Raw genomic sequence first — 55967 nt, 5'->3', positions numbered from 1 at the left:
GTGCGACTACTGCGACCACAAGGCGCTGTGCCCGGCGTTCGACGGCACACCCCCGCCCTACCCGGGCTGGCCGGAACCGGACGCGGGCCAGGAGACGGCACTGGACAGGGCGGACTGATGGCGGCGTTCTACGAGCGGCTCGACGAGCACCGGTTCACCTCGACCGACCACACCGCCGGGCCGTGGAGCGGCGAGCACCAGCACTTGGGCCCGCCGTCCGCGCTGCTGGTGCGTGCGCTGGAGCGGACCGCGCCCCGGCCGGGGGCGGTGCTGTCCCGCGTGACGTTCGAGGTGCTCGGCCCGGTCCCGGTGGCCGAGCTGGAGGTGACCGCGGAGCTGGAGCGCCCCGGCCGTTCGGTGGAGCTGCTGTCCGCGGCGCTGTCGCACGACGGGCGTCCGGTGCTGCGTGCGCGGGCGTGGCGGATCGTCGCCGGGGACACCTCGGCGGTGGCCTCCGGCGAGGGTGAGCCGCTGGTCCAGCCGCAGGGGTGCGTGCCGATGGTGATCCCGGAGGACTGGCGGTGCGGCTACCTGGCCGCGATGGAGTGGCGCTCGGTGTCCGGCGGCGTGTTCACCCCCGGCGACGCGGTGGTGTGGGCGCGGCCCCGGGTCGCGGTCGTAGCCGGCGAGGAGCCCACCGCGCTGCAACGCCTGTTCACCGTCGCCGACTCGGCCAGCGGTGTGTCCAGCAGGCTGGACATCTCGAAGTGGTACGCGATCAACACCGACCTGACGGTGCACCTGCACCGCGAGCCGGTCGGCGAGTGGTTCGCGCTGGACGCGGAGACGGTGGTGGGCCCGACGGGCGTCGGCGTGGCGGACAGCGTCCTGCACGACGAGCGGGGCCCGGTGGGGCGGACGGCCCAGTCGCTCTACGTCCGGGAGCGGTGAGCTACTGGAGCAGGACCGCGACGACCGACAGCGTCACCATCGACAGCGCCGTGGACAGCAGCACGGCGTCACGGGGCAGTCGTGCGTCCGGCCGGTACTCGCGCGCCAGCACGTAGACGTTCTGCGCGGTCGGCAGCGCCGCGCAGACCACGGCCGCGAGCCGCAGCGGCCCGTCGACACCCAGCGCCAGGCACGCGAGGAACGTCACCAGCGGGTGCAGCAGGAGCTTCAACGCCACGGCTGCGCTCACCTGCGCGCGGCCGTCCCGGTCGGGCACGCGCATCGCGTTGAGCGACATCCCGAGCACCACCAGCGCGGTCGGCACACCGGCCGCACCGAGCGCCTTCAACGGCTCCAGCACCAGCGCGGGCAGCCGCCACCCCATCGCGGCGACCACCACGCCGAGCAGCGCCCCCAGGATGACCGGGTTGCGCACCGGCAGGCTCGCCAGCGTCCGCACCGTCCCGCCGCGCCTCCCGGAGCCGACCTCGACCGCCGCGAGCACGATCGGCATCACGATCACCGGCTGGAACAGCAGCACGGCCACCATGAACGACGAGTCGCCCAGCACGCCGACCGCGATCGGGATGCCGAGGTTGCCGGAGTTCACGTACGCACCCGCCATCGCGCCCAGCGCCTGGTCGGGCAGCGGGAGGTCGAACACCTTCCGGAACAGCACCAGACCGATCGTGCCCACCACGAACGTGCTGACCACGAACGCCGGCACGCCCCGGTTGGCGAGCTTGCCGGGATCGCTGTCGACCAGCGTCGTGAACAGCACGGCGGGCATCGCCAGGTAGAACGCGAACCGCCCGAGCACCGCCTCCGCCCGCTCCCCCAGCACGTCGGTGCGGGCGGCGAGGAAGCCGATGGCCGTGAGCACCCAGATGGGGACGAACCCGCCGAGCACCCCGGCCACGGGTCAGAGGTGCTTGTAGACGTCTTCGAGGGTGAGGCCGCGACCGAGCATCAGCACCTGCACGCGGTACAGCAGTTGGGAGACCTCTTCGGCCAGCCGCTCGTCGGACTCGTGCTCCGCGGCGATCCAGACCTCGCCCGCCTCCTCCAGCACCTTCTTGCCCTGCGCGTGGACGCCGTCCGCCAGCGCCGCGACCGTGGCGGACCCCTCGGGGCGGGTGCGGGCGCGTTCGCTCAGCTCGGCGAACAGCTCGTCGAAGGTCTTCACGGGGTCTGATCCTCGCATCCCCCGGACCGCCCCCGACCAACCGCCCCCGACAACCCACCCCCGGCGGACCGCCCCGAAACCACCCCCCGAAAGTGCGTATCCCGAAATCTTGCGGGCCCCGCACTTTTCCCCTACGTTGATCACATGGACGAACCACTGGGCTTGCGTGAGCGCAAGAAGCTGGAGACCCGCCAGGCGCTGAGCTGGGCCGCGCTCCGGCTGGCGGTCGAGCGCGGCCTGGAGAACGTCCTGGTCGAGGACATCGCCGCCGCGGCGGGGGTGTCGCCACGCACGTTCAACAACTACTTCTCCAGCAAGGCCGAGGCGATCACCTCCCGCCACCTCGACCGGGGCCGGCAGCTCGCGGACCGGGTCCGCCGCCGGCCCGGGTCCGAGTCGGTGTGGGAGTCGGTCCTGGAGGCCGCGCTGGCCCAGTACACCCCCGACGACAAGGTGCCGGATCCGGAGTGGACGGCCGGGGTCCGGCTGATGACCAGCGAGCCGGCGCTGATCGGCGAGTTCCTGCGCGCCAGCTCGCTGATCGAACGCGAGCTGGCCCAGGCCATCGCCGAACGCACCCGGACCGACGTCGCGGTCGACCTCTACCCCCGCCTGGTCGCGGCCTCCGTGGGCGCGGCCATCGAGGTGGCGACCGACCGCTGGCTGACCGCCGACCCACCGGTCCTCCTGGGCCCGCTGGTCCGCGACGCCCTGACCCAGGTGGCCGCCGGCCTGCCCGAACCCCGACCCAGCTGACCCACCGACCACCCCCGAACCCGGCCCCACCCGACGTGGGGTCTGTTCAGCCACGCCCAAAGGAGCCGAAATGTCACTCGCCGCCACCCCGCAGAGCACCACTCCGCAGAGCACCACCCCGCCGGCCACCACCCCGAACCCCCGCCCCGACACCGACGTCCTCATCGTCGGCGCGGGCCCGAACGGCCTGATGCTCGCCAACGAGCTGCTGCTGGCGGGCATCCGCCCCACCGTGCTCGACGCCCTGCCCGAACCCGCCACCACCCCCAAGGCCAACGGCCTGGTGGGCCGCGTCGTGCAGGCCCTCCACTACCGGGGCCTCCACGAGCGCGTGACCGGGAGCCCGTCCCCGCCCAGGCCCGCCCCGTTCTTCCAGTTCGGCGCGCTCCCGCTGGACCTGTCCACAGTGGACGACAACGCCCTGTTCGCGCTGCCCGTGCCGCAACGCGGACTGGAGGAACTGCTGGAGCGCCACGCGGGCGTGCAGGTCACGCGCGGCCACCAGGTGAGAGACCTGACCCAGCACGACGGCCACGTGACGGTAGACGTCACCGGACCGGACGGTCCGTACGCACTCACCGCGCGGTACGTCGTGGGTGCCGACGGAGGGCACAGCACGGTCCGCAAACGGGCCGGTATCGGGTTCCCCGGCGTCACCGACGAGGGTTTCACCCACCGCTCGGGCCAGGTGGTGATCCACGAACCGGTGGCCGACCACCGGACCGGCCAGTTGGAGATTCCCGGGCTGGGCGTGCTCTGGCCGGGCACGTTCCACCGGACCGAGCACGGCGTCTTCGCGTTCGGCATGTTCCAGCCCGGCGTCTACCGCATCGCCATGATCGAGTGGGGCAACTCGGGCCTGACCGACACCGACGAGATGCCGCTGGCCGAACTCCGCGACGCCGCGAAGCGCGTGCTGGGCATCGACCTGCCGATGAGCGAGCCCGACAACGGCCAACCGCCGGCGCTCAACCGCAGGGCGGAGGGCACCAACTCCCGCCTGGCCGACCGCTACCGCAAGGGCCGGGTCTTCCTGGTGGGCGACGCGGCCCACGTCCAGTCCGGTGTGGGCGGCCCCGGCCTGAACCTCGGCCTCCAGGACGCCCTGAACCTCGGCTGGAAGCTGGCCGCGCACCTCAACGGCTGGGCACCCGAGGGCCTGCTCGACACCTACGAGTCGGAACGCCGTCCGGTGGGCCGGCGCGTGATCACCCACAGCCGCGCCCAGACGGCACTCCTGTCCGAAGGCCCGAACATCACCGCGCTGCGGGAGGTCCTGACCGAGCTGCTCCAAGACCAGACGGCCGTTCGCCGCATCTCCCACCTGATGTCCGGCGCGGACACCGTCTACGACATGGCCGGCCCGAAGACCACCACGGGCACCGACTCCACACCCCGCCCGCTCACCGACCCCCACCCGCTCACCGGCCGGTGGATGCCCGACATCCCCTTGCCCGGCAACAGGACCTTCGCCCACCTGTCCCGCTCGGGCCGCCCTCTGCTGCTCGTCTTCACCGACAACCCGACCCTGCGCGCCACTGCGGTCCCCTGGGCCGACCGCGTGGACGTCCACACCACGACCACTCCGGTCCCACCGGCCGATGCGGTCCTGGTCAGGCCGGACGGTTACGTCGCCTGGGCGGGCACCAGCCCGGAGGAGCTGACCCGCGCCCTACACAGGTGGTTCGGCGCCCCGGCCGACAGCACACCCCCGCCGATTCCCGCGAAGCCCGGAGGCGAAACCCTGGTTCAGAGCCCGAACTGAGGGGTGGCGAACGGCCAGTCCCGGGCGATCCACTCGGGCACGAAGGCGTCCAGCGCACGTTCCAGCGCGGTACCGGCGTACTCGTCCACCACCCACCACGAGATGAGGGCGTCCTCCGCCGGGTCGATGTAGACGCACCCGAGCAGGGCGGTCTCGGCGTTGTCGAACAAGGCGTAGTTGAACGACTGGTGCGCTTCGGCCTCCCGCGCGTGGCGGGCGAGGTCGGCGCGGTCCGCTTCGTAGGTCATCGTCGTGGGCGGCCAGTTCCACTTCTCGCCGAAGATCGACCAGAGCCGTTCCCGCGAACCCATGACGGCGGGGTAGTCCAGGTCCACATCGGACTCCTGGATCGGCCTCAGGTGGTGGTCCGCACCCAGCTCGACACGGGTGGGGTGGACGAAGTCGGACGGCAGCCAGGACATGGCCGGATTGTGCGGCACCCGAAGCCGGGCCGCCAAATCGATTCGGTCACCGATGGACCGGGGTCCGGAGGTGCAGCCCAGCCAGCCGACCCAGACAGCAGACCCGGCCAGCCGACCCCTGACAGCCGGCCCGGAAATCCAGTGGCACGACGAGAGGAGTACGCAGACACTGCGGTGATGACGTTGCCCGACGGCTTGGTGCTGCGCACCGCCGAGCCACGCGACCTCGACCAGATCGGCAGCCTGCTGGCCGAACGGGGCGAGCCCGAGGACGCCGTCGACCACGACCTGGTGGTGTCGGACCCGGATGCCGGGTGGGAGACGTGCGCGGTCATCGTGGACGGCGACCGGGTGGTGTCCACGACGACGTTGCTGAACGAGACACTCGTGTTGGACGGCGTGGAGATCCCCGCCGGGCAGGTGGAACTGGTGGCGACCCACCGGGACTACGAGGGTCGCGGCCTGGTCCGGGAGTTGATGCGGTGGGCGCACGAGCGGTCGGCGGCGCGCGGGCAGCTGGTCAACGTCATGATCGGCATCCCGTACTTCTACCGGCGGTTCGGCTACACCTACGCGATCCCGATCGCGCCGACCCGCGACGTCGTCGGCACGCCGCCGCCGAGCACCGACGTGGTGCGTGAGGCGACGCTCGACGACATCCCGGCGATGGCGGCGTTGCAGGACGCCGAACAGCGGCGGGCCGACCTGCGGATGCCGCACGCGACCGAGCTGTGGCGTTGGCTGGTGGCGCGCGGCGGCAGCCGGCAGTGGCTGGTGGAACGGGACGGCGTGCCGGTGGGCACCGGTCGCTCGACGCCGCCGGACGAAGGCGTGCACCTAGGCGAGGTGGCCGCGGTCGACGCCGCCGCCGTGCACGCGCTGGTCGCGCACACCGGGGCGACGGCGGCCAACGAGCGTCCGGGGACGGTCGCGGGCGCGGCGCTCGAACCGCTCCTGGGGCCGGTGCCGGAGGACGCGAACTCGTACTACGTGCGGATCGCCGACCCGGTGGCGTTGCTGGACCACCTGCGTCCGGTGTTCGGCAGGCGGCTGGCCGCCTCGCCGTTCGGCGACGACGAGGGCGAGGCGGTGCTGTCGTTCTACCGCTCGCACGTCCGCCTGCCGTTCAAGGCGGGCGAGGTCGGCCAGGTCGTCCCCGGCGGAGTGATGCAGGCACCGGCCGCCGCCGGCGGGGCCGGGGTGGCGCCGGACCTGCTGGCGTCGCTGCTGTTCGGCCCGCACGGTCTGCGCGGGCTGACCGCGCGGTTCCCGGACGTCTACCCGGGCCCGAACGCCGACCTGATGACCGTGCTGTTCCCGCCGGTCCGGAGCGACATCCTGACGTTCTACATCCCGTAACCGGCCGACTCGACACCCGACCCGAGCGGCAGACCCATCACCGTGGTCGTCGTGTCCCGATCGGCGGCGGGCACACTGGCCACGTGTCCGACTACACCCCAGTGCTGTCCACGCTGCGCCGGATCCGGGGAATCAGCCCGTTCTTCGCCTTGGACGTGGGTCGCCCCGCTCCCGACGCGGACGGCGGCGGTTGGCGATCGGGCGACGACCTGGTGGGCGGGGAGGCGCTGCCGGACGCGTTGCGGACCATCGGCGAGCGGTATCGGACCGGGGAGGCCCGGGTTTCGGCGTCCCTGTTCTTCCTCGGGTACACCGCGCGGCTGCTGTGCCCCACGGTCGCCGCGCACGCCGTGGGCGGGGTCGCGCCGGACATCCGGCCGGGGAACGTGTGGTGGCACTTCGGGCCGGACGGGATGCGGGTGCGGATCGGCGAACCTGTCCCGGGTGTGTCGATCGCCGAGTCGTTGGAGCCGGTGGTGGCCGCGATCCGGGGCGTCGTGCCGGTGGCTCGGGGGTTGTTGTGGGGGAACGCGGCGTCGGCGGTCGCCGGGGCGTTGCGGACGGTGAGCCGCAGCGGCACCGCGTCCGCCGAGCAGTGCGTGGCGCTGGGCGAACGGCTGTTGGGCGAGTCGCCGCTGCTCGGGTCGGGCGACTTCATCCCGTTTCCCGGCGAGGTCGCGTTCCGGCGGCGCAGTTGCTGCCTCTACTACCGCCTCGACGGTGGCGGGACCTGTGGGGACTGCCCGCTCCCGGCGCGGTGAACCGCCGTTGCGACGGTCGCCGCAGGCGCCTGCCGCCCGGCGGGAACCAATCGTCGGTTCAGGGCGGTGCGGGACGGGCGTGCCGACATGTGGGACGCGTGGCGAACAGTCGGTGACGGCTCGGCCGGGGTGCCCTCAGGGGGCGGCGATTACCTGCGACGTCCCGGTCCGGCGGGCGGAGAACCAGGACAAAAGCGGCGCTTGATCGTGTTTGGTGCACGTGAGGTAGACGACAACTCGTCTGGTCGGTTGTGCCCGGACGCAGTGGACATCTACGGTTCCACAGCCGCAGTGGACGGGAAGCCGGTGGGAATCCGGCGCGGTCCTCGCCACTGTGACCGGGGAGCCAACCCGCCGAGAACGTCACTGGTCGCGCGGTGCGACTGGGAAGACGCGGGGACGGTGTCGATCCGGGAGTCAGGAGACCGGCTGCGGCGCGAGTAGTTGTTGACCTTCCACGAGGTATGGAGGAGGCCGTCTTGACGAGCCCCGCGCACACCCTGTCCATCCCCATTCCCAAGTGGGCCTACGCCGTCGCACTCGTCGCACTGCTGATCACCTGGCTGGTCCTCCAGGAGAACGGCATCGCGCTCGGCCACGCCGCCGAGTCGCTGCACGAGTTCTTCCACGACGGGCGTCACGCGCTCGGCGTCCCGTGCCACTAGGGCCGGCCGTGGACACCTACAAGAACCTACTGCTGCGGGGCGTCGGCGCGGGTGGCGTCGGCGGTCTGCTCGCGGGCCTGGTCGGTCTCGTCGTGGTCGAGGTGCCGATCCGGGCCGCGTTGGCCGTCGAGGAGGCCCGTGCCGCCGCGCCGGTGGAGCCCGGTGCGCACGACCACGGCGAGATGTTCGGCCGGGGCACCCAGATGCTCGGCGGCGTGCTCGCGGCGATCATCGTCGGGCTGGCGGTGGGCGCGCTGTTCGCCACCGCGTACGCCGGGTCGCGGCGCTGGTTCGCGGGCCGGCCGCCGTTCGGCCGGAGCGTGACGCTCGCGGCGGCGGTGTTCGGGGCGGCGGCGCTGCTGCCGGCCGTCAAGTACCCGGCCAACCCGCCGGCGGTGGGCGACCCGGAGACGGTGGACTACCGGACGGTGCTCTACCTCGGCGTCATCGCGGCCGGTCTGCTGGTGGTGTTCGGGGCGAGCTTCCTGGCGTCCCGGCTGGAGCACCTGAGCGGGCCGGTGCGGGCCACCGTGGTCGCGCTGGCCGTGGTGGTCGCGTTCGCGGTGATCCTGCTGGTGTTCCCGGGTCCGCCGGACGCGGTGCCGGCGGACATGCCGAGCAACGTGCTGTGGGAGTTCCGCCTCGCGTCGCTCGCCGAGACTGCCACCTTGTGGCTGGGTCTCGGCGTGGTGTTCGGTCTGCTGGTCGACCCGGCAGTGCGCGGCACCACCAGCAGGACGAAGGCCGCCGTCGCCTGACCGGAGCCGGCTCAAGGCACTGCCGACAACGGCACGTCCCCAGTTGACCGCACTGCGGGGGACGTGCCGTTGTCGCGTCCGGGCCGCGACGCCCGGCAGCTGTCCGGGGTCCAGGAGGTCTAGGCGGTGTTAGGCAGTGTCCTGTGAGCCGTTGATCAGGGTGTCTGGTGGTTCTGGTTCATGGTGGGTCGTGGTGGGCTGACCGATCGGGCGTGGGCTGTGATCGAGTCGTTGTTACCGGTACCGGGGCGTGGCCGCAGGCAGCGGATCTTCGACCGTGTGGTCGTCAAGGACGACTCGGTCGGCGAACCGGAGTGGATCATCGGCGTCGACTCCGGCATCGTCCGGGCCCACCGGCACGCCGCCGGGGCCCGGAAAAAGGGGATGCGCCGCCGGCGTCATCGTCACGCCGGGTCACGCCGGGGACGACCCTCGGCTGCCGCCGCCGCTCGACGGCAGCCGCGTCGCCCGATCCGGACCGGGACGTCCCCGCGTCCGGCCCGAGGGTGCCGTCGCGGACAAGGCCCACTCGCACAAGTCCACCGGGCGGGTCCTGCGCGGACGCGCCGGATCGTGTGCACCTGTCCCGAACGGGCAGACCAGATCACCCGCCGCGTGAGCCTCGGTCCGCGCGGCGGCCGAACTCACCATCGCCGCCATCAAGCTCTGACTCCGATGATCAACTAGATGGCCAACTACAGGACACTGCCTAGGCGCGGAGGGCGGCGAGGGCTGCCAGGTCGACGCCGACCAGGGAGTCGCGGAAGACGCGGCGTTCGCCTGGCGGCACCGGGACGTCGCACGGCACCACGAGCACCGTGCACCCCGCCGCCACCGCCGACCTCACGCCGGTCGGCGAGTCCTCGATCGCCACGCACGCCGCAGCGTCCACGCCGAGCAGGGCAGCGGCCTTCAGGTACGGGTCCGGGAGGGGCTTGTTGTTGCCGTCCACCTCGTCACCGCACACCGTCACGTCGAACAGGTCACGCCCGATGGTGTCCAGGGCGACCTCGGTCAACGCCCGCTCGGTCGAGGTCACCAACGCCATAGGCACGCCCGACGCCCGCACCGCGCGCAACGCCTCCCGAGCCCCCGGCCGCCACGGCAGCCCGGCCCGGAACACCTCTTCGGTGCGCCGAAGGATCCACGCCGCGCCGTCGGCCGTCTCCTCCTGCGTCGGGGTCAGGCCCACTTCGGCGAACAGCAACGCCATGGTCGTGGGCACGTTCGACCCGACCATGGCCTGCCGGGTCTCCAGCGACAGCGTGCCGCCCATCTTCTCGGCGAACTCGTAGAGCGGGACGTCCCACAGCTTCTCCGAGTCCAACAGGGTGCCGTCCATGTCCCACAGCACCGCTTCGACGCTCACCACGGGGCTTCCTCCACCTTCACCGAGCGGACTCTCCGCTTTCCGCACCACTCCGGACCACGGCCGTTTCGGGTCCGGGCCGGACGCACCGGTCGTGCCGGGCCGCCACTCGCCGAGCCGACCGGGCCGCCACCACCGCGCGGCGGGCGGCGCGCCCCCGCCGGTCAGGCCGGGCACCCGCCGAGTCCACCAAGGCCGCGGTGAACGGCCAGGCGGGCACGTCCTGGCCCAGTTCGGCGGTGCGGGCCCGCCCCGGGACGGCCGGGTCGTGGAAGACCTCGACCTCGCGGCCGACGGTGGACTCCGGTCCGGGGTCGCGGTACTCGGACCGGGCCGCCGTCCTGGTACCGCCGTCGACCCCGTGCCGGATGTCGACCGGTCCAGCGTCTCCGGTGTGCTTGCCGCCCGACTCCCGTGGCCCGGCTCCGGTGGCCCGGACCGGGCCACGACGCCCCGCGTCCGCACGCCCGGGTCGAGCGGATCCTGCGCCGGCCTGCCGAACGCGAGGGACGCGGCCACTCCCCCGGCCGTCGCCGGCGGTCCCGCCACCACCACCGCTGTCCGGAACCGGCGTTCCCGCCGGATCACGCGCTCCGCTCCGGTCACGCGTCGGGGTGTCGCGCCGGCCGCTGACGGGCAGGGCGAAGGCGATCGGGGCGGATCGGGCGCCGGCGTGGTCGCGGCCCGCCGATCGCGCCCGGCCCGAAGGTGTCCGGGGCGTCCGCGCCCGCCGGGCGGTCGCGGTGCGCAAGATCGGGTCCGGGTGCGTTCACGATCTCGGCGCACCGGCTGTGACCTGCGGTGTCGTTGCTCGTCGGCGGGGCTGGGCAGGGGCTGGTGTCCACCGCGCCACCCGCTGTGACGGGCCGGTCGGCCGGCGCGTCCGGGACGGGCGGGGAGACACGAGCCGACATGCCACAAGCCTACGGCGTCGGGTCCGCGGCGGTGGTCGTAGTCTGACCCGGTGACCGATCCGGACCAGGCCGCCAAGATCCCCTTCGACCCCGCGAAACCGCTCACCAACCCGATCATGGTGGCGGCGTTCGAGGGGTGGAACGATGCTGGAGACGCTGCCAGCACGGCGATCGAGCACCTCCAACTCACCTGGGACGCCACGCCGCTCGCGGAGATCGATCCGGACGACTACTACGACTTCCAGGTGACCCGGCCCACCGTCCGCATGGTGGACGGCATCACCCGAAGGGTTGAATTCCCGACTACTCGGCTGTCGGTGTGCCGGCCGCCGGGCTCGGCCACCGACGTCGTGCTGGTGCACGGCATCGAGCCGAACATGCGCTGGCGCAAGTTCGCCGCCGAGCTGCTCGGCCACATCGAGGACCTGGGCGTCACCACCGTGGTCACGCTCGGCGCGCTGCTCATGGACACCCCGCACACCCGCCCGGTCCCGGTGACCGGCACCGCCTACGACGCGGCGGCGGCGCAGAAGTTCGGGCTGGAGCGGTCCCGCTACGAGGGGCCCACCGGCATCGTCGGGGTGTTCCAGGACCTGTGCGTGCAGGCCGGTGTGCCGGCGATCTCGTTCTGGGCGGCGGTGCCGCACTACGTGTCCCAGCCGCCCTCGCCCAAGGCGACCCTGGCGCTGCTGCACCGGGTCGAGGAGGTGCTCGACGTCGAGGTGCCGCTGGGCGCGCTGCCCGAGCAGGCCGAGGAGTGGGAGCGCACGGTCAGCGAGATGGCCGACGAGGACGAGGACGTGCGCAACTACGTGCGGGCGCTGGAGGAGCGCGGCGACGCGGAGATCCAGATCACCGAGGCGAGCGGCGACGCGATCGCGGCGGAGTTCGAGCGCTACCTGCGCCGGCGGGGTCGCGGGCCGGGGCGCGGGCCGACCGGGCTGTGACCGCGCTCGGACGCTGATCACACCCCGGGCCCCGCGCGGGGGTCGGTGGGGGACACTCGGCGGGTGGCTCAGGTGCGGACGGGCACTCGGCGGCTCGCGGTGGTCGGGCTGTACGCCGGCGGCTTCCTCGGGCCGTTCGGCGGTGCGATGACCTCGTCGGTGCTGCCGGAGATCGGCGGGGACTTCCAGGTCTCGGCGGGTGCGGCGGCGACCACGCTGACCGGGTACCTGCTGCCGTTCGCCGGGTTCATGCTGTTCTCCGGGACGCTCGGCGAGCGCTGGGGCGCGCGGCGGACGGTCCGCAGCGCGTACCTGGTCTACGCGGTGGCGTCCGTGCTGTGCGCGGTGTCGTGGTCGTTCCCGGTGCTGCTCGGCGGGCGGGCGTTGCAGGGCGTGGCGAACGCGTTCACCACGCCGCTGCTGCTGGCCGCGATCGCGGCGGTGACGCCCAAGGAGCGGTTGGGCCGGGCGCTGGGGGTGTTCGCGTCCATGCAGGCCGCCGGGCAGACGTCCGCGCCGCTGGTGGGCGGCTTGGCGGCGGAGGCGTCGTGGCGGTGGGCGTTCGTCGGGGCGGCCGTGGTGGCGGGGCTGCTGGCGGCGGCCGGGGTGCCCGCCGACCAGCCGCGCACCGAGCAGCCGCCGAGGTTGCGCGCCGCGTGGCGGCCCGACGTGCTGCGGGTGGCGGCGGCCGGGTTCATCGGCTGGGGGTGCCTGGGCGGGGTGTCGTTCCTGGTCGCGCTGCGGCTGGGCGACGACTTCGGGCTGGGCGCGGGTGAGCGCGGTCTGGTGCTGACCGGGTTCGGGGTGGTCGGCATCGTGTGCGCCCGGCTGACCGGCTGGATGATCGACCACGTCGGCCCGCGCCGCTGCGTGCTGCTGGGCACCACCGCGGGCTCGGTGCTGCTGGTGCTGATCGGGATCCTGCCGAGCCTGGTCGCGGTGGGCGTGCTGTGGGCGGTGGCGGGCGCGTTCTCGCAGGCGGTGATCGTCGGGTTGAGCGCGCTGGTGCTGGGGCGCGAGGGCAACCGGGGCGGCGCGATCTCGGTGCTCCAGTCCTTCCGGTTCCTGGGCGGTTCGGCGTCGCCGATGGCGTTCGTGCCGCTCTACCACCTGTCGCCGGCCGCGTCGTTCCTCGCCCCGGCGGCCTTGGTCCTGCTGATCCCGCCCGCGTTGCTGCTGTGGCGGGAGCGCGCCCGGACCTAGTGTCCTGCGTCTGAAGTTCGTTGAGTAAGTGTAGGGTCGTCGGATGGCTCGTACTGGTCGGCCGGTGGCCGCCGTGGTGTTGACCGACGAGGAGCGCGAGACGCTGACGCGGTGGGCGCGGCGGCCGAAATCGTCGCAGGCGTTGGCGCAACGGTGCCGGATCGTGCTGGGCTGCGCGGACGGCAAGTCCAACCAGGACGTGGCCGCCGAGTTGGGGATCTGGCCGCAGACGGTGGGCAAATGGCGGCGCCGGTTCCTGGACAGGCGCCTGGACGGACTGGTCGACGAACCCCGTCCGGGCGCGCCGCGCAGGATCACCGACGAGCGGGTCGAGCAGGTCGTGGTGGCCACGCTGGAACGGACACCGGCCGACGCCACGCACTGGTCACGCGCCTCGATGGCAGCCGAGAGCGGCCTGAGCAGGTCCACGGTCGGGCGGATCTGGAAGGCGTTCAACCTCAAACCCCACCAGACCGACACCTTCAGGCTGTCCAACGACCCGCAGTTCGTGGACAAGGTCCGCGACGTGGTCGGCCTCTACCTCGACCCGCCGGAGAGGGCGCTGGTGCTGTGCGTGGACGAGAAGTCGCAGATCCAGGCCCTGGACCGGTCCGCGCCGACACTGCCGATGATGCCCGGCCTGCCCGAACGCCGCACCCACGACTACATCCGCCACGGCATCACCACCCTGTTCGCCGCCCTCGACCCCGCCACCGGCGAGGTCATCGGCTCCGTCCACCGCCGCCACCGCGCCGTGGAGTTCAGGAAGTTCCTGGCCAAGCTGGACAGGCAGGTGTCCGCCGACCTGGACGTGCACCTGGTCTGTGACAACTACACCACCCACAAACACCCCACCGTCCGGAAGTGGCTGGAAGCGCACCCGCGCTTCCACATGCACTTCACGCCCACCTACTCCTCCTGGCTCAACCAGGTCGAGCGGTGGTTCGGCCTGCTCACCGACAAACGACTGCGTCGCGCCGCCCACAAGTCACTCCGCGCCCTGGAGAACGACATTCGGGACTGGATCACGACGTGGAACGAGGACCCCCAGCCCTTCACCTGGACCAAGGACGCCGACGAGATCCTCGACCGCCTCGCCTCATATCTTGACCGAATTCCCGGCGCAGGACACTAGATGATTGATTCCAAGGGGTAGGCACCTGGAGGCATGGGGCGGGGGTGTCGATGTGCGGGTGGTGACGGCCGGCAGTGACACGCTCGCGACCGCCTGGGGCACCTGTTCCGTCACCTGTCCGGCCGGTCCGGCTGCCACCAGCGGTCACGGGATTCCGCGGAGCCGGTCGGGACGGCGACCGGGGGTCCTGGCCGTCGACGCGGCCCTGGGGACGGACGACGTGCGGCTCACCTCGACCCCGAACGACACGGCGGAAGCACAACAGCGGGCGTGATCACCCGCGTCCCGCAACGCATCCTCGCCCCCACAGCAGCCATCCGGCACAACGACCACACCCACCAACCGGTCAAACGCTCCCTGACCGCCTACGACCACCAACCCTCGGAAATCAACTGTCTAGCCGGCGGCGCTCCGGGGTCGGAGCGCCGCCGGCGTGGTCACGGCGCGGGCAGCGCCACCCCGTCCTCGAAGCCGGCCGTGCCGCCGGGGGTGCGCTGCCGGCGGACGGTGAGGCCGCCGTCGTCGTCCAGCACGAACACCACGGCCCGGCCGCTCGGGTCGATGGCCGTCGCGGGCTGGCCGACGATGAAGCCGCCGAGGTCCGTCCACGACCTGAGGTAGCCGCCGTCGGCGTTCTGGCGGGTGGTGCTCACGCCGCCGCCCCGGTTGGTGGTGAACACCAGCACGCGGGCGTCGGGCACCGCCGGCGCGTCGGCCACGGCGGGCGCGCCGACGCCGCCCTGGCCGCCGAGGTCGTCGCGGACCGCCGTCCACGACCCGTCGGCGAGCTGCCAGGTGCGGCCGACCGCGCCGCCCTGCCCGCCGGCCAGCCGGAAGAACACGTCGAGCCGGCCGTCGCGGGTCCGCGCCACCGAGGGCGGTCCGGACGGCTGGAGGCCCGCCGGGTCGGGGCGCGGCGCGAGCGGGGTGCCGGACCAGTGCCGGAGCTTGCCGGTGCCGCCGGAGGCGGCGAACCCGAACACCTCCAGCCCGCCGGAGGGCCCGACGCCCACCGCGAGCCCGTCCTGGAGGTCCGTGCCCCGGGCGTCCTGCCACGTCGCGGGGAACGTCCCGTCGGCGAGCTGGGCCAGGTGGCTGAGCCCGCCGCCGGCGTTCTTCACGAACACCCGGACCAGCCCGTCCTGCCCGCGTGCCGCGACCGGCGTGCCGATCTGGGTGGAGCCGGGGTTGGGGCTGCCCAGGGACACCCACGCGCCGAACCCGGCGTTGGGCGCGCGCTGGGCGGTGGTGACGACCTCGTGCGTGTCCTGCCGCCGGCCGACGACCTGGATGCGGCCGTCCCCGGTCTCGGTGACGGCCACCCCGGCGGACAGCGGGCCGGGCGTGGCCAGCGTGGTGGACGACCAGCCGGACGGGGTCTGCCACCAGGTGGCCAGCCGCCCGCCCTGCACCGCGAACGCCTGGAGCCGGCCGTCCTGGTTGCGGCCGACCCACCGGGTGCCGGTGGTGTCGCGGTGGATCATCCGCTCCGGCCAGGCCGCGTAGGCGCCGGTCGGCTCGGTCGAGGAGTCCCACAGGTCGTAGGCGGCGAAATCGCCGATCTTCTCGGCGCGCTTGCCCGCGTCGAGGTTCACCGGGGATTGCGCGATGTTGTAGTTGCGGTAGGACACGACCCGCAACGCACCGCCTTGGGTCCGTGCGGCCTCGGCGGCGAAACGCGCGCCCATCACGTGGTCGTTGTGGTCGTGCAGCCAGGCCGGGTCCATGTACCGCGAGTCCGGGTCGGGGTCCTGGGTGCGCACGACGGTGGGCTTGTAGCGCTGGTAGAGCGACTGCAACAGGTGCACGACGTGGGCTTTGCCGCGCACCGGGTTGCGCACGTCGCCGGCCCGCAGCACGGTGCCGCTGGGCACCATGGAGCAGGTGCCGCGTTCGTCGGCCCACAGGTGGTTCAGGCTCGCGCCGGGCAGGGTCGGCGTGCCCGCGCACGGCCGGGCGGCGTCGTCGTTGCTGTCGGCCCACTCGGGGATGTCGAGGAACACCAGCCGGACGTCCGGGCGTGCGGTGAGCGTGTGCTCCTCCGCCCAGTACGGCCCCTCCGGGGTGTCCAACCTCAGCTTGGCCTCGGTCCACGAGTCCGCGACGCCGGCCATCCGCGCGTTCGCGGCCCGCGCGCCGAGTTGGCGGCACCGGGCGTAGTCCTCGCGGTCCATCGTCCGGTCGTCACGGCAGGTCGTGAGCGGCGGGTCGCCCGCACGGCCCGGACCGTCCTGCTGGTAGCCCTCGCCGGCGGTGAGGAACACGGTCGTGTTGGCCCTCCGCGCGGCGAAGGAGTTCCGGAGGTCGGGGTTGAGGAACAGGATGTCGTCGTCCTGGTGGGCGACGATGTTCACGTAGGACGCGGGGCGGGTGGTCTGTCCGCTCGCCGGCGGCGCGAGCATTCCCACCAAAACCGCCCATATGCACAGCAAAACACCGAATCGCATGTCTCCCCCTCAAGAGCAGCGTTCCGCCGACTCTAGGGAAGACCGTCGTGAGATCACGACCGCTATTAAGCCCGCAACGAGGTAGAACCCGGCCTGCAAGTCGAGCAGCGCGGTCAGCCCGAACGGCACGGCGAGCATTCCCGCCAACACCATCCCCAACGCCTGGAAACCGTCGTAGAGGCTGCCGAACGTCGCCAGCACCCGTCCGCGTGCCACGTCGGAACTGTGCAGTTGCAGCACGGACATCATGCCCGCGCCCGCCATCACGCCCGGTGCTCCGCACACCGCGAACACGGCGAGGTAGAACGTGAACGAGGTGGTGACGTACACGCCGTTCCACCCGACGAACGCGATGACGGCGAACGCGACCAACGACCACGCCAGCAACGGCCACGCGGACACCCGCCGCGCCACCAGCCCGACCACCGCGCCGCCGACGAGCCCGCCGACCGCCTGGATGCCGCGCAGCAGGCCCACTTCGGCCTCGCCGCCGCCGAGCCGTTCGGTCACGAACACCACGAACAGCACGACGAACATGCCCTGGCTCACCGACATCAGCCCCACCACGGCGACCATGCCGCGCAGCGGCCCCTTGATCTCGCGCAGCCCGTCCAGCCAGGCCCGCCACACCGGCGCGCCGCTCCCCGGGCGGTGGACCACGCCGAACGGCCGGGCCAGCAGCGCCGCCGCGCCGAGGAACGAGGCCACGTCCAGCCACAGCACGCCGGGCAGCCCGGACCAGCCCAGCACCAGACCGCCCAGCGAGGCCCCGAGCAGCCGGGCGAGGTTGGCGTTCAGCCCGACCAGGCCGTTGGCGGCGGCGACCTGGTCGCGGCCGACGAGGTCGGGCAGCAGGGCGTTCTTCGCGGGCTCGAACAGCGCGGCGAGCGCCGCCTGCACCGCCATCACGACGTTGACCAGCACCAGGTTGCCGGTGAGCAGCGGCAGCAGCGCGAGGGACTGGGCGAGGCTGACCCAGAGCATCAGCCTGCGGCGGTCCCAGCGGTCGGCCAGCACGCCGGCCAGCGGCGAGAGCGCGAGGCTCGGCAGCAGCGCCAGCACGAACGTGGTCGCGGTCGACCCCACCGACCCGGTGAGCTGGTAGACGTAGACCGGCAGCGAGACCATCAGGACCCAGTCGCCGATCTCGGAGACGAACCCGGCCAGCCACATCCGGCGGAAGGCCGGTTCCCCCAGCGGCCCGGTCATCGCGGGAACGCCCACAGCCCGACGTGGGCGGGCTGCGCGCCTTCGGGCGCGTCCGCGCGCAGCGGCACCAGGTAGGGCCGCAGGACGTCGTCGATCATGCCGAGCAGCCCGGTGAGTTCCTCCGGCGTCACGTTCACCGTGTAGCCGTGCATGCCGGCCGCGTCGAGCCACTCGCGGGACAGCTCGTGCTGCCGGTCGAGGAACCGCTGGGCGAGCCGGGTGTCCTCGTTGAGCTGCAACGCGATCAGCGCGTCCTGCTGGCTGCGCACCGCCGGGTCGTCGGAGAACGCGCCGACGGAGTACCCGACGTCGAGCGCCCGCCACGGCCGTTCCCGGGCGTCGCCCGCCTCGACGCGGTCGACGAAGCCGAACTTGGCGAGTTGTCGGAGGTGCCAGCTGCAGTTGGACGCCGACGAGCCGACCTCGGCGGCGCACTCGCTGGCGGTGCGCGGGCCGAGCGCGACCAGGTGGTTGAGCAGCGCCACCCGCAGCGGGTGGGCCAACGCCTTGAGCGCGTCGACGTCGGTGACCCGTCGGGGCTGGGGTAGGTCCATGACCCCGACGGTATCTCTGAAAGGATCCTTTCGAAAGACCCCTTTCAGATCGCTAGCCGATGTCCCGCCGCCGGAACCCCGCGAACCCGACGGCCACCAGCGCCGCCGCGGCCACCGTCAACCACACCAGCGGGGTGGCCGACAGGTCCGCGCCGGGCACCTTGGGGATGTGCGTGAACGGCGAGAGGTCCATCGCCCACTGGTCCAGCTTCAGCAGCGGTCCGAGCTGCCCGAGCACCAGGAACACCACCAGGAACGCCCAGCTCACCGCCGTCAGCTTGGGGAACAGGCCGAACAGCGCCACGGCGATGCCCGCCACCACCCAGACCGCCGGCGCGTGCGCCAGTGCCGCGCCGACCAGCCGGCCGACCTGCCCGCCGACGTCGCCGACCCGCGCGCCGTGCACCAGGCCCGCGCCCAGCCCGGCGGCGGCCAGCACGACGGCCGCGCCGGCCGTGGCGAACACCAGGTGGCTCGCCACCCAGGTCGCCCGGCGGACCGGGGTGGCCAGCACCGGCTCGGCCCGGAAGTCGGCTTCCTCGGACCGCAGCCGCAGCGTCGCCTGCACCACGTAGATCGAGCTGAACAGGCCGATGATGCCCAGGATGGAGGCCAGGTAGACGTCGACGATCGCGCCCGTCCCGCCCATCTGCGAGATGACCTGCTCCAGCGCCGGGTTGGCCTCCAGCATCTGCTCGACGCCGCGCGCGACCGCCCCGTACACCCCGCCGAGCACGAACAGGCTCAGCGTCCAGCCCAGCAGCATCCCCCGCTGCAACCGCCAGGCCAGCCCGAACGCGCTGCCCAGCGACGCCGGCGCGCGGGCCGGGCCCAGCCGGGTGGGCAGCAGCCCGCCGCCGTGGTCGCGCCGGGTCACCAGCGCGCAGGCCGCGCCGACCAGCACCGCGACCAGGGCCAGGGACAGCAGCAGCACCCACCAGCGGTTGCCCGCGAAGGCCCGCACCTGCTCCAGCCAGCCGATCGGCGAGAGCCAGGTCAGCCACGTCGGCCCCGCCTCCCCCGCCGCGTCGCCCACCGCGCGCAGCAGGTAGGCCACGCCGAGCACCGCGCCGGAGATCGCGTTGGCGGTCCGGGCGCTCTCGGTGAGCTGTGCGGTGACCGCGCCGACCCCGGCGAACACCAGACCGGCGGCGGCGAACGCCAGGCCGAACGCGAACGACCCGGACGCGGCCTCCCCCAGGCCGACCAGGCCGACCGCCACCAGCAGGCCGATGAGCAGGCTCGCCAGCGCGGACACCGCGACCGCCGCGGCCAGGGGCGCGTGCCGCCCGGTCACCGCGGAGCCGATCAGCTCCAGCCGGCCGGTCTCCTCCTCGGCCCGGGTGTGCCGGGTGACCAGGAACATCGCCATCAGGCCGGTGAGCAGCGCGCCGAACACGCCCCACCGCCAGGCCAGGATGCCGCCGATGGAGGTGTAGTCGTAGATCGGGCCGAGCATGGCCAGGAACGCCGGGTTCGTGCCGGCGGTCGCGCCGATCTGCTGCCGCAGCGCCTCCGTGCCGTACAGCTCGTTCATGCTGGACGCGGTGGCCAGCGTGATGCCGACCAGGCCCAGCACCCAGGCCGTCAGCAGCAGGCGGTCGCGGCGCAGCGCGAGGCGGACCAGGTGCCCGGTCCCCACCAGGGCGGTCATGACCGCACCGCCGCCTCGGGCACCTCGTAGTGGCGCAGGAACAGCTCTTCGAGGGTGGGCGGCTGGCTGGTCAGCGTGCGCACGCCGGAGGACACCAGGGCGCGCAGCGCGTCGTCCAGGTGGTCGGTGTCCACTTCGAACCGCACCCGGTTGCCCTCGACCTCCAGGTCGTGCACGCCGGGCAGCGCGGTCAGGCCGGCGGGCGCGGCGGCGAGTTCGGCGGACACGCTGGTGCGGGTCAGGTGCCGCAGGTCGGCCAGCGTGCCGGTCTCCACGGTGCGGCCGTTGCGGATGATGCTCACCCGGTCGCACAGCGCCTCGACCTCGGCCAGGATGTGGCTGGACAGCAGCACGGTGCGCCGCCCGCGCTCCTCGTTGACCGCCTCCTGGAACACCGCCTCCATCAGCGGGTCCAGGCCCGAGGTCGGCTCGTCGAGGATGAGCAGCTCCACGTCCGAGGCCAGCGCCGCGACCAGGGCCACCTTCTGCCGGTTGCCCTTGGAGTAGGTGCGCCCCTTCTTGCGCGGGTCCAGCTCGAACCGGTCGAGCAGGTCCTTGCGGCGCTTCTCGTCCAACCCGCCGCGCAGCCGGCCGAGCAGGTCGATGACCTCGCCGCCGGTCAGGTTCGGCCACAGGCTGACGTCGCCGGGCACGTAGGCCAGCCGGCGGTGCAGCGCGGCGGTGTCGCGCCACGGGTCGCCGCCGAGCAGGGTCGCCTCGCCGCCGTCGGCGCGCAGCAGACCCAGCAGGACCCTGATGGTGGTCGACTTGCCCGCCCCGTTGGGGCCGAGGAAGCCGTGCACCTCCCCCGTGCGGACGGTCAGGTCCAGCCCGTCCAGTGCTCGTGTCGGCCCGAACGTCTTGATCAGGCCGGACACGGATATCGCATCGCTCATGCCCCGGTAAGCTACAGTGATTTCACAAACCCGTGAAGTTAAGGAAGCGTATAAACTCCCCCCGATCGAGGTACGGCACGGGATGATTCGGTGGTGACCCAGGTGACGGAGCGGGACCAGCAGGCGGTGCTGCGCTTCATCGAGCGCTTCGCGGCGGCGTTCGCGGAGGCGGGCATGCCGCGGATGCCCACCCGCGTGTTCGTCGCCCTGCTCGCCGACGACGAAGGCACGATGACCGCCGCCGAACTCTCCGACCTGCTCCAGGTCTCGCCGGCGGCGATCTCCGGCGCGGTCCGCTACCTCACCCAGGTCAACATGGTGAGCCGGGAGCGCGAGTCCGGGTCCCGCCGGGACGTGTTCCGGGTGTACGACGACGTCTGGTACGAGGCCATCTTCCGCCGCGACCAGATGCTGCCCCGCTGGGGCGGCCCGCTCAGGGAGGGCATCGACGTGTTGGGCGAGCGGACGCCCGCCGGTCGGCGGATCGCGGAGACGCTGGCCTTCTTCGAATTCGTCCACGCGGAACTGCCGGGCCTGCTCGACCGCTGGCGGACGCACCGCGACAAGCTCTTTAACTCCTGACCGTGTACGCGTGAACTGCGGTTTCCCGGCTGTTCTGGCGTCCGGCTCCCCCTGATTACGCCCAACGGCGCTACTCGCCGGAGCTTTTTGTCCCGACCATGCATGTGACCAGGTCGGCACCACCCGTTCGCGCGAACGTCCCCAATATCCCTGCACCGCCCACCGTCTTGCCACAACCCGGCAGGCCGGTCGGGCGAACCTGTCCCAAAAGGGAGAACCCTGTCATGGGAGACGCCCGCTTGTTCAGAAGGACGGCCGTCCTCGGTCTGGCCGCGATATCGGCGGCCGCGCTGGCGTTCAGCGCGACCGGCGTGGCCATGGCCGAGGGCCAGGTGCTCAGCGCAGACAGCGCCGACGCCGTCCCCGGCTCCTACATCGTGGCGTTGAAGGACGCGGCGTCGCCGAGGGCGCTGTCCGCGTCCGCCGCCGACTCGCTGGTCGCGAAGTACGGCGGCCAGGTCCGGCAGACCTGGCAGCACGCGCTCAACGGCTTCCACGCCTCGCTGTCGGCCGCCCAGGCCCGCCGCATCGCCGCCGACCCCCGGGTCGACTTCGTGCAGGCCGACCTCAAGATCCAGGTGGAGGGCGTGCAGCCCAACCCGCCGTCGTGGGGTCTGGACCGCATCGACCAGGCGAACCTGCCGCTGGACAACAGCTACACGTACCCGAACACCGCGAGCAACGTCCGGGCCTACATCATCGACACCGGCATCCGGACCACGCACACCGACTTCGGCGGTCGCGCCACCTGGGGCACCAACACGGTCGACAGCAACAACACCGACTGCCACGGCCACGGCACGCACGTCGCCGGCACGGTCGGCAGCCGGACCTACGGCGTGGCCAAGGAAGTCAAGCTCGTCGCGGTCAAGGTGCTCAACTGCCAGGGCTCCGGCACCTCCGCCGGCGTCGTGAACGGCATCAACTGGGTGGCCCAGAACGCCGTCAAGCCGGCCGTGGCGAACATGAGCCTCGGTGGCAGCGCGGACACCGCGACGGACACCGCCGTGCGCAACCTCGTGGCGGCCGGTGTCACCACCGCGGTGGCGTCGGGCAACGACAACGCCGACGCGTGCAACTACTCGCCCGCCCGGGTCCGTGAGGCGATCAGCACCAACGCCTCGAACCGGAGCGACCAGCGCGCGTCGTTCTCCAACTGGGGCACCTGCACCGACCTGTTCGCGCCGGGTCAGGACATCATGTCCACCTGGAACACCAGCGACAGCGCGACCAACACCATCAGCGGCACCTCGATGGCGTCCCCGCACGTGGCGGGCGTCGCGGCGCTGTACGTCTCGGCGAACCCCAACGCCACCCCGGCCTCGGTCGAGTCGGCGCTGGTGAGCGCGGCGACCAACGGCAAGATCAGCAACCCGGGCACCGGTTCGGCGAACAAGCTGCTGTTCGTGCAGAACACCGCGCCGAACAACCCGACCGTGAACAACCCCGGCAACCAGACCTCCACCGTGGGCCAGGCGGTCAACCTGACCGTCACCGCGGCGAACGGCACGGCGCCGTACACGTTCGCGTTCACCGGTCTCCCGGCCGGCCTGACCGGCAACTCGTCGGGCACCGTCACCGGTACGCCGACCACCGCGGGCACGTCCAACGTGACCGTCACGGTCACCGACTCGACGTCGCGCACCGGCACCGCGAGCTTCACCTGGACCGTGCGCGACAACACCGGCGGCTGTGACCCGGTCACCAACGACACGGACGTCGCCGTCGGCGACAACAGCGACGTGAACAGCCCGATCACGCTTTCCTGCGCGGGCAACGCGTCGGCCACCACGCAGGTGACCGTGAACATCGTCCACACCTACATCGGCGACCTGATCGTCGACCTGGTGGCGCCGGACGGCACGGTCTACAACCTGCACAACCGGACCGGCGGCAGCGCCGACAACATCAACAAGACGTACTCGGTGAACGCCTCCGCGAAGGCCGCCGCCGGTACGTGGAAGCTGCGGGTTCGCGACGTGGCCCTGGTCGACACCGGGCGGATCGACACCTGGACGCTCGACGCGTGATGTGAGTCCTCTCGACGGTGGGGCCGCCCTGTTTGCGGGCGGCCCCACCGCCATTCCGGTGATCCGGACGACCGGTGCGCCGGAATTCGCGACGTCCTTGTGCACCACGGCGGGGTGCAGTGGGACTTCTTCGTCTCGTACACCGATGCCGACCGCGCGTGGGCCGAGTGGATCGCCTGGGAACTGGAGCGGTCCGGCCACCGGGTGCTGTTCCAGGCGTGGGACATGGTGCCCGGCGCGAACCTGGTCGACCGGATGGACCAGGGCGTCCGCGCCGCGGAACGGACGATCGCGGTGTTGTCGGAGGCGTACCTGTCCTCGGTCTACGGCAAGGCCGAGTGGCAGGCGGCGTGGCGCGACGACCCGCTGGGCGAGCGGCGCAAGCTGGTGGTGCTGCGGGTCGCGGACTGCGCACGGCCGGGCCTGCCGGCCGGGATCGTGTCGACCGACCTGTTCGGACTGTCCGAGCCGGCCACCCGGCAACGGCTGCTGGACACCGGACGGCGGGAACGGTGGCGGTCAAGTCGGTGCGCGGCATGGGCGGCGTCGGCAAGACCCAACCGGCCAACGAGTACGCCTACCGGTACGCGGGCCGGGTGCTGATCACCACCCGGCGCGGGGGTTTCGACGCCCTGGGCGCGGTGGTCGACCTGGACGTCCTGGACCGGGCGGACAGCGTGGCGCTGCTGTCCCGGACGCGACCCCCGGCGAGGCCGCGCGACTGGCGGAGCCGCTCGGCGACCTGCCGCCGGCGATCGAGCAGGCGGCGGCCTACATCAAGACCACGGGCCTGCCCGCCGCCACCTACCTCGACCTGCCGGCCACCCGGACCACCGAGGTGATCCGGCAGGGCAAGGTCGCCGGCCACGAGCGGACCCTGGCGACGCTGTGGGACCTGTCGTTGGCCGAACTCGGCGCGGCCGAACGCCGGCTGCTCGACCTGCTCGCCCACCTGGCTCCCGAACCCGTCCCGCTGGACCTGTTCACGCTGCACCCCGACCGGTTGCCGCCGCCGCTCGCCGGGACCGCGGCCGACCCGATCGCGTTCAACAACGCGGTGGGCGTGCTCGTGGACCACTACGTGGCGCGCGCTGCTCCCGCCGAGCGCGCGCTGGCGGTGCAGGAATCGCGGCACGGAACCGATTCGCCGATGACCACCGAACAGCTCGCCACCCTCGGTGCCGTGCTGGACGAGCCGGACCGCTCGGCCGACGCGCTCACGCTCTACCTGCGGGCGCTGGAGATCGGCGAGCAGGTCCACGGACCCGCGCACCACCCGCCGGAACACCCGGAGGTGGCGATGAGCTTGAACGACCTGGGCAACCTGCTCAGCGGGCTCGGCCGGGCGGCCGAGGCGGAGCCGCTGCTGCGGCGCGCGGTGGAACTGACCGATGCGACGTTCGGGCCCGACCACCCGCGCGCGGTCGTCATGGCCGACGACCTCCGCCACGCGCTGACCCTGCTCCACCGCGAGGACGAGGCGCGCGAACTGGTCGAGCGGGCGCGCCGGACGGCCGAGCGGCAGCACCGGCTGTGGGGCGCGGCCCGGCCGGAACCGCGCCCCACCGCCGGTGCCGCTACAGCTCCACGCCGAGCAGGGCGTCCACGGCGTCGCGGAACAGCTTCGGCGCGGACTCGTCCTTTCCTCCGGTGGACAGGGCCTGCGCGGCCCACGCGTCCAGGGCCGCCAGCGCGCCCGGGGTGTCCAGGTCGTTGCCGAGGTGGTCGCGCAGGCGGGTGACGGTCGCCTCGGCCGACGGCGCCGCGTCGAGGGCCGCCGCGCGCCGCCACGTGGCCAGCCGCTCCTGCGCCCGCGCCAGCAGCGCGTCGGTCCACGGGCGGTCGTCGCGGTAGTGGCCCGCGAACAGCGCCAGGCGCACCGCGTTCGGGTCGACCTTCTGGGACCGGAGCTTGGAGACGAAGACCAGGTTGCCCCGCGACTTCGACATCTTCTCGCCGTCCAGGCCGATCATGCCCGCGTGCACGTAGTGCCGCGCGAACGGGTGTTCGCGGGTCAGCGCCTCGGCGTGCGCGGCGCTGAACTCGTGGTGCGGGAACACCAGGTCGGAACCGCCGCCCTGGACGTCGAACCCGGTGCCCAGGCGGTTGAGGGCGATCGCGCTGCACTCGATGTGCCAGCCCGGCCGGCCCGCGCCCAGTTCGGACGGCCACGACGGCTCGCCGGGCCGCGCGGTGCGCCACAGCAGGGCGTCGAGCGGGTGCCGCTTGCCGGGCCGGTCCGGGTCGCCGCCGCGCTCGCCGAAGTACGCCAGCATGGTGGCCTCGTCGTAGTTCGACTCGTAGCCGAACCGGCCGGACGCGGTGTGGTCGAAGTACACGTCCGGGTGATCCGGGTCGTCCACCCGGTACGCCGCGCCGTCCGCGAGGAGCTTCGCGACCGCCTCCACGACCTCCGGGATGGCCTCCACCGCGCCGATGTACTCGCGCGGCGGCAGGACCCGCAGCGCCACCATGTCCTCGCGGAACAGGGCCGTCTCGCGCATCGCGAGCACCACCCAGTCGTCCTGGTCGCGCTCGGCGCGCTCCAGCAGCGGGTCGTCGACGTCGGTGACGTTCTGGACGTAGTGCACCTCGTGGCCGTTGTCCAGCCACACCCGGTGGACCAGGTCGAACGTCAGGTAGGTCGCCGCGTGTCCGAGGTGGGTCGCGTCGTAGGGGGTGATGCCGCAGACGTACAGCCTGGCGGTGTCACCGGGGGCGGTGGGGCGCACCTCGCCGGTCGACGTGTCGTGCAGCCGCAACGGGCGTGGCTCTCCCGCTACCCGCGGAACAGGGGTGGATGACCAGGTCTGCATGGAATCGACCCTAACTCGCGGGTTCAAGCGGACGTCCGCCTGGCGGGACGTCGGGCGTACCCTGATCGTGGGAGATGATGGCCATGATCCTCGACGTCGTGTTAGCCGTCCTCGGAGCCGCCGTGCTCGGCCTGGGTGCCAGTGCGCGCGTGGTCAAGCAGTACGAACAGGGTCTGGTGTTCGGTTCGGCCGGGTGCGGCAGGCGCTGCGCGGCCCCGGTCTGACCCTGGTGGTGCCCGGCGTGGACCGGCTGAAGAAGGTCAACCTCCAGATCGTCACCCTGCCGATCCCGGCGCAGGACGGCATCACCCGCGACAACGTCACGGTCCGTGTCGACGCGGTGGTGTACTTCAAGGTGACCGACCCGGTGAAGGCGATCGTCACGATCGAGGACTACCGGTTCGCCGTGCTCCAGGTCGCCCAGACCTCGCTGCGGTCCATCATCGGCAAGAGCGAGCTGGACGACCTGCTGTCCAACCGGGAACGGCTCAACCAGGGCCTGGAGCTGATGATCGACAACCCGGCGATGGCGTGGGGCGTCGAGATAGACCGGGTGGAGATCAAGGACGTGGCGCTGCCGGAGGGCATGAAGCGGTCGATGTCCCGGCAGGCGGAAGCGGAGCGTGAGCGGCGGGCCAGGGTCATCACCGCCGACGGCGAGTTGCAGGCGTCGCGGAAGCTGTCCGAGGCGGCGGCGCAGATGGCCGCGACACCCGCCGCGCTCCAGCTCCGGCTGCTCCAGACCATCGTGGAGGTGGCGGCGGAGAAGAACTCGACGCTGGTGCTGCCGTTCCCGGTCGAGCTGCTGCGGTTCCTCGAACGCGCGTCCGAGCAGATCGCCCCGCCGGCCGCGCCGCCCGAGCCCCGGTCGTCGGCCGAACAGCTGCCCGGCTGAGCGATTGCCCCGGTACCCGATCAGGTGGACCATGTGAGGTGGCTCACGTCATCGGGACGAGGGAGGCGGTGGCATGACCGCGCTCAAGCCGGAACCCGTGATCGTCTACCCGGGAGCGGCCCGCCGCCGGCCCCTCGGCTCGGTGCTGCTCGGCCTGTTCAAGACCACCGACCCGAAGCAGATCGGCCTGCTCTACCTGACCACGTCGTTCGCCTTCTTCATGATCGGCGGCCTGATGGCGCTGCTGATCCGCGGCGAACTGGCCCGGCCGGGACTCCAGTTCCTGTCCACCGAGCAGTACAACCAGCTGTTCACCATGCACGGCACGATCATGCTGCTGCTGTACGCGACGCCGATCCTGTTCGGGTTCGCCAACTACATCCTGCCGTTGCAGATCGGCGCGCCGGACGTGGCGTTCCCCAGGCTGAACGCGTTCTCGTACTGGCTCTACCTGTTCGGCGGCACGATGGTGGTGATGGGGTTCGTCACGCCGGGCGGTGCGGCGGACTTCGGCTGGACGGCCTACACCCCGCTGTCGGACGCCGTGCACTCCCCCGGCATCGGCGCGGACCTGTGGATCATGGGGCTGGCGGTGAGCGGCCTGGGCACCATCCTGGGCGGGGTCAACATGGTGACCACGGTGTGCTGCCTGCGCGCGCCCGGCATGACCATGTTCCGGATGCCGATCTTCACCTGGAACATCTTCGTCACCAGCATCCTGATCCTGCTGGCGTTCCCGATCCTGACCGCCGCGCTGATGGGCCTGGCCGCCGACCGGCACCTGGGCGCGCACGTGTTCGACCCGGCCAACGGCGGCGTGATCCTGTGGCAGCACCTGTTCTGGTTCTTCGGGCACCCCGAGGTCTACATCGTGGCGCTGCCGTTCTTCGGCATCGTGAGCGAGATCTTCCCGGTGTTCAGCCGGAAACCGCTGTTCGGCTACAAAGGACTGGTGTTCGCCACGTTCGCCATCGCGGCGCTGTCCGTGGCGGTGTGGGCGCACCACATGTTCGCCACCGGGGCGGTGCTGCTGCCGTTCTTCTCGCTGATGACGTTCCTGATCGCGGTGCCCACCGGGATCAAGTTCTTCAACTGGATCGGCACGATGTGGAAGGGCCGGCTCTCGTTCGAGACGCCGATGCTGTTCAGCGTCGGCTTCCTGGTCACGTTCCTGCTCGGCGGGCTCACCGGCATCCTGCTGGCGTCACCGCCGCTGGACTTCCACGTCACCGACACGTACTTCGTGGTCGCGCACTTCCACTACGTGCTGTTCGGCACGATCGTGTTCGCCACGTACGCGGGCATCTACTTCTGGTTCCCGAAGATGACCGGGCGGATGCTCGACGAGCCGTTGGGCAAGCTGCACTTCTGGACCACGTTCATCGGGTTCCACCTGACCTTCCTGATCCAGCACTGGCTGGGCAACCTCGGCTTCCCGCGCCGGTACGCGGACTACCTGCCGTCGGACGGGTTCACCACGATGAACACCATCTCCACCATCGGCGCGTTCCTGCTCGGCGCGTCGGTCCTGCCGTTCGTGTGGAACGTCCTGCGCAGCTACCGCTTCGGCGACCCGGCCGAGCGCGACGACCCGTGGGGCTTCGGCAACTCGCTGGAGTGGGCCACGTCCTGCCCGCCGCCCCGGCACAACTTCACCGAACTGCCCCGGATCCGCTCGGAGCGCCCGGCGTTCGAACTGCACTACCCGCACATGGTCGAGCGGATGCGCGAAGAAGCGCACTTCTCGTTGGCCAGGCCGGGCAAGCGCCACGTCCGACCGGACGAGACGACCGAAACCGCGCTCGCGCCGACGGACCGGAACTCGAAACCGGACTGAGGACGTCGACTACGGCGCGCGGGTCCGGCGGCGGTTTCGCACGAACCACCAGCCGCTGACCAGGTGCGTCGCCACGACCACCGACGCGCTCACCCACGCCACCCGTTCGACGAACCGCAGCGCGGGGCGGTCCACCGACAGCGACAGGCCGGCGTCGTCGGGGTGGAACGCCACCGAAACCCGGTCGCCGACGGCGAGGTCGAAGGTGCGGAACGTGGTCGACGTGCGCCCGCTCGGGCACCTCAGCACCGCGAACCCGTCCCGCCCGCCGTCCTGCGTCGGCTGCGAGTCGAACCGGTCGACCGCGCAGTCCTCCACGTCGCCCCGGCTCGCCAGGGCGCGTCCGGGCGCGATGACGAGGAAGCAGATCGCCGCCACCGCCACCGCGACGGACGCGACGACCACGGTCGGGTGACGGTCGGACTCCAGTCGGACCACGGTCGACGGCCCCACGTTCGCGACGGCCGGCAGCACGAGCACCGGCAGCACGAGCACCGGGTACAGCCACGGCAGGGCGGGGACGAGCCCGGTCAGCCAGGCCAGTCCGAACGCGAGCCCGTAGAGCAGCGGCATCCCGGCCGACGCCACGGCCGACCACGCCACGACCTTCCCGATCCCAGGCGACACCCGCACCTCCGGTGGCCGAACAGGTGGCGAGTGTGCCGGCCGCGCCCGCCGCACAGCGCTCCTTTCGGCGGACCGCCCGCCGACACGGTGGCCGTGCCCGTCCGGACGCTTCGGCATTCCGCGCGGACCGGGGCCGGCCGGGGTGAGCGAGAGCCTGCCGGCACCGACCTTCCACCGCGCCTCCCGGTGGACTGCTGCCCGGAGTTGCCGCCGGTCAGGTGCCGAGCAACGCCCGGACGGTGTCGGTGAGCACGCGAACGGGCAGGACGCCCTGCACCACGAACCGCTGGACGCCCAACCCGATGCCCAGGCTGAGCAACGTCCGCGCGAGTTCGTGCGGCGGCAGCAGCGGGGCGAGGGAGAACTCCTCGCACTGCACCCGGATCAGGTCTTCGAGGGCGCGCACGACCAGTGCGTCGCGGCGGCCGAGTTCGGCTTGCAGGCCGGTGTTCAGGCGGGCCTGCAACGCGAACTCGACCTCGAACTGGGTGCGCGGCGCGTCGCCGAGCATCCCTTCGGCGTACTCCTCGAACGCGCGCAGCCGTTGCTCCAGCGTGCCGCCGCTGAACGCCTTGCCGATCTCGGCGATCCGCTCCGCGTACAGGCGGTCGACCACGACCAGGCACAGCTCGTCCTTGTTGCGGAAGTTCGAGTAGACCGCGCCCTTCGAGAAACCGGCGGCCTCGGCGACCTTCTCCAGCGACGTGGCGTGGTAGCCGTCGCGCAGGAACAGCCGCTGGGCGGTCCCGGTGAGCAGGTCGCGGGTGCGGGCCTGGCTTTCCGCTCGGGTCAGTCTGGGCACCCGTTCAGCGTACTTTGGCAGACCATCAGTATTGAAATACCGTCGGTATCCATGATGCCCGGACGGCCCGCCGGCTCCGCGACTTCCGACCCGCCGACTACCCGGTCACCGCAGGTCACCCGATCTGCTCGGCCAGCGCGATCACGATGCCGGCGGGGCCGCGCAGGTAGCAGAGCCGGTAGCTGTTCTCGTACTGCACCAGCTCGCCGAGGAGTTCGGCTCCGTGCGGCCGCAGCCGTTCGAGGATGTCGTCCATGTCCTCGACGGCGAACATGACGCGGTGCGCGCCCAAGATGTTCGTCGGCGCGCGCGGATCGCCCTCTCGGCTCGGCGGCGTCAGGTACTTGGTCAGTTCGATCCGCCCGTGGCCGTCCGGGGTGCGCATCATCGCGATGTCCGACCGGACCCCCTCAAGGCCGACGAGGCGGTCCACCTCGCTGCCCTCGACGGTCGCCTCGCCTTCCAGCTCCAGTCCGAGTTCGGCGAAGAACGCCTTCGCCGCCGCGAGGTCGTCGACGACGATGGCGACGTTGTCCATCCGCCGGATCGTCCCGCGGCCGGGGCCTTGCCGGTCGGTCTCGTTCATGGTGGTCTCCTTCCGGGCCGGGTGCTCCCGGCTTCGACGGCGGGTTCAGGCGGACTGGCGTTCCTTCTGCCGCTGCATGAGTTCCTCGATGGCGGTGGGCAGGGTGGTCTCGAAGTCGATCAGCTTGACCCAGGTCGGCTTCACCACGATCCGGACCATGCCCTCGTAGAGCGACTTCACGCCCACCTCCCACTCGGCCCGCTGCTCGGGCGTCATCTCGTAGGTGCCGTTCCACTGGAGGTACTCGTCCGGGATGCCGTCCACGGCGTCCAGCTCCGCGCGGCCCCGGATGAGCAGGACCTTCGGCGGGTGCGACTCGGTGTCGATCGTGAGCGCTACCGCGGGGTTGCGGCGCAGCGCGGCGAGTTTGCGCGCGTTCGTCGCGGTGCACATGACGATCTCCGCGCCGTTCCAGACGATTCCGATCGGGATCGCCCGGGGCGTGTCGTCCAGTGCGGTGAAGGCCAGCCTGGCCAGGTCGCGGGCCAGCAGTTCCTGGCTGTACGGGCGGTTCAGCACCTCGTCGATGGCGTTCTGGTCCATGGTTCGAGCCCCTCAGTCGTAGTAGCGGCGGGCGCTGGACCCGACGCGGGTGATGTCGGTGCCGTAGACGTGCAGGCTGACAGCGGTCTCGTCGCCGACGTTGCGGATGCGGTGGATGTCACCGGGCGGCGCGAACCCGCCGACCTCACCGGTGGCGTTGTCCCGCGTGCCGACGGGGTTGAGCGCTTCGTCGAACAGTTCTTCGTGCTCGACGCCGGCCAGCACGCCCACGACGCACCAGGTGATGTGGTCGTGGATCCGGGTGCTCTGCCCGGGACGCCAGACCAGGCCGAGGACGGAGAACGCCCCGTCCGGCTCGACGTGCAGCAGGTGGCCCGCGACCCGGTCGGGCAGGCCGAGGCGCTGCTCGGGCGTCAGGATCCCGGGGCCGGGCAGGTGCGCGCGGAGCTGGTCGGCGACCAGGTCCGCGGTGTCCGACCAGCCGGCCCGCACGTCGACCGCCCGGCGCACCGCCGTGACGAGGTCGGTCAGCGTCACCAGTGAGCGGGTCATGGCCGCGTCCTCCTTCGCTCGGCGGTTCCGTCCTGATCAGCCTCCCTCGCCGACAACCCATTCGTCCAATGCCAATACTTGGGCGAACTCATGCGTATCCTCGATGCATGCTGGACATCCTGCGGTTACGGGTCCTCGCGGCGATCGCCGCGCACGGCTCGGTCACCAAGGCCGCCAAGCACCTGAACTACTCCCAGCCCGCCGTCAGCCACCACCTGGCCAGGCTGGAGGCCGCGACCGGCGCCCGGCTCGTCCAGCGGGTCGGCCGGGGCATCCGGCTCACCCCGGAGGGCGAGCACCTGGCCCGCCGCGCCGCCGAGATCGTCGGCCGGGTCGACACCGCCGCCGCGGAGCTGTCGGCGATGGTGGGCCTGCGCACCGGCCGCGTCCGGGTCGCGGGCTTCCAATCGGCGCTCGCCGCGCTGGTGCCGCACGCGGCGGGCACCCTGCGCCGCGAGCACCCCGGCATCGACCTGCACCTGATCGAGGCCCACCCGCGCGTGGCGCTCGACCTGCTGCGCGCAGGCCAGGTCGACGTCGCGGTCGTCTTCCGCTACGACGACGCGCCCCCGGCCGACGTCCGCGCCACGCACCTGTTCGACGACCCGATGTACCTGCTCAGCCTCGAACCCGAGCAGACGCTGGCGGGCAACCGCGACTCGGCCTGGATCGCGGGCTGCGAGAACTGCCGGCGCGAGTTCCTCGACGCCTGCGACCAGGCGGGCTTCGTCCCGCCCATCGCCTACACCAGCGACGACATCATCGTCCAGCAGGCGCTGGTGGCGGCGGGCATGGGCGTGACCACCATGCCGGGGCTGGCCCTGCGCACCCACCACGCGCCCGGGATCGAGGCCAGCGCCCTGCGCGGCTTCCAACGGCACGTCTACCTGGCCACCTACGGCGACCCGCCGGACCCGCCCGCGACCACGGCCTTCATCGCCGCGCTGCACCACGCCGTCGAGCAGACCCGACCGGGCGAACCGGCGTCACCCACCGGTCACCGGCCGGGCTAGCTGTACTGCCCGAGGAGGTTGTGGACGTGGGGACACGTAGTCGGATGATCCTGGAATGAGGGAGGGCCTCCGGGTTCGGTGTGGATTGCGACGTCTGCACCGGCCACGGAGGCCCTCGTTTTCCACGCCGACGCACCGTCGACCCCGACCGGCAGGCTGCGTCCGGCCCGGTGTGCCGTGGACGACCTGTGGCCGCTGCGACGCGCGGCGGGCGGCCGCAACAGTTCCGCCCACCGCGACCCCGCCCGTCCCCGCACCCCGGAAACCGAGCGTCGCGAAGCGCTGCCCCGATGGCCGCACACCGACAATCACCACCCCGGCCCACCGCACTCGACGGCCCACCACCCGCCGGCCGCGCTCCCAACCTCACAGGGCAGTACAGCTAGACCTCTCGCGGCGCGTCCAGGCTGATCGCGTGCTTGGCCTGCTCCATGGACTCCTCGGACGCGCCCTGCCCGGGGTTCTCCGTGGCCAGCGCCTGGTTGACCGCGACGAACGGCCGCAGCCGCTCCTCGTACCCGGTCAGCCCGGCCTGCTGGTCGGCCGCCCGGCCGAGTTCGTCGGCCAGCACGTACGCGCCCACCAGGGCCAGGCTGGTGCCCTGCCCGGACAGCGGGGACGCGCAGTGCGCGGCGTCGCCGACCAGCACGACCCGCCCCTGCCACCAGCGGTCCATCCGGACCTGGGCCATCGCGTCGAAGTAGAAGTCCGGGGCGGCCCACATGGCGTCGAGCAGCTTGGGCGTCTCCCAGCGCAGGTCGGCCAACCGGTCGGCGATCAGCGACTTCTGGTGCCCGGTGTCGTGGCGGTCGTGGTCGAGCGGGTCGGACGCGAAGCCGAGGGTGGCGCGCAGCTCGGTGTTGCCGCGCGCCGGGTAGACGCAGTAGCTCGCGGTGCGGGTGTCGTTGTGCACCCACACCTGCCAGTCGTCCAGGTCCAGGAAGTTGTCGGTGCTGAACACGCCCACGTACGCGCCGAGGTGGTGCAGGTACCGCTCCTCCGGGCCGAACGCGAGCCGGCGCACCGCCGAGTGCAGCCCGTCCGCGCCGACCACCAGGTCGAACGTGCGGGGTCCGGCCTCGCGGAAGGTGACGCGCACGCCGTCGTCGTCCTGGTCGAGGCCGGTGATGGCGTCGCCGAACAGGTAGTCGACGCCGTCCTGCGCGCTGGTGTGCAGCAGCGCGGTGAGGTCGTCGCGCAGCACCTCGATGTCGTCGCTGTCCAGGCGGCCGGCGCTCAAGGTCGCCTCGGTCGAGCGCCACTGCTCGGTGCCGTCGGCGTCGAGCATCGACATGCCGCCCATCGTGGTGCGCAGTTCCCGTGCCCGGTCGAGCAGGCCCATCCGGTCCAGCACGTCGAGCGCGACGCCCCGGACGTCGATCGCCTGGCCGCCGGGGCGCAGCGCGGGCGCGCGTTCCACGACGGTGGGCGCGTAGCCGTTGCGGTGCAGCCAGTGGGCGGCGGCCAGACCTGCGACGCCGGCGCCGGAGATGAGCGCGGTCTTCATCGGGAGTCCTCCTCGTCGGTGCGGTACGCGACTGAATTTACGCAGTACGCACAGCCGTTCACAACGCTGTACTAGCGCAATAAACCCCTGCTCAGAGCCTCATTGCTGCTAGGTTCTGTACTAGTACAGGAGGAGGCACGACATGATCCCGCCCTACCAGCGCATCGTGGCCGACATCAAGCGCCGCATCACCGACGGCGACCTGGCCCCCGGCGACCGGGTGCCGTCGGCCCGGCAGGTCGCCAAGGACTGGGACGTCGCGCTCGCCACCGCCACCAAGGCGTTGACCACGCTGCGCCAGGAAGGGCTGGTCGAGGCGCAGCCCCGGGTCGGCACCGTCGTGGCCTCCGCCCGGCCCCGACCGCGCACCGCGGCGGCCCCCGAACACGAGCTGACCCGGGAACGCGTGATCCGCGCGGCGATCGGCATCGCCGACGCCGAAGGTCTGGCCGCCCTGTCCATGCGCGGCATCGCGGCCCGGCTCGGCGTCGCGGCCATGTCGCCTTACCGGCACGTGGCGAGCAAGGGCGACCTGGTGCTGATGATGGCCGACACGGTGTTCGGCGAGGCACGCCTGCCCGGCCCACCGCCGGCCGACTGGCGGACGCGGGTCGAGACCGGCGTCCGCGCGCTGTGGGCACTGCACCGCGAGCACCCGTGGCTGGCCCAGCTCGGGCCGTTGACCCGGCCGCTGGTCGTGCCCAACCTGCTGGCGTACTCGGAGTGGGTGCTGGGCGGACTCGACCAGCTCGGCCTGGACCCGACCACCACGTTCGACCTGAACGTGCTGCTCTACAGCCACGTCCTGGGCCTGTCGGTGCACCTGGAGCGGGAGGCCAACGCCGAGGGCGCGACCGGCCTGTCGACCGAGCAGTGGATGGACGGCCAGGCCCGCAACCTCGGCCGGCTCGCCCCGGCCCACCCGACGTTCGCCCGCCTCATGGCCACCTTCGCCAAGACCGGCTACGACCTCGACCTGGACGCCCTGTTCGAACTCGGCCTCCGGTCGATCCTGGACGGCCTGGAGCGCCGGGCGACCTGACACCGACGCCGCCACCAGGCGCTCGCCCGGCGGCGGGGGCGTCAGCCCGTCGCCGGAGCCGGGGCGGGCGTCGGGAAATCGCCCTTCGACACGCGGACGACGTCCGCGCCGTAACGCTCGGCCAGCGCCGCGCGGTCCGCGTCGCTGCCGTCCACGGTCGTCACGTTCACCGCCGAGCCGTCGACCGCCGGACCCCACGTGGAAATCCGCACGTTCCTGGTCTTCCAGTACTCGGCGTCGGCCGCGATCCGGTCGGTCACCTCCTTGAGCCGGCTCAACGGGAACTTCGCGTCGGCCAGGTCCAGCCGGGCACCGTGCACCGCCGCGCGCGCCGCGTCGTCCAGCGCCGGATCGGGCAACCGATAGACGACCACCCGGTCGCCGTCGAGCCGCACGCCCGCGTAGGTCTGCGGGAAACCGGTCTCCAGCAACGGTCCGAGCGCGGACGCGGCGGCCTCGGCCGCCGGGTCGTTGGTCGGCGTCACCGTGGCCGACGTGGACTTCGGCGGGTCGCCCGCCACCTGCTCCGCGCCCTTCCCGGCACCACACCCACCCACCGCGAACGCTCCCGCCACCACCACTGCGAGCACCACCCGGTTCACCGGTCCCGACCTCCTCGCGCCGCCGTCGTCCGTCGCTGCCAGGACGGGACGGGACCAGTGGGCGGTTGCACCGGCCGGCGACGAATTCCGGACCCGCCGGAAATCCGCAGGTGGCGACCGCCGCCCGAATCGGCGGATCGAAATCCCGAACCGTCGCGATTGGCGCACCCGGGCCATCCGGTGCCGCGTCCCCGCCGAACGGGAGAACCGATTTCCTGCCGCATCCTTTCCCCGGGTCGATCACCCGCACACCGTTTCGCTCGCCCACCTGTTCCGCCGGATCGAAAACATCCCGGAAAAGGTGCGTGACCGCATGAGAATCGACTCCCACTCGCGTTGTGGCCGACCTGGGCACCCTGCCCGGCGACACGGACGCCGACGTGGCCGGCCTCGACAACGCCGGCATGGTCATCGGCCAGTCTTTCAAGGGTTTCTGGCACACCCCCGTCACCGCGCGCGCGGTGAAGTGGAGCCGCAACGGCACCATCACGGCGCTGCCCGTCCCGCGCGGCGACACCAACCCGCACAGCAGGTCGGTCGACATCAGCCGCCGGGGTGCCATCACCAGCTACACGTACGGCGGCACGGAGTACCACGGCCTGCGCTGGAACACCGACGGCACCGTCACCGCGCTCCAACCGCTGCTCGGCAGCCGGGCCACGCTGCTCGCCATCCCGCCGGGGCGCGTCGAGTCCTACCCGAGGGCGACCGACGACCACGACAGCGTCATCGGCACGGGCCGTGAACGACGCCGGTGTCGCGGTCGGCCACTCGTCGGTGTTCCGCAACCCGTACAAGGAGGAAACGCACGCCGTCCGCTGGTCCGCCACCGGCGAGGTGACCGCACTGGGTTTCCTGCCCGGCGGCACGGAGAGCAGCGCGGGCCACATCAACGCCTCGGGCACGATCGCCGGCTCGGCGACAGCGGCGGACGAGCACCTGCGGGCCGTCGTCTGGCGGCACTGACCGCCTTCGCGTCACCGGCCGGCGTGCGCCCGCTCGCCCTTCAGGCTCCCGAGAAAACCGGCGAACGCCGCCGAGCCGAACAGCAACACCGGCCCGGCGGGATTCTTCGAATCACGCACGGCCACCACACGCACCAGGCCCGCGACCTCAACGCAGTTGCTCGCACCGTTCTGACTACGGCTGCTCTTGCGCCACCGCGATTCCCCGAACCCATCCGGCGGCACTGACCGCCTACCATTCGGCGGCATCTGCCCGCTCACCCTTCAGACTCCCGAGGAACCCCGCGAACGCCGCCGAGCCGAACAGCAACACCGGCCCAGCGGGATTCTTCGAATCACGCACGGCCACCACACGCACCAGGCCCGCGACCTCAACGCAGTTGTCCGCACCGTTCTGACTACGACTGCTCTTGCGCCACCGCGATTCCCCGAACCCGTCCGCCGCCACCCGCAGCCTCCGCCCAGTCGAGTTCTCCGATCAGACGATCGAGCAGCGCAAGGGAATCGGCAGGTGACAACGCCGCGCGCCGGGCCCGATCAAACGCCAGTCTATAGACGTCGGTGTGCGGTGGACGATCGTAGATTTCGGCGTCGGTCAGCGCTTCCACGTAGGCGAACGTCACCACGGGATCGCCGATGTGGAGCAGGGTGAACCTGGTGCCCAGCGCGAGGTGCGCGCCCGCCTCGAACGGCAGCACCTGGACCGCGATGTTCGGCCGGGCGGCCAACGTCCTGAGGTGGTCGAGTTGGGCGCGCAGCACCGCGCGACCGCCGACGTGCCGGCGCAGTCCCGATTCGCTCAGCACCAGCACGACCTGCGGCGCGCCGGGTTCGAGCAGCCGCCGCCGGCGCTCGGCCCGTTGCCGGACCGCCGCCTCGACGCCCTCGGGGGCCAGTGCCCCGCCCTGGACGAGCAGCGCACGGGCGTAGTCCTCGGTCTGCGCCAAGCCCGGCACCAATTCCTCGGCGAACAGCTCGACGTGGTCGGCCGCCGTCTCCAGCGCGAGATAGGTCTGCGCCCAGTCCGCCGCGAACGCCGGGCCGGGGTCGCGCTTGCGAGCGATCCTGCCCAGTTCGACGACCTTGACGCGTTCCTCGGCGTCGAGGCCGAGCAGGTCGGCGAGGACGGTCACCTCGACCGCCGCGAGCTTGCGCTTCCCGCTCTCCACCAGGCCGACCTTCTGCACGTACGACCAGCCGAGCGCGCCGGCCACGGCGTTGGCGTCCACGCCCGCCCGTTCCCGGTAGGTACGCAGCAGGGCGCCGAGTTCGATGCGCCGCGCCAGGGGCGGCGGCTGGTCGGCCATCGGTGGCGGTCCTCTCGTCGGGGTGCGCTTCAGTCCGGTGCGTTGTGTTGCGGCGCAAGGAGTATCGGGACAGGACCGGTCTGGGCAATACACCCGATCGTGCAGTTCCTACCGTCACATGACAGTAATAGTGTCGCAGTATTCAACCTGTCGAGGAGGAACCCGATGAACCCGCCCACCGGGCCGAAACCGCTGTGCGGTGAAGAGGAATTCGCCGCGATCCTGCGCGACCTGGTCAACGGCGACGCGCCCCGGCTGTTCGCCATAGTGGAGGAGTACGGGGTACGCGAGGACGCGTGGGTCGCCGCGTGGGGCATCGACCTCGGCGACCACGCCGAGGTGCTCGGCGTCGACGGTGATTTCCGGCTCACCACCGAGAAACCGGAGACCGCCGTGCGGCTGTTCGCCGCGACCGGCGGCGTGACCGCGCACCTGGTGTGGCCGGACACCCGGCAGGGCTGACCGGGGTCAGCGCTTGCGGCGCGACCTCAGGTAGTCGCTCACCACGGCCGCGCCCAGGCCATCCTCGTCGGGCGCGACCACCCGGCCACCGCTGCGCCGCGCCAGCAGGTCCACGAACTTGGTCAACCTCGGGTCGTCGCCCAGCCGGAACACGGTGATCGACGCGCCCAGCCGGGCCAGGCCGTCCACCTCGACCAGGGTCTTGCCGATGGTGCGCGGCAGCGGCGGGTAGTGGAACTCGGCTTCGCCGTCGGACTCCAGGTGCGCCGTCGGCTCGCCGTCGGTCACCACCAGGACCACCGGCTGCGCGTCCGGGTGCCGGCGCACGTGCCTGCCCGCCAGCAACAGCGCGTGGTGCAGGTTGGTGCCCTGCTCCCACACGCCTTCCAGCGCCGTCAACTGGCCGATGTCGACCGTCTCGGCGTGCCGGCCGAACGTGATCAGCTGCAACGCGTCCGTGCGGAACCGGGTGCTCACCAGGTGGTGCAGCGCCAGCGCGGTGCGCTTCATCGGCACCCACCGGCCGTCCTGCACCATCGACCACGACGTGTCCACGCACAGCGCGACCGCCGCCCGGGACCGCTGCTCGGTCTCGCTGATCTCGACGTCCGCGACGTCCAGCCGGATCTCGCCGACGCCCGAACGCAGCACCGCGTTGGTGATCGTGCGCGGCACGTTCCACGGCTCGGTGTCGCCGAAGCGCCACGGTCGGGTGCTGCCCAGCAGCTCGCCTGCCGCGCCGGCCTGCGTGTTGTCCCGCCGACCTTGCGCCCGCACGCTGTCGATCACGCCTCGCAGCGCCGTCTCGCCCAAGCGCCGCAACGCTTTCGGGGTCAGCCGCAGCGAGCCGTCGGGCGCGCGTTCGAGGAGGTTCTGCTGCCGCAGCTCGCGTTCCAGCTCGGCCAGCCGCCGCGCGTCCACGCCGGCCTCGTCGCCGAGCTGGCGGACCAGCGCCTCGACGTCGATGTCCTCCAGCCGCGCGCCGGGGTAGGACTGGGCCAGCTGCTCGGCCAGCGCGTCGAGTTCGGCCAGGTCGGCCATCGCCTGCGCGCCCTCGCCGAGCCCCAGCGGCTGGTTGCCGCGGAAGCGCGCCGCACCGTTCCAGTCCTCGCCCGGCCGCAGGCCCTGCAACAACGAGTCCAGGGTGGACAGTTGGGAGCCGATCCCGGAGTCGCCGAAAGCCTGCTGCGACAACGCGTTGAGTTCTTGGCGCTGCTGCTCGGTCATCGAGTTCATCATCCGCTGGGCCGCCGCCGCGCGGGCCGCGAGCGCGTCGATCAGCTCCTGCACGGTCCTCGGGTTCTCCGGGAAGAACTCGCCGTGGCGGCGCATGAACTCCTGGAACCGGTCCGGGATGTCCTCGCCCCGGGCGTGCGCGGCGAGCAGCGCGTTGAGGTCGGCGAGCATCTCCTGGATGCGCTGGACGTCCTGCGGGCCGAGGTTGCCCATCGCCTGCTTCAGGCCCTGGAACCGCTGGTCGAGCAGCTCGCGGCCGAGCAGGTTCTGGATCTGCTCGTAGGACTCGCGCGCCCGCGACGACCGCCAGTCGTACTCGGCCAGCTCCTGCACGGCCGCCGCCGTGCCCTGGGGCAGCGCGTCGAGCCGCGCCTCGCGGAACCGGGCGTCGTCGTCCGGGTCCGGGAACAGCGCCGCCCGCTCGGCCTCCAGCGCCTGGTCCAGCAGCCGGCGGATCTCCTGGAGGGTGCCGTCGAGGCGGTGCCGGCGCTGGATCGCCGCGCGCCGCTGCCACAGCCGCGCCGTCAGGTCGTCGAGCCCGCGCGCGCCCGGCACACCGCGCCGGAGCAGTTCGCGCAGCGCCGACTCGGGGGACGCGCCCTCCATGACCTCGCGCCCGAGTTCGTCCATCGCCGCCCGCAGGTCGGTGGGCGGCGCGAGCGGGTCGGGCCCGTCGACGTAGCGGTCGTAGCGGTAGCCGGTCATCCGTAGATGGTCCGGTCGTCGTCGTTGTCCTTGGACAGCTGACGGGTCAGGTAGAGCGATTCCAGGGCCAGCTCCACGGCGGACGCGATGCGCCCCGGCGGGTCCGCCGGGCCCGCGCCGACCCGCTGCGCCACGTCGTGCAGCACCGGCAGCTCGGGCAGCGCGGCCAGCACGTCCGCCGCCGGCACCTGCTCGCCGGTCGTCACCGGGTGGCCGTCGGACACCAGCTCGGCCAGCGGGCGCAGGTTCAGCCCGGCGAACGCCGAGCGCGCGGTGTCCGCGACGGCCCGGCGCAGCAGGTGCGTCAACACCTCGTGCTCACGGCCCTCCTCGCCCGCCTCGAACTCCAGCTTGCCGCGCAGCACGTCGGGCACCGAGTACAGGTCGACCGGGCGGGCGATGGGCGGGTGCTCGCCGATCAGCGCGCTGCGCCGCAACGCCGACGCGGCCACCGTCTCGGCCGCCGCCACCGCGAACCGCGCCGACACGCCCGAGCGCTGGTCGATCGCCGGCGACTCGCGCAGGTGCCGCACGAACCGCGCCACCGCCTCGACCAGGTGGTCGCCGACCTCGGCGACCAGCTCCGCCTCCTGGCGCACCAGCGCCACCTCGGCGGCCACCTCAAGCGGGTAGTGCGTGCGGATCTCCGCGCCGAACCGGTCCTTGAGCGGTGTGATGATCCGGCCCCGGTTCGTGTAGTCCTCGGGGTTCGCGGTCGCCACGACCAGCACGTCCAGCGGCAGCCGCAGCGTGTAGCCGCGGATCTGGATGTCGCGCTCCTCCATCACGTTCAGCAGCGACACCTGGATGCGCTCGGCCAGGTCGGGCAGCTCGTTGACGGCGATGATGCCCCGGTGCGCGCGCGGCACCAGGCCGTAGTGGATGGTCTCCGGGTCGCCGAGGCTGCGGCCCTGGGCGACCTTCACCGGGTCGACGTCGCCGACCAGGTCGCCGACGCTGGTGTCCGGCGTGGCCAGCTTCTCGGCGAACCGCTCGTCGCGGTGCCGCCACGCGACCGGCAGGTCGTCGCCGAGTTCGGCGGCCCGCCGCCGGGACTCGGGCGTGATCGGGCGCAGCGGGTGTTCGCCCAGCTCCGCGCCGTCGATGACCGGCGTCCACTCGTCCAGCAGGCCGACCAGCGAGCGCAGCAGCCGGGTCTTGCCCTGGCCGCGCTCGCCCAGCAGCACCAGGTCGTGGCCGGCCAGGACGGCCCGCTCCAGCTGCGGCAGCACGGTCCGGTCGAACCCGACGATGCCCGGCCACGGGTCGCGCTTCGCGCGCAGCGCCTCGACCAGGTTGTCGCGCAGTTCGGCCTTGACGCTGCGCACCGCGTACCCGGCGGCGCGCAGCCCGCCCACGGTCGTGGGAAGTCCAGAGGTCACCCCTCGACGCTACGCAAACCTCGGCGATCGGTCGACGTGGAGCGACTCCAGGGAGCCGCTCCACGCCGGTCCGCGCAGGTCGGGCGAGGGCTACTCGTGGAACAGGGGCAGGATCCAGTAGTTGCTGTTGTGCCAGGTGTCGGTCGGGAAGCCGCCGTGCACCTCGTAGTGGAAGACGCCCGCGCCGGGCTTCACGATGAACGGGGCCTGCAGGACCGTGCCGGTGAAGTAGTTCTCCGACGCCTGGTAGCGCCACGACCAGTCGCTGAAGTAGGAGACCACGTAGTCCTGGCCGGGCTGGACCGGGATCGGCGTCGGGAACCACACCCACTGGCGGCCGAGCCCGGGGCCACCGGACAGAGTGTCCACCAGCAGCTCGCCGGTGCCGGTCCAGACGCGGGTCTCGATCGCGCCCGTGTAGGTGCCCCGGTCGATGGTCACGCCGGTCAGCGTGCCGGGCCGGTCCACCTGGAACTTCAGGCCCAGTTCGACCGGCTCCCAGTCGGGGTCCAGCGCCTTGTCGAACTCCGGCAGGCTCAGCGCGTTGGTCGCGTCGTGGATCGGCGGCAGCGGGCCGGGCGTCGCGCCCACGTGCACGGTGGTGGGCGGGCTGGGGTTGCCGACCGTGGACCGGGTGTGCGCGCGGGCGACCAGCGTGAGGTCACCGGAGGCGGCGGGGGTGAACTGGAACCGCCACTGCTCGGCCACCGTCTCGGCGGGCTGCCAGGTCGTGCCGCCGTCGACGGACACGTCGACCGCCGTGATGCCGCCCGCCTCGCCGTTCACCGCGCCGCCGGTGACCAGCAGGGGCTCGCCGACCGCGGCGTACGAACCGTCGCGCGGGGTGTGAATGCCCGCCGACGGGTGGTCTTGCGCGTACGCCGTGCCGGAACTTGCCAGGATCACCGCGAACACCGCCGCGAGCAGCCTGGATAACCGCAACATGCGCCCTCCTCGGGCATTTTTGGGACGGGTCGTCCCGAGGGGGATCGTTCGGCGCGGACGTCCCGCTACGGCCCGTGGGCGGTGTCCGCCATCCGGACACCGCCCACGGGATTCTCGTTGGTGCGGAAGGACTACGGCGTCCGGAACTCCGGCAGCACCCAGTACGTGCTGTCGTGCCAGCTGTCGGTCGGGAAGCCGCCGCCGACGCCGTAGTGGTAGACGCCCGCGCCGTGCGTGCCGTCGTGCGGCGCGACGAACGGGGCCCGTGCGACCGTGCCGGTGAAGAAGTACTCCGTGGTCGTGTACCCGCCCTGCGGCGTGTAGTACGAGATCACGTAGTCGTGGCCCGGCTCGACCGCCACCGGCGACGCGAACGCCACGTTCGAGATCCGGTAGGGCAGGTCGTACGGCTCCTCCGCGAGCAGCACACCCGCCTCGGACCACAGGCGCACCAGCACCGGCCCCCGGTACGCGCCGCGCTCGAACGCCGCGCTGGTGACCACGCCCGACCGGTCGACCCGGAACTTCAGGCCGACCTCCACCGGCTGCTCGTCGGGATCGGGCACCGATTCGGCGTAGTAGCCGCTGAACTGGCAGCGGGTCGTGCAGTTCACCGGCTGGGGCACGGTCGTGCCGCCGACCTTGATCGTGATCGGGTCGCCCACCGGGCCGATCTCGCCCGACCACAGCACCGCCCGCCCGGCCACCGTGACGTCACCGGCGGCCTGCGGGGTGTACAGGTGTTTCCAGTCGGTTCGGTTTCCCGTCAGGACCCGCGTCTGCGTGGTCGTCTCCCAGGTCGCTCCCCCGTCGAAGGTCAACTGCGTCTCCCGGATCGCGCCCGGGTCCGGGGTGATCGACCCGCCGGCGAGCACGACGGGCACGCCCACCTCGACGGCGGTCCGGGTCGTCGGGTTGAAGAAGACGACGTCGGGGTCGAGCGCCTGCGCCTGCGCCGTTCCGGTCAGGACCGCACTCGCGACGGTCACCGCCACGAGCACTCCGGCTAACCGTGACATGCACACCCTCCTCGGGGCAGCGGACGGGGGCAGCGGTCCCGCCCCCACCCGGTGATCGCCGCGCGAGCCCCGACCGCTACCTCAGATCCCGGTGATCCGCACCGCCAGCTGCTCGTTGTTGGAGGTGAAGCACAGGTACTCGAACGACACCTTGTGCTTGGTCACGAACTCGCGCCACGCCAGGTGCTCGTGCACCTCCCAGCCGGGGTAGTTGAAGTACTCGTCGAACAGCACCACGCTGCCCGGCCGCAGGCGCGACCCGACGTGCTCCAGCGCGGTCACCGTCGAGGAGTAGAGGTCGGCGTCGAGGTGCAGGAACGCCACGTCGCCGGGGTGCTCGGCGGCGAACTTGGGCAGCGTGTCGTCGAACCAGCCCGGCACGATCTCCGCGCCCGGCACGTCGGGGATGTTCTCGTTGCGGAACCAGCCCGCGGGCCGCTTGGGCCGCCAGTCCTCGGGCAGGCCCTCGAACGAGTCGAAGCCGTAGACGTCCTTGCCGCCCCGGTCCTCGGCGATGATCTTCAGGGTGGTGCCCCGGTACACGCCGAACTCCAGCGCCATCCCGGTGTCGGGGGCGTGGTCGAGCGCGTGCCGGAGGGTGTCGAACCGGTTGTCGAAGCTGGTCGCGGTGAGCAGGTGCTCCCGGACGAAGCGCTCGGTGGTGCGCAGCGCGTACCGGTCGGCCTCCGCGTGGATGTCCCGACGTGCCTCGTGCTCGATCTCCCGGATGGCCGTGACCAGCCGATCCGTCTCCTGCCGTGCGACGTCCTCGTACTCGCGGCGCAACCGCCGGACGAGTTCGTCGCGATCCACCGCGTCGCTCACGATCCGGGTCAGCGAGCCGCGCAGGGCCTGACGCAACCTGTCGAGCACAGGGGTCTCCTTTCAGACGACCCCAAGTCATTTACCCGGTCCGGCGGGCGTCGGGAAGGCCATCGCCTGGAATGCCGGGTATTCGATCGGGGCGAATTGTCGCGACCCTACGTGGAACAGGGCGCGCACAGCTCCCCCGCGTGGGGGAACCGGGCGGCCGTTCACCCGGTGACCGCTCGGAGTTCATCGGACGATCCCGCGCCGATCGCGGGATCGTTCAACAATCCCCGCAGCTCAGTTGTGCCGGCCCGCGCCCTGGTCGGACAGCACCCGCACGGCCTCGTCCACGGCCGCCAGCCGGGCCCGCCGGACCGCCTCCGACAGCGGGCGCAGCGCCTGGTCCCGGCCCGCCTGCGCGGAGGCCGACATCGCCCCGCCGGGGGCGTCCGACGCGGCCACGGTCAGGATCGCCGCCACCTCGGCGGCCCGCTGGAGCACCCGCAGGGCGCGCGGCGGCATCCCGGCCGGCCACGCCAGCTTCGAGTGTTCGGCGGACAGCTCCGCGATCTCCGCGCGCACGTTCGGCCGGTGCCGCGCCACGTCGAGGGTGACCAGCGCGGTCGCCGCCTCGCGCATCGCCGACGCCAGCCCGTGCTCGGCCTCGCCGATCGGCACGTGCTCCACGGCCGGCACCGCCGGCAGGTCGAACACCGTCCAGCGCAGCACGCCGTCGGCCACCAGCTTGGGCACCAGCCCGATGCCGACCTCCGGCAGCACGGCCGCCTGGCCGACGCTGAGCGCGAACCGGCTCAGCGGCCCCTTGCCGCCCAGGCCCCGGACGTCACCGGGGATCGGCAGCACCACGCGCGCGGTGGTCGCGTCGGCCCGGCGCAGCGCGGCCAGCAGCAGCGCCGGGCCGACCGCGCGTTCGTCGGGGCCGGGGAGGTCGAGCGCGGTGGCCGTGCCGTCGTCGTCGGCCACCACCTCGTGCAGCCCGGCCCAGAACCCCAAAGCGTCGAGGACGTCGTCGGCCGCGGCCGCACCATGCAGCCAGGCGGACGTCCACACGACCAGCGTCGCACTCGCACAGGACACGCTCGCCAAGGTTACCCGTGCACCCCGGCGGTTCAGACGGCCGGGCCGACGTGTTCCACCAGCAGGGAACGGAACCGGTCGACGTCATCCGTTCCGGTGAACGCGCGGTGCGGCACGGCGTACATCGCGGACGTCCCGGTGCGCAGCACGAACCCGCGCGGCGTCTCCGACCAGCCGGGCAGCTCCGCCCAGGCCAGCTCGCTGCGCGCCGCCTCGCCCACCGACATCCGCAGCGAGTGCGCGTCCGCCGACCCGGTGACGGTCTTGGCCGCCAGCGGGTGGTTGTGGAAGTTCACCGCGGTGCCGATCGGCACCAGTGCGATGATGATCACAGCGAGCGCGATGCCGAACACGCCCGCCCACGTCATGTCGAGGAACAGCACGACCACCCCGAGCACGCCCATGGCCAGCCCGAACCACGGCGTCCACCAGTAGAGCGGCACGGCGGTCCGTAACGCGTCGCGCCAGTCCGCCGCGCGCGGCGACCAGGTGAAGTCGACGCTCACCGCGCGGGCCTCTTCGCCGGCTCGCAGCACAACGGCGCGCACGGCTCGCCGTTCACCGTGCACCCGGAAGCCGGGAACGCGGAGAGCTTGCGCGCCGGCGCGCCGGTCAGGTGCTCGGCCACCAGCTCCGCGACCAGCCGGGCGAACCGGGGGTCGCCGTTGGGGGTGGCGGCGCGCGCGAAGCCCAGGCCGAGTTCGGCCGCCCGGTCCCGGGCCTCGGTGTCCAGGTCCCACACCACTTCCAGGTGGTCGGAGACGAACCCGATCGGGCACACCACGACGTTGGCCACGCCCTTGGCGTGCAGCGCGTCGAGGTGGTCGACGATGTCCGGTTCCAGCCACGGCACCTGCGGCGGGCCGGACCGGGACTGCCACACCAGGTCGTGCTCGTCGACCCCGACCGCCCGCGCGACCAGCCGGGACGCCTCGGCCACCTGCCGGGAGTAGCGGTGCCCGCCCTCGGCGGGCGGCCCGGCGGCCCGGTCGGCCGACACCGGCACCGAGTGCGCGGTGAACACCAGGCGGTACTCGGCGAAGCCGGCGGCGGCCGCCCGCACGGAGTCGGCGAACGACTCGACGAACAGCGGGTGGTCGAAGAACTGGCGCAGCTTCACCAGGTCCGGCGCGTCGGGCACGGCGGCGCGGGCGCGCAGGATGTCCTCGTCGTACTGCCGGCACGCCGAGTAGCCGCCGTACGCGCTGGTCGGGAACACCAGCGCGCGCCGCACGCCGGCCGCCTTCATCTCGGCCAGGGTGTCCTCGACCATCGGGTGCCAGTTGCGGTTGCCGAAGTACACCGGCAGGTCGACCAGCTCCGCCACGGCCGCGATCGCGGCGCGGTTGAGGGCGTTGATCGGCGAGACCCCGCCGAAGTGCTGGTAGTGCTGCTCGACCTCGTCCAGGCGCTCGGGCGGCACGCCCCGGCCTCGGGTCACGTTCTCCAGGAAGGGGCGGACGTCTTGCGGTCCCTCCGGTCCCCCGAAGGACAGCCAGAGCAGCGCGTCGTAACTCACCCGGACATCCTCGCCCCGGCCGCCGGAGACTGCACAACCGGGTCGGCGTGATCAACCGCACGCCGACCCGGTCGGGTGGTCGGACCCCGGTCAGCGCCGGTTCACAGGCCCAGGAAGTGCACGCCGCCGTCCACGAACACCATCGAGCCCGTGGTGGCCGGGAAGAAGTCGGACAGCAGGCCGCACACCGACTGGGCGACCGGCGTCGGGTCGTTCACGTCCCAGCCGAGCGGGGCCTTCTCGCCCCACATCGCCTCCAGGTCGGAGAAGCCCGGGATGGACTTGGCGGCCATGGTGCGCACCGGGCCGGCCGAGACCACGTTCACCCGGATCCCGTGCGGGCCCATCTCGCGCGCCAGGTAGCGGTTGACCGACTCGAACGCCGCCTTGGCCGCGCCCATCCAGTTGTAGGCGGGCCACACCTGGCGGGCGTCGAAGTCCAGGCCCACCACGGACGCGCCGCGACCCATCAGCGGCAGCGTGGCCTGCACCAGCGCCTTGTACGAGAACGCGGAGACGTGCATGGCGGTCGCCACGTCCTCCCACGGCGCGTCCATGAACGGCGCACCCAGGCACGACGGCGGCGCGTAGCCGATCGCGTGCACCACGCCGTCCAGGCCGTCGACGTGCTCGCGCACGCGGTCGGCCAACGTGTCCAGGTGCTCCTGGTTCTGCACGTCCAACTCCACCACCGGGGCGGGTTGGGGCAGCCGCTTCGCGATCCGCTCCACGAGGCTCATCCGGCCGAACCCGGTGAGCACCACCTGGGCACCCTGCTCCTGGGCGACCTTGGCCACGTGGAAGGCGATCGACGCGTCCGTGATCACCCCGGTGATCAGCAGCCGCTTGCCTGCGAGCAGACCCGTCACGAGTGTTTCCTCCGAGAGTTGTGGTTGTGCGGTGGGCGGGCCGGTGGCCGGCGGCTCAGTGGCCCATGCCGAGGCCGCCGTCCACCGGCAGCACCGCGCCGGTGATGTAGGCGGCGGCGTCGGAGGCCAGGAAGGTGACGGCGGCGGCGATCTCCTCGGTGCTGCCGTACCGGCCGGCGGGCACCTGGGCGAGGATCTGCTTGCGGCGCTCCTCGGGCAGCGCGTCGGTCATGTCGGTGGTGACGAAACCGGGCGCGACGACGTTCGCGGTGATGTTGCGCGATCCCAGCTCGCGGGCGATCGAGCGGGCCACGCCCACCAGGCCCGCCTTGCTGGCCGCGTAGTTGACCTGGCCCGCGCTGCCCAGCAGGCCGACCACGGACGAGATGAACACGATCCGGCCGTACCGCTTGCGCAGCATCCCCTTGGACGCGCGCTGCGCCACCCGGAACGACCCGCTCAGGTTGGCGTCCACGACGCGGGTGAACTGCTCGTCGGTCATCCGCAGCAGCAGGGTGTCGTCGGTGATGCCCGCGTTGGCGACCAGCACCTCGACCGGCCCGTGCGCGGCCTCGACCTCGGTGAACGCCGCGTCGACCTCGGCGGCGGAGGTCACGTCGCACTTGACCCCGAGCAGGCCGTCCGGCGCGCCGGACCCGCGGTGGGTGACCGCGACCTTGTCGCCCTGGGCGGCGAACGCGCGCGCGATCGCCAGGCCGATCCCCCGGTTCCCGCCCGTGACCAGTACGGACCTCGACACGCCCTGCTCCCATCGCCGCTGGTTGATGCGGGGCGAGGCTATCTCGTACCCCGAAGTGCGCCACCAGTGGCCGGGTGTGGATCACAATCACCGGGTGACCGGATTCGTCGAACAGCTGCGGGCCGCGGTGGACGGGGACGTGCTGGCCGACCCGGCCAGTCGGGCGCTCTACTCCGTGGACGCCTCCAACTACCGGCACGTCCCCCGGGTCGTGGTCCGGCCGCGCTCGGTCGACGCGGCGGTCTCGGCGGTGCAGGTCGCCGCCGCGTTCGGGGTGCCGGTCACCAACCGCGGCGCGGGCACCAGCATCGCGGGCAACTCCGCAGGGCCCGGTCTGGTGGTCGACTTCGCGCGCTACCTCGACCAGGTGGTCTCGGTCGACCCGGACGCGCGCACCGCCGTGGTCCGGCCCGGCGTGGTGCTCGACCGGCTCAACGACGCGGTCCGGCCGCACGGCCTGCTGTTCGGCCCCGACCCGTCGACCCACTCCCGGTGCACCGTCGGCGGGATGATCGGCAACGACGCGTGCGGCGCGCACTCCGTGGCGTGGGGCAAGACCAGCGACAACGTGCTGGGCCTCGACGTGCTGCTGGCCGACGGCCGGCGGTTCGACACCCGCACGCCCCCGCCGCTGCCGCTGCCCGAGGCGGACCCGGCGTGGTTCCCGGCGCTGGACCGCCGGGTGTCGGGCTACCGGCTGGACGCCCTGCCGGACCTGACCCGGGCGCTGGTGGGCACCGAGGGCACCTGCGTGACCGTGCTGGGCGCGACGCTCAAGCTGGTCGAGGCCCCGCCCCGGCGGGTGCTCGCGGTGCTCGGGTTCGACGGCCCGTACGACGCGGCCGACCTCGCCGAGCACGTGCGGCACCTGGACGTGCTGGCGGTCGAGGGCATCGACCGGTCGCTGGTCGACGCGGCCGGCGATTCCCGGCTGCTGCTCCTGCCGCGCGGGACGAGCTGGCTGTTCGTGGAGACCGCCGACGAGGCGGTGGCGCACATCGCGGCCAAGCTCGCGCCGCACTCGGCGGTGGTGACCGACCCGGTGCGGCAGCGCGCCCTGTGGCGGGTGCGCGAGGACGGCGCGGGGCTGGCGACCCGGATGGCCGACGGCGGCGAGGCGTGGTCGGGCTGGGAGGACGCGGCGGTGCCGCCCGAGCGCCTCGGGTCCTACCTGCGCGAGTTCGACGCGCTGCTGGCCGGGCACGGGCGGCGCGGCGTGACCTACGGGCACTTCGGCGAGGGCTGCGTGCACGTCCGGATCGACTTCGACCTGCGCGCCGGGTACCGGTCGTTCCTGGAGGACGCGGCCGACCTGGTGGTGGCGCACGGCGGCTCGCTGTCCGGCGAGCACGGCGACGGCCAGGCCCGCTCGGAGCTGCTGGCCCGGATGTACCCGCCGGCCGCGATCGCCGCGTTCGGCCGGTTCAAGGCGGCGTTCGACCCGGAGAACCGGATGAACCCCGGCCGGATCGTCGACCCGCTGCCGCTGGACGCCGACCTGCGGGTGGTGGTCGCGCCGCCGACCATCCCGACCCGGGCCAAGCTCGCGCTGCACGCCGACGGGGGCGACCTGGCGGCGGCGACGCGGCGGTGCGTGGGCGTCGGGAAGTGCCTGAACACCTCCGGCGGGGTGATGTGCCCGAGCTACCGGGTTACCCGCGAGGAGAAGCACTCCACGCGCGGCCGGGCGCGGCTGCTGTTCGAGATGCTCAACGGCTCGGTGGTGCGCGACGGGTGGCGGTCGACCGAGGTGCGCGACGCGCTCGACCTGTGCCTGGGGTGCAAGGGCTGCAAGCGGGACTGCCCGGTGGACGTCGACATGGCGACGTACAAGGCGGAGTTCCTGCACCGGCACTACCGGGGGCGGCTGCGGCCGTTGGCGCACTACTCGATGGGGTGGCTGCCGCTGTGGTTGCGGCTGCGCCTGGTCAACGGCGTGACGTCGCGGTTCGCCCGGTTCGCCGGGGTGGCCGCCGAACGGCCGCTGCCGAGGCCGGCGCGGCGGACGTTCCAGCGCGGGTTCGCGGGCGGCGGGGCGGGCGAGCGGGTGCTGCTGTTCCCGGACACGTTCACCAACCACTTCGACCCGGAGGTGGGGCACGACGCGGCGGCGGTGCTGTCGTTCGCCGGGCAGGGCGTCGAGGTGCCCCGGTCCGCGGTGTGCTGCGGGTTGACGTGGTACTCCACCGGCCAGGTGGACGTGGCCCGGCGCGTCGTGCGGCGGACCGCGCGGGTGCTGCGGCCGTGGACGCTGTCCGGGGTGCCCGTGGTGGGGCTGGAGCCGAGCTGCACGGCGTTCCTGCGGTCCGACGCCTTGGAGGTCGCCGGCGACGACGAGGACGTGGTGCGGCTCGCCAAATCCGTGCGGACGTTCGCCGAACACGTCACGCCGCTGCTGGAACCGCTGCCGCGCACCGGTTCCGCGCTCGTCCAGCCGCACTGCCACCAGTACGCCGAGATCGGGCTGGACGCCGACCGGGAGCTGTGGTCGAAGGCCGGCGTCGAGCCGTCGGTGTTGGCGGGGTGCTGCGGGCTGGCCGGGAACTTCGGGTTCGAGAAGGGGCACCACGAGGTGTCGATGGCGGTGGGCGAGCAGACGTTGCTGCCCGCCGTGCGCGCCGCGGACCCGTCGACGGCCGTGGTGGCGGACGGTTTCAGCTGCCGCACCCTGGTCCGGCAGGGCACCGGGGCCGAGCCGGTGCACACCGCGACGCTGGTGGCGCGGGCGCTGGGCGTGGCTAGTGCGTCGACCCCTTAGGTTCGTCGGGTTGGTCGGGCTGCATGGGGTCGGCTCCGGCGTTGGTGGCGTTCGCTGCGGGTGCGTGCTCGTTCGCGGTGTTGGGCGGCGAGGGTGTCGGGGTGGCGTGCGTTGGCGTCGATGTCCCCCTGCCCGGCGAACGTTCACGGCCAACGCATCAGCGGGTCTGTCCGGTGACCCAGGCCAGGTAGTCGCCGCTGCCGCCGAGCACGGGCAGGGCCAGCACCTCGGGGGTGTCGTAGGTGTGGTTGGCCTCGATGAAGCCGGTCAGGGCGTCGAGGCGGTCGTAGGTGGTCTTGATCCAGAGCTGCCACTCCCGGTCGTCCTGGACCGCGCCGTCCCAGCGGTAGACGCTGCGGACCGGGCCGCCGATCTGGACGCACGCGGCCAGGCGTTCCTCGACGACGGCACGGGCCAGTCCGGCGGCGGCGTCCTCGCTGTCGGTGGTCGTGATCACCACCACGTGGTTGTCGCTCATCCTCGGGAGGGTAGCCGCGGCGGGGTTTCCTATCCTGGTGCGCGTGACCCCCGACGAGGCCGTGGCCGTGCTGACCGATCCGGAGGCCGGCGCGGACGTGCGCTACCAGGCCCACGCCGACCTGACGGCGGCGGCCTCGGCCGGTGACGCCTCGGCGGAGGCGGCCCTGACGTGGCTGCGCTTCTCGCGGTCGGAGCGGTCGGCGTGCGAGGTGGAGCGGCCGTGAAGTGCCCGTGCGGGACGGGTGAGCCGTACGGGACGTGCTGCGGCGCGTTCCACTCGGGGCTCAAGGCCGCGCCCACGGCGGAGGCGTTGATGCGGTCGCGGTACGCGGCGTTCGCGGTGGCCGACGAGCCGTACCTGCTGGCGACGTGGCACCCGACCACCCGTCCGGGTGAACTGGACCTGGACCCGGACCAGAAGTGGCTGCTCCTGGAAATCCTCGCGCGCACGGGCGGCGGCCTGCTGCACACGACGGGGACGGTCGAGTTCCGCGCCGTCTACCGGTGGCGGGGGCGCCGGGAGGAACTCCACGAGAACAGCCGCTTCGTCCGCGAGGACGGCCGCTGGCTGTACGTGGCGCCCGTCCCCGGCTGACGGCGGCGACGTCGCGGGTCGGAGCGCCTAGCGCGGCACGTTCTGCGAGCCCCGCACGCCCGTGGCGCTGCCGCGTGGCAGCGTGCAGCTCGCGCCCGCGTTGAACCCGCCGACGGACGTGTCCAGGCCGTTCTTCCGCACCGTCCCCTCGTAGCCCGCCAGGCACGGCGCGGGTTCGAAGAACGTCAGGGCCAGGCCGAAGGCCGCCTTGCCGCCGCGCACGGCCGCCTGCCCCACCGAGACCACGTCCGGCACGGTCACCAGCACCTCTTCCAGCTGCCCCTGCCGCGTCACCAGCACGTCCGCCGTGGTCAGCAGGTTGGCCAGCACGATCCCCAGGTCGGGCCCCGAGTCCCGGAGCAGCGCGCTCACCTCGACCGCCGCCCCCGGTGCCGCCGCGATCAGCCGCTTCAGGTCGCCGTCCGCGCCGCGCAGCCGCTCGGCCACCAGCAACGCGTTGTCCGCGAACGAGTTGATCGCCGCCGAGTGGTCCACCTGCGTCTGCAACGCGGTGAGCGAGTCGTCGAGCAACCGCGTCGTCTGCGGCAGGTGTTCGCCGGCGGTCCGGGTGAACGCCTGCGTCGCGTCCAGCAGCACTTGGAGGTCCGGGCCGGTGCCGCGCAGCGCGTCGTCCAGCTCCTCCACGACCGTCCGCAGCGAGTCCACCGGTACCGACCGCGCGAGGTCGTCCAGGCTGGTCAACACCTGCTCGACGGGCAGCGGCAGCCTGGTCCGCCCCTGCGGGATCACCGATCCACCGGCCAGGAACGGCCCGCCGCCGCCGCGCGGCCTCAGGTCCACGTACTGCTCGCCGACGGCGGACCGGTTGGCCACCACGGCCTCCAGGTCGGCCGGGATCGCGGGCGCGTCGGCGGCGATCCGCAGCTCGACCTCGACGTGCCCGTCCACCAGGCGGATCGGCCCCACCCGGCCGACCGGCACGCCCCGGTAGGTCACCTCGCCGCCGGTGAACAGGCCGCCGGTCCGGGCGAGTTCGAGCCGCACCGCGAAACCCCGGTCCACCACGACCAGCCCGGCGTACTCCGCGCCCACGTAGCTCACCCCGAGCAGGGCGACGACGGCGAACAGCGCGATCTGGACCCGCATCCGCCGGGTGATCATCGGCGTCCTCCGGTGTGCAGCGTCAGGTACGTGTTGAGGTAGTCGCCCTTGATGCCGTCGAGCACCGCGTCGGTGAACGGGAACGTGAGCAGCAGTTCCAGCGACTGAGGCAGGCTCTGCCCCGCCTCGGCGAGCCTGCGCAACGTCGGCTCCAGCGCCTTGAGGTCCGCCACCAGGTCGTCACGACCGCGGTTCACGGTGTCCACCGCGACGCTCGACAGGTCCTGCAACGCGCCCAGCATCGCCACGAGCTGCCCGCGCTGGTCGTCGAGCACCTTGAGGCCCGGTTCCAGGCCGTCCAGCACCTCGCCCAGCTCGGTCTTCTTGCCCTCCAAGGACTTCGCGAACTTGTCCATGCCCTCGATCGCCCGGGTGATCTCGCCCTTGTGCTCGTCCAGCCCGCCCACGAATTCGTCCACGGTGGACAGCAGCGAGCGCGCGGCGGTCTCGTTGCCGTCCAGCGCCGCGCCCAGCTCCCGCGAGATGTCCCGGATCTGCGCGACCCCGCCGCCGTTGAGCAGCATGGACAACGCGCCGAACACCTCCTCCACCTCGGGGTTGCGGTCGGTCCGCGACACCGGGACGACCGCGCCGTCGGCCAGCGCCTCAGGCGAGCGCTGCGACGGCACGTCCAGCTCGACGTACTTCTCCCCCAGCAGGCTCGACTGCCGCAGCCGGGCCAGGGCGTTGGCGGGCAGCCGGACGTCGCCGCGCACGGCGATGCGCACCAGCGCCGTGGAGCCGTCCTCGGACAGCTCCACGTCCTCGACCTTGCCGACCGGCACGTCGTCGACCTTCACGCTCGCGTGCGGCACCAGGTCCAGGACGTCGTCGAACTCCACGGTCACCCGGAACGGCCGGTCGCCGAGGTCCGCGCCGCCGGGCAGCGGCAGGTCGTAGGCGCTGGGGACGGACGTGCACCCGGCCACCAGCACGGCGGCGGCCAGTGCGCGGACCCGCTTCACCGGGTGCCGCCCGGCACGCTCAGCAGGTCCGCGACGAACTCGTTGAGGTTGGCCCGCGCGTTCAACGTCCCGGTGGCCGGGTCGTAGGCGGCGACCACGTTGTGCAGCGCGACCGGGGCCACGTCCAGCACCTCCGCCAGCGACCGCTGCTGCGCGGCCAGCACGCCGGTGACGGCGGCCAGGTCCTCGACCGAGGACTTCACCCGGTCCCGGTTGTCGTGCACGAACCCGCGCACCTGTTCCAGCGCCGTGGCCAGTTCGCCCAGCGCCGCGCCGAGGTCGTCGCGCTCGGCGGCGAAGAACCCGGACACGTCGGCCAGCTGCTCGGCGAGCCGGCCCACCTGCTCGTCGTCGGCGGCCAGCACCGAGGTGAACTCCTGGAGGTTGTCGACGGTGCCGAACAGGTCGTCGCGCGAGCCGGACAGCGTGCGGGCGGCGGCGGCGAGCTGCCGGATCGAGTCGTTGAAGGTCTTGCCGGTGCCGCCGAGGTTCGCCGCGCCGGTGTCCAGCAGGGCGGACAGCGCGCCGTCCCGGTTGGCACCCTCGGGCCCCAACGCGGTGAGCACGGTGTCCAGGCTCTGGTAGAGGTCGTCCAGCTCGACCGTGCCGGCGGTGCCGGCGGTGGTGATCACCGCGCCGGACGCGATCCTCTCCCCCTCGGTGTACGCCGGGGCCAGCTGGACG

Annotated in this window: 56 protein-coding genes, 3 pseudogenes and 1 riboswitch (2 of these 60 running past the window's edge); of the genes and pseudogenes, 25 read left to right on the top strand and 34 right to left on the bottom strand. The window is 72.5% G+C overall.

The window, feature by feature from the left end; translation table 11 throughout:
• Both AC0HI0_RS04610 and AC0HI0_RS04605 read left to right on the top strand, forming a co-directional pair.
• A protein-coding gene (locus AC0HI0_RS04610) for a RecB family exonuclease (RefSeq protein WP_480930983.1) crosses the window boundary here: on the top strand, window positions 1-118 show its 3' end. The gene continues 752 nt to the left of window position 1, outside the view; only the last 118 of its 870 coding nucleotides appear in the window; its start codon lies beyond the left edge, outside the window; its stop codon occupies window positions 116-118.
• Window positions 115-891: a thioesterase family protein gene (locus AC0HI0_RS04605; RefSeq protein ID WP_480934254.1), complete on the top strand. Its 777-nt coding sequence runs from the start codon at window positions 115-117 to the stop codon at window positions 889-891. Before AC0HI0_RS04610 ends, AC0HI0_RS04605 begins: the two co-directional genes overlap by 4 nt.
• Window position 892: 1 nt before the next feature.
• Here the strand turns inward: AC0HI0_RS04605 and AC0HI0_RS04600 are convergent, their stop codons facing one another.
• Together AC0HI0_RS04600 and AC0HI0_RS04595 are read right to left on the bottom strand one after the other, a co-directional pair.
• Complete coding sequence (locus tag AC0HI0_RS04600; protein ID WP_480930982.1) at window positions 893-1810, bottom strand: AEC family transporter; 918 nt, start codon at window positions 1808-1810, stop codon at window positions 893-895.
• 3 nt (window positions 1811-1813) lie between these two features.
• Complete coding sequence (locus AC0HI0_RS04595; RefSeq protein WP_480930981.1) at window positions 1814-2077, bottom strand: phosphoribosyl-ATP diphosphatase; 264 nt, start codon at window positions 2075-2077, stop codon at window positions 1814-1816.
• 144 nt (window positions 2078-2221) lie between these two features.
• Between AC0HI0_RS04595 and AC0HI0_RS04590 the strand changes: the two genes are divergently transcribed.
• Window positions 2222-2833 carry a TetR/AcrR family transcriptional regulator gene (locus tag AC0HI0_RS04590; RefSeq protein WP_480930980.1) on the top strand — a complete coding sequence of 204 codons (612 nt, stop codon included), beginning with the start codon at window positions 2222-2224 and terminating at the stop codon, window positions 2831-2833.
• Between the two features lie 70 nt (window positions 2834-2903).
• A complete protein-coding gene (locus AC0HI0_RS04585; RefSeq protein WP_480930979.1) occupies window positions 2904-4598 on the top strand; it encodes an FAD-dependent monooxygenase in 1695 nt (564 codons plus the stop codon).
• Here AC0HI0_RS04585 and AC0HI0_RS04580 read toward each other — a convergent pair.
• Complete coding sequence (locus AC0HI0_RS04580; protein ID WP_480930978.1) at window positions 4583-5020, bottom strand: GNAT family N-acetyltransferase; 438 nt, start codon at window positions 5018-5020, stop codon at window positions 4583-4585. The genes AC0HI0_RS04585 and AC0HI0_RS04580 overlap by 16 nt on opposite strands.
• 177 nt (window positions 5021-5197) lie before the next feature.
• Between AC0HI0_RS04580 and AC0HI0_RS04575 the strand changes: the two genes are divergently transcribed.
• The 4 genes from AC0HI0_RS04575 to AC0HI0_RS04560 all read left to right on the top strand — a co-directional run bounded on the left by AC0HI0_RS04575 (window position 5198) and on the right by AC0HI0_RS04560 (window position 8563).
• Window positions 5198-6379 (top strand): GNAT family N-acetyltransferase, encoded by a 1182-nt coding sequence (locus tag AC0HI0_RS04575; protein ID WP_480930977.1) that lies wholly within the window; start codon window positions 5198-5200, stop codon window positions 6377-6379.
• An 83-nt stretch (window positions 6380-6462) separates the two neighbouring features.
• Window positions 6463-7140 carry a (2Fe-2S)-binding protein gene (locus AC0HI0_RS04570; protein ID WP_480930976.1) on the top strand — a complete coding sequence of 226 codons (678 nt, stop codon included), beginning with the start codon at window positions 6463-6465 and terminating at the stop codon, window positions 7138-7140.
• Between the two features lie 272 nt (window positions 7141-7412).
• A riboswitch (cobalamin riboswitch) is annotated at window positions 7413-7588 on the top strand.
• Between the two features lie 31 nt (window positions 7589-7619).
• Window positions 7620-7805, top strand: a complete 186-nt coding sequence (locus AC0HI0_RS04565) for a CbtB domain-containing protein (RefSeq protein WP_480930975.1) — start codon at window positions 7620-7622, stop codon at window positions 7803-7805.
• An 8-nt stretch (window positions 7806-7813) separates the two neighbouring features.
• Window positions 7814-8563, top strand: a complete 750-nt coding sequence (locus tag AC0HI0_RS04560) for a CbtA family protein (RefSeq protein WP_480930974.1) — start codon at window positions 7814-7816, stop codon at window positions 8561-8563.
• 709 nt (window positions 8564-9272) lie between these two features.
• Here the strand turns inward: AC0HI0_RS04560 and AC0HI0_RS04555 are convergent.
• Window positions 9273-9905: an HAD family hydrolase gene (locus AC0HI0_RS04555; RefSeq protein WP_480934253.1), complete on the bottom strand. Its 633-nt coding sequence runs from the start codon at window positions 9903-9905 to the stop codon at window positions 9273-9275.
• A gap of 991 nt (window positions 9906-10896) precedes the next feature.
• Here AC0HI0_RS04555 and AC0HI0_RS04550 point away from each other — a divergent pair.
• The 4 genes and pseudogenes from AC0HI0_RS04550 to AC0HI0_RS04535 form a co-directional block, all read left to right on the top strand.
• Complete coding sequence (locus AC0HI0_RS04550; protein WP_480930973.1) at window positions 10897-11793, top strand: PAC2 family protein; 897 nt, start codon at window positions 10897-10899, stop codon at window positions 11791-11793.
• A 63-nt stretch (window positions 11794-11856) separates the two neighbouring features.
• Window positions 11857-12996, top strand: coding sequence for an MFS transporter (locus AC0HI0_RS04545; RefSeq protein WP_480930972.1), 1140 nt, complete (start codon window positions 11857-11859; stop codon window positions 12994-12996).
• Between the two features lie 43 nt (window positions 12997-13039).
• A complete protein-coding gene (locus tag AC0HI0_RS04540; RefSeq protein WP_480930971.1) occupies window positions 13040-14131 on the top strand; it encodes an IS630 family transposase in 1092 nt (363 codons plus the stop codon).
• Between the two features lie 225 nt (window positions 14132-14356).
• A pseudogene (locus AC0HI0_RS04535) lies at window positions 14357-14506 on the top strand (IS982 family transposase); the annotation flags it as partial.
• A gap of 62 nt (window positions 14507-14568) precedes the next feature.
• On the opposite strand, the gene AC0HI0_RS04530 reads toward AC0HI0_RS04535, so the two are convergent.
• Genes AC0HI0_RS04530 through AC0HI0_RS04510 form a run of 5 tightly spaced genes read right to left on the bottom strand, consistent with a single transcriptional unit; the run spans window position 14569 to window position 20891 of the window.
• Entirely contained in the window at window positions 14569-16533 is a 1965-nt protein-coding gene (locus tag AC0HI0_RS04530) for a DUF8189 domain-containing protein (RefSeq protein ID WP_480930970.1), read from the bottom strand.
• A gap of 54 nt (window positions 16534-16587) precedes the next feature.
• Complete coding sequence (locus tag AC0HI0_RS04525) at window positions 16588-17787, bottom strand: MFS transporter (RefSeq protein ID WP_480930969.1); 1200 nt, start codon at window positions 17785-17787, stop codon at window positions 16588-16590.
• Window positions 17784-18341: an ArsR/SmtB family transcription factor gene (locus AC0HI0_RS04520; protein ID WP_480930968.1), complete on the bottom strand. Its 558-nt coding sequence runs from the start codon at window positions 18339-18341 to the stop codon at window positions 17784-17786. Before AC0HI0_RS04520 ends, AC0HI0_RS04525 begins: the two co-directional genes overlap by 4 nt.
• A 52-nt stretch (window positions 18342-18393) precedes the next feature.
• A complete protein-coding gene (locus AC0HI0_RS04515) occupies window positions 18394-19995 on the bottom strand; it encodes an ABC transporter permease (RefSeq protein WP_480930967.1) in 1602 nt (533 codons plus the stop codon).
• Window positions 19992-20891 (bottom strand): ABC transporter ATP-binding protein, encoded by a 900-nt coding sequence (locus AC0HI0_RS04510; protein WP_480930966.1) that lies wholly within the window; start codon window positions 20889-20891, stop codon window positions 19992-19994. The genes AC0HI0_RS04515 and AC0HI0_RS04510 overlap by 4 nt, the downstream gene beginning before the upstream one ends.
• Before the next feature lie 93 nt (window positions 20892-20984).
• On the opposite strand from AC0HI0_RS04510, the gene AC0HI0_RS04505 reads away from it, so the two are divergent.
• From AC0HI0_RS04505 to AC0HI0_RS04490, 4 genes and pseudogenes are all read left to right on the top strand, one after another.
• Complete coding sequence (locus AC0HI0_RS04505; RefSeq protein WP_480930965.1) at window positions 20985-21473, top strand: GbsR/MarR family transcriptional regulator; 489 nt, start codon at window positions 20985-20987, stop codon at window positions 21471-21473.
• 239 nt (window positions 21474-21712) lie between these two features.
• Entirely contained in the window at window positions 21713-23503 is a 1791-nt protein-coding gene (locus tag AC0HI0_RS04500) for a S8 family peptidase (protein ID WP_480930964.1), read from the top strand.
• A 114-nt stretch (window positions 23504-23617) separates the two neighbouring features.
• Complete coding sequence (locus AC0HI0_RS04495; protein WP_480930963.1) at window positions 23618-24106, top strand: toll/interleukin-1 receptor domain-containing protein; 489 nt, start codon at window positions 23618-23620, stop codon at window positions 24104-24106.
• A gap of 547 nt (window positions 24107-24653) precedes the next feature.
• A pseudogene (locus AC0HI0_RS04490) lies at window positions 24654-25010 on the top strand (tetratricopeptide repeat protein); the annotation flags it as partial.
• A 70-nt stretch (window positions 25011-25080) separates the two neighbouring features.
• On the opposite strand, the gene mshC reads toward AC0HI0_RS04490, so the two are convergent.
• Window positions 25081-26319, bottom strand: coding sequence for a cysteine--1-D-myo-inosityl 2-amino-2-deoxy-alpha-D-glucopyranoside ligase (mshC, locus tag AC0HI0_RS04485; protein ID WP_480930962.1), 1239 nt, complete (start codon window positions 26317-26319; stop codon window positions 25081-25083).
• Between the two features lie 83 nt (window positions 26320-26402).
• Between mshC and AC0HI0_RS04480 the strand changes: the two are divergent.
• Together AC0HI0_RS04480 and ctaD are read left to right on the top strand one after the other, a co-directional pair.
• Window positions 26403-27214: pseudogene (locus AC0HI0_RS04480) on the top strand (SPFH domain-containing protein).
• A gap of 73 nt (window positions 27215-27287) precedes the next feature.
• Window positions 27288-29051: an aa3-type cytochrome oxidase subunit I gene (ctaD, locus tag AC0HI0_RS04475; protein ID WP_480930961.1), complete on the top strand. Its 1764-nt coding sequence runs from the start codon at window positions 27288-27290 to the stop codon at window positions 29049-29051.
• A gap of 9 nt (window positions 29052-29060) precedes the next feature.
• Here ctaD and AC0HI0_RS04470 read toward each other — a convergent pair whose 3' ends face one another.
• From AC0HI0_RS04470 to AC0HI0_RS04450, 5 genes are all read right to left on the bottom strand, one after another.
• Window positions 29061-29678, bottom strand: coding sequence for a hypothetical protein (locus AC0HI0_RS04470; protein ID WP_480930960.1), 618 nt, complete (start codon window positions 29676-29678; stop codon window positions 29061-29063).
• Between the two features lie 214 nt (window positions 29679-29892).
• Window positions 29893-30480: a TetR/AcrR family transcriptional regulator gene (locus AC0HI0_RS04465; protein ID WP_480930959.1), complete on the bottom strand. Its 588-nt coding sequence runs from the start codon at window positions 30478-30480 to the stop codon at window positions 29893-29895.
• Between the two features lie 115 nt (window positions 30481-30595).
• Window positions 30596-31066: a VOC family protein gene (locus tag AC0HI0_RS04460; RefSeq protein ID WP_480930958.1), complete on the bottom strand. Its 471-nt coding sequence runs from the start codon at window positions 31064-31066 to the stop codon at window positions 30596-30598.
• A gap of 45 nt (window positions 31067-31111) precedes the next feature.
• On the bottom strand, window positions 31112-31609 hold the full coding sequence (locus tag AC0HI0_RS04455) for a pyridoxamine 5'-phosphate oxidase family protein (protein WP_480930957.1): 498 nt from the start codon (window positions 31607-31609) through the stop codon (window positions 31112-31114).
• A gap of 12 nt (window positions 31610-31621) precedes the next feature.
• Window positions 31622-32122: a cysteine dioxygenase family protein gene (locus tag AC0HI0_RS04450; RefSeq protein WP_480930956.1), complete on the bottom strand. Its 501-nt coding sequence runs from the start codon at window positions 32120-32122 to the stop codon at window positions 31622-31624.
• A 107-nt stretch (window positions 32123-32229) separates the two neighbouring features.
• On the opposite strand from AC0HI0_RS04450, the gene AC0HI0_RS04445 reads away from it, so the two are divergent.
• Window positions 32230-33135 carry a LysR family transcriptional regulator gene (locus AC0HI0_RS04445; RefSeq protein ID WP_480930955.1) on the top strand — a complete coding sequence of 302 codons (906 nt, stop codon included), beginning with the start codon at window positions 32230-32232 and terminating at the stop codon, window positions 33133-33135.
• A gap of 382 nt (window positions 33136-33517) precedes the next feature.
• On the opposite strand, the gene AC0HI0_RS04440 is transcribed toward AC0HI0_RS04445, so the two are convergent.
• Window positions 33518-34642: an FAD-dependent monooxygenase gene (locus AC0HI0_RS04440; protein WP_480930954.1), complete on the bottom strand. Its 1125-nt coding sequence runs from the start codon at window positions 34640-34642 to the stop codon at window positions 33518-33520.
• Window positions 34643-34784: 142 nt separating this feature from the next.
• Between AC0HI0_RS04440 and AC0HI0_RS04435 the strand changes: the two genes are divergently transcribed.
• The gene (locus AC0HI0_RS04435) at window positions 34785-35684 is read left to right on the top strand and encodes a TetR/AcrR family transcriptional regulator C-terminal domain-containing protein (RefSeq protein ID WP_480930953.1); all 900 of its coding nucleotides are present in this window, start codon (window positions 34785-34787) and stop codon (window positions 35682-35684) included.
• A 41-nt stretch (window positions 35685-35725) separates the two neighbouring features.
• Here AC0HI0_RS04435 and AC0HI0_RS04430 read toward each other — a convergent pair whose 3' ends face one another.
• Complete coding sequence (locus tag AC0HI0_RS04430; protein ID WP_480930952.1) at window positions 35726-36286, bottom strand: hypothetical protein; 561 nt, start codon at window positions 36284-36286, stop codon at window positions 35726-35728.
• 741 nt (window positions 36287-37027) lie between these two features.
• Here AC0HI0_RS04430 and AC0HI0_RS04425 point away from each other — a divergent pair.
• Window positions 37028-37252 carry a hypothetical protein gene (locus AC0HI0_RS04425; protein WP_480930951.1) on the top strand — a complete coding sequence of 75 codons (225 nt, stop codon included), beginning with the start codon at window positions 37028-37030 and terminating at the stop codon, window positions 37250-37252.
• 11 nt (window positions 37253-37263) lie between these two features.
• On the opposite strand, the gene AC0HI0_RS04420 is transcribed toward AC0HI0_RS04425, so the two are convergent.
• Genes AC0HI0_RS04420 through AC0HI0_RS04410 form a run of 3 tightly spaced genes read right to left on the bottom strand, consistent with a single transcriptional unit; the run spans window position 37264 to window position 38558 of the window.
• The gene (locus AC0HI0_RS04420) at window positions 37264-37500 is read right to left on the bottom strand and encodes a DUF397 domain-containing protein (RefSeq protein WP_480934252.1); all 237 of its coding nucleotides are present in this window, start codon (window positions 37498-37500) and stop codon (window positions 37264-37266) included.
• Window positions 37484-37699 carry a DUF397 domain-containing protein gene (locus AC0HI0_RS04415; RefSeq protein ID WP_480930950.1) on the bottom strand — a complete coding sequence of 72 codons (216 nt, stop codon included), beginning with the start codon at window positions 37697-37699 and terminating at the stop codon, window positions 37484-37486. Before AC0HI0_RS04415 ends, AC0HI0_RS04420 begins: the two co-directional genes overlap by 17 nt.
• Window positions 37650-38558, bottom strand: a complete 909-nt coding sequence (locus tag AC0HI0_RS04410; protein WP_480930949.1) for a helix-turn-helix domain-containing protein — start codon at window positions 38556-38558, stop codon at window positions 37650-37652. The genes AC0HI0_RS04415 and AC0HI0_RS04410 overlap by 50 nt, the downstream gene beginning before the upstream one ends.
• A gap of 165 nt (window positions 38559-38723) precedes the next feature.
• Between AC0HI0_RS04410 and AC0HI0_RS04405 the strand changes: the two genes are divergently transcribed.
• Window positions 38724-39020, top strand: a complete 297-nt coding sequence (locus tag AC0HI0_RS04405) for a hypothetical protein (RefSeq protein ID WP_480930948.1) — start codon at window positions 38724-38726, stop codon at window positions 39018-39020.
• A 6-nt stretch (window positions 39021-39026) separates the two neighbouring features.
• Here AC0HI0_RS04405 and AC0HI0_RS04400 read toward each other — a convergent pair whose 3' ends face one another.
• The 10 genes from AC0HI0_RS04400 to fabG form a co-directional block, all read right to left on the bottom strand.
• Window positions 39027-40961 (bottom strand): vWA domain-containing protein, encoded by a 1935-nt coding sequence (locus AC0HI0_RS04400; protein ID WP_480930947.1) that lies wholly within the window; start codon window positions 40959-40961, stop codon window positions 39027-39029.
• Window positions 40958-42343, bottom strand: coding sequence for an ATP-binding protein (locus AC0HI0_RS04395; protein ID WP_480930946.1), 1386 nt, complete (start codon window positions 42341-42343; stop codon window positions 40958-40960). Before AC0HI0_RS04395 ends, AC0HI0_RS04400 begins: the two co-directional genes overlap by 4 nt.
• 90 nt (window positions 42344-42433) lie before the next feature.
• Window positions 42434-43288 carry a DUF4082 domain-containing protein gene (locus AC0HI0_RS04390; RefSeq protein WP_480930945.1) on the bottom strand — a complete coding sequence of 285 codons (855 nt, stop codon included), beginning with the start codon at window positions 43286-43288 and terminating at the stop codon, window positions 42434-42436.
• A gap of 131 nt (window positions 43289-43419) precedes the next feature.
• The gene (locus tag AC0HI0_RS04385) at window positions 43420-44307 is read right to left on the bottom strand and encodes a DUF4082 domain-containing protein (RefSeq protein ID WP_480930944.1); all 888 of its coding nucleotides are present in this window, start codon (window positions 44305-44307) and stop codon (window positions 43420-43422) included.
• Window positions 44308-44388: 81 nt separating this feature from the next.
• Window positions 44389-45180: a TylF/MycF/NovP-related O-methyltransferase gene (locus AC0HI0_RS04380; protein ID WP_480930943.1), complete on the bottom strand. Its 792-nt coding sequence runs from the start codon at window positions 45178-45180 to the stop codon at window positions 44389-44391.
• Between the two features lie 234 nt (window positions 45181-45414).
• The gene (locus AC0HI0_RS04375) at window positions 45415-46215 is read right to left on the bottom strand and encodes a hypothetical protein (RefSeq protein WP_480930942.1); all 801 of its coding nucleotides are present in this window, start codon (window positions 46213-46215) and stop codon (window positions 45415-45417) included.
• A gap of 32 nt (window positions 46216-46247) precedes the next feature.
• The gene (locus tag AC0HI0_RS04370; protein WP_480930941.1) at window positions 46248-46721 is read right to left on the bottom strand and encodes a YcxB family protein; all 474 of its coding nucleotides are present in this window, start codon (window positions 46719-46721) and stop codon (window positions 46248-46250) included.
• A complete protein-coding gene (locus AC0HI0_RS04365) occupies window positions 46718-47734 on the bottom strand; it encodes a ferrochelatase (protein ID WP_480930940.1) in 1017 nt (338 codons plus the stop codon). The genes AC0HI0_RS04370 and AC0HI0_RS04365 overlap by 4 nt, the downstream gene beginning before the upstream one ends.
• Before the next feature lie 101 nt (window positions 47735-47835).
• Window positions 47836-48603, bottom strand: a complete 768-nt coding sequence (fabI, locus tag AC0HI0_RS04360) for an enoyl-ACP reductase FabI (RefSeq protein ID WP_480930939.1) — start codon at window positions 48601-48603, stop codon at window positions 47836-47838.
• A gap of 55 nt (window positions 48604-48658) precedes the next feature.
• Window positions 48659-49363: a 3-oxoacyl-[acyl-carrier-protein] reductase gene (fabG, locus tag AC0HI0_RS04355; RefSeq protein ID WP_480930938.1), complete on the bottom strand. Its 705-nt coding sequence runs from the start codon at window positions 49361-49363 to the stop codon at window positions 48659-48661.
• Window positions 49364-49388: 25 nt separating this feature from the next.
• Between fabG and AC0HI0_RS04350 the strand changes: the two genes are divergently transcribed.
• Window positions 49389-52121 carry an FAD-binding and (Fe-S)-binding domain-containing protein gene (locus tag AC0HI0_RS04350; RefSeq protein ID WP_480930937.1) on the top strand — a complete coding sequence of 911 codons (2733 nt, stop codon included), beginning with the start codon at window positions 49389-49391 and terminating at the stop codon, window positions 52119-52121.
• A gap of 157 nt (window positions 52122-52278) precedes the next feature.
• On the opposite strand, the gene cutA is transcribed toward AC0HI0_RS04350, so the two are convergent.
• Entirely contained in the window at window positions 52279-52599 is a 321-nt protein-coding gene (gene cutA, locus AC0HI0_RS04345) for a divalent-cation tolerance protein CutA (RefSeq protein ID WP_480930936.1), read from the bottom strand.
• 43 nt (window positions 52600-52642) lie between these two features.
• Here cutA and AC0HI0_RS04340 point away from each other — a divergent pair, with 43 nt between their 5' ends.
• Window positions 52643-52825: a hypothetical protein gene (locus tag AC0HI0_RS04340; RefSeq protein ID WP_480930935.1), complete on the top strand. Its 183-nt coding sequence runs from the start codon at window positions 52643-52645 to the stop codon at window positions 52823-52825.
• A complete protein-coding gene (locus AC0HI0_RS04335) occupies window positions 52822-53196 on the top strand; it encodes a YchJ family protein (RefSeq protein WP_480930934.1) in 375 nt (124 codons plus the stop codon). Before AC0HI0_RS04340 ends, AC0HI0_RS04335 begins: the two co-directional genes overlap by 4 nt.
• A 27-nt stretch (window positions 53197-53223) precedes the next feature.
• Here the strand turns inward: AC0HI0_RS04335 and AC0HI0_RS04330 are convergent, their stop codons facing one another.
• The 3 genes in view from AC0HI0_RS04330 to AC0HI0_RS04320 are tightly spaced (each overlapping or abutting the next) and all read right to left on the bottom strand, a layout consistent with a single transcriptional unit that may run on beyond the window.
• Entirely contained in the window at window positions 53224-54318 is a 1095-nt protein-coding gene (locus AC0HI0_RS04330; protein WP_480930933.1) for an MCE family protein, read from the bottom strand.
• Complete coding sequence (locus AC0HI0_RS04325; protein ID WP_480930932.1) at window positions 54315-55283, bottom strand: MCE family protein; 969 nt, start codon at window positions 55281-55283, stop codon at window positions 54315-54317. Before AC0HI0_RS04325 ends, AC0HI0_RS04330 begins: the two co-directional genes overlap by 4 nt.
• Window positions 55280-55967 carry the 3' portion of an MCE family protein gene (locus tag AC0HI0_RS04320; protein WP_480930931.1) on the bottom strand. Its footprint extends 314 nt past the window's final position, so 688 of the gene's 1002 nt are visible here — the last part of the coding sequence; its start codon lies beyond the right edge, outside the window; its stop codon occupies window positions 55280-55282. The genes AC0HI0_RS04325 and AC0HI0_RS04320 overlap by 4 nt, the downstream gene beginning before the upstream one ends.

Source organism: Saccharothrix sp. NBAS 001, from assembly GCF_056640475.1.
The sequence above is the reverse complement of the archived record's forward strand: the minus strand, read 5'-3'. Positions and strand labels throughout refer to the sequence as shown.

Excerpts from the sequence above, each read along its gene's own strand:
- AC0HI0_RS04590 (WP_480930980.1), top strand. The coding sequence starts at position 2,222 with ATGGACGAACCACTGGGCTTGCGTGAGCGCAAGAAGCTGGAGACCCGC.
- AC0HI0_RS04585 (WP_480930979.1), top strand. The coding sequence starts at position 2,904 with ATGTCACTCGCCGCCACCCCGCAGAGCACCACTCCGCAGAGCACCACC.
- AC0HI0_RS04580 (WP_480930978.1), bottom strand. The coding sequence starts at position 5,020 with ATGTCCTGGCTGCCGTCCGACTTCGTCCACCCCACCCGTGTCGAGCTG.
- AC0HI0_RS04575 (WP_480930977.1), top strand. The coding sequence starts at position 5,198 with ATGACGTTGCCCGACGGCTTGGTGCTGCGCACCGCCGAGCCACGCGAC.
- AC0HI0_RS04555 (WP_480934253.1), bottom strand. The coding sequence starts at position 9,905 with ATGGACGGCACCCTGTTGGACTCGGAGAAGCTGTGGGACGTCCCGCTC.
- AC0HI0_RS04540 (WP_480930971.1), top strand. The coding sequence starts at position 13,040 with ATGGCTCGTACTGGTCGGCCGGTGGCCGCCGTGGTGTTGACCGACGAG.
- AC0HI0_RS04530 (WP_480930970.1), bottom strand. The coding sequence starts at position 16,533 with ATGCTCGCGCCGCCGGCGAGCGGACAGACCACCCGCCCCGCGTCCTAC.
- AC0HI0_RS04525 (WP_480930969.1), bottom strand. The coding sequence starts at position 17,787 with ATGACCGGGCCGCTGGGGGAACCGGCCTTCCGCCGGATGTGGCTGGCC.
- AC0HI0_RS04520 (WP_480930968.1), bottom strand. The coding sequence starts at position 18,341 with ATGGACCTACCCCAGCCCCGACGGGTCACCGACGTCGACGCGCTCAAG.
- AC0HI0_RS04515 (WP_480930967.1), bottom strand. The coding sequence starts at position 19,995 with ATGACCGCCCTGGTGGGGACCGGGCACCTGGTCCGCCTCGCGCTGCGC.
- AC0HI0_RS04510 (WP_480930966.1), bottom strand. The coding sequence starts at position 20,891 with ATGAGCGATGCGATATCCGTGTCCGGCCTGATCAAGACGTTCGGGCCG.
- mshC (WP_480930962.1), bottom strand. The coding sequence starts at position 26,319 with ATGCAGACCTGGTCATCCACCCCTGTTCCGCGGGTAGCGGGAGAGCCA.
- ctaD (WP_480930961.1), top strand. The coding sequence starts at position 27,288 with ATGACCGCGCTCAAGCCGGAACCCGTGATCGTCTACCCGGGAGCGGCC.
- AC0HI0_RS04460 (WP_480930958.1), bottom strand. The coding sequence starts at position 31,066 with ATGAACGAGACCGACCGGCAAGGCCCCGGCCGCGGGACGATCCGGCGG.
- AC0HI0_RS04455 (WP_480930957.1), bottom strand. The coding sequence starts at position 31,609 with ATGGACCAGAACGCCATCGACGAGGTGCTGAACCGCCCGTACAGCCAG.
- AC0HI0_RS04450 (WP_480930956.1), bottom strand. The coding sequence starts at position 32,122 with ATGACCCGCTCACTGGTGACGCTGACCGACCTCGTCACGGCGGTGCGC.
- AC0HI0_RS04445 (WP_480930955.1), top strand. The coding sequence starts at position 32,230 with ATGCTGGACATCCTGCGGTTACGGGTCCTCGCGGCGATCGCCGCGCAC.
- AC0HI0_RS04440 (WP_480930954.1), bottom strand. The coding sequence starts at position 34,642 with ATGAAGACCGCGCTCATCTCCGGCGCCGGCGTCGCAGGTCTGGCCGCC.
- AC0HI0_RS04435 (WP_480930953.1), top strand. The coding sequence starts at position 34,785 with ATGATCCCGCCCTACCAGCGCATCGTGGCCGACATCAAGCGCCGCATC.
- AC0HI0_RS04420 (WP_480934252.1), bottom strand. The coding sequence starts at position 37,500 with ATGCCGCCGAATGGTAGGCGGTCAGTGCCGCCGGATGGGTTCGGGGAA.
- AC0HI0_RS04410 (WP_480930949.1), bottom strand. The coding sequence starts at position 38,558 with ATGGCCGACCAGCCGCCGCCCCTGGCGCGGCGCATCGAACTCGGCGCC.
- AC0HI0_RS04405 (WP_480930948.1), top strand. The coding sequence starts at position 38,724 with ATGAACCCGCCCACCGGGCCGAAACCGCTGTGCGGTGAAGAGGAATTC.
- AC0HI0_RS04400 (WP_480930947.1), bottom strand. The coding sequence starts at position 40,961 with ATGACCGGCTACCGCTACGACCGCTACGTCGACGGGCCCGACCCGCTC.
- AC0HI0_RS04390 (WP_480930945.1), bottom strand. The coding sequence starts at position 43,288 with ATGTTGCGGTTATCCAGGCTGCTCGCGGCGGTGTTCGCGGTGATCCTG.
- AC0HI0_RS04385 (WP_480930944.1), bottom strand. The coding sequence starts at position 44,307 with ATGTCACGGTTAGCCGGAGTGCTCGTGGCGGTGACCGTCGCGAGTGCG.
- AC0HI0_RS04350 (WP_480930937.1), top strand. The coding sequence starts at position 49,389 with ATGCGGGGCGAGGCTATCTCGTACCCCGAAGTGCGCCACCAGTGGCCG.
- cutA (WP_480930936.1), bottom strand. The coding sequence starts at position 52,599 with ATGAGCGACAACCACGTGGTGGTGATCACGACCACCGACAGCGAGGAC.
- AC0HI0_RS04330 (WP_480930933.1), bottom strand. The coding sequence starts at position 54,318 with ATGATCACCCGGCGGATGCGGGTCCAGATCGCGCTGTTCGCCGTCGTC.